Consider the following 57671-nt stretch of genomic DNA (forward strand, 5'->3'; position numbering starts at 1 on the left):
GCGACGACTGAGATATATACCTTATTCTAAATGCTTTACTTCTACGAACTCTACAGTCAACCTTTTCATCCTTGAGGAATTTGAGGATGTCAGGGATGTATCTCGCGGCCGCCTGCCCGAAGTCCCTCAATGCATAAGCCGCATTGCGACGAACATCTAAGTCAACCTTTTTATCCTTGAGGAAGTTGAGGATGTCAGGCATGTATCTCGCTGCCGCCTGCTTGAAGTTGCTCAATACATAAGCCGCACTGCGACGAACTTTAAAGTCAACCTTTTCATCTTTGAGGATGTTGGCAATTTTCTGTGCTATGTCCTCCGGTTTCTTAACCACGGTTTTCAAGTCTTTTAGCTCATATGCAGCTAATTTGTCAAAAGCATATCCCTTCACTTCGTCGTAGCTGTCGTCAAGGGCTGCTACTATACCGTTAATCTGCCAATCTTGCGGTTTGAGTTTGGGGGTTTCTTTGGCGCTAACCCAAGGTAGACAGAGAAGGAAGGAGAAGATAAAGGCTAAAGCATAAAGGATAAAGGGAGAAGGCTTGCTGCTGTAGCGGGGTGTGGTGAGCATAATGGGGGGCAAGGCGGCAGATTACACGCGGTTATGGGTATAATATCAAGCTTGCAATTCCTAATTCCCGATTGAGAGCCTTTGATGTTTGTGGGCGAGTATTAAAGACTCATTAACGAAGGTTTGAGGTTCATCGGCGATGCTTTGAGGTTCATCGGCGATGCTTTGAGGTTCATCGGCGATGCTTTGAGGTTCATCGACGAAGCTTTGAGGTTCATTTACGAAGCTTTGAGGTTCATCGACGAAGCTTTGAGGTTCATCGACGAAGCTTTGAGGTTCATCGACGAAGCTTTGAGGTTCATTAACAAGCAATACGTTTGGCTAGTGATATTTTGCCCCGGAAGATCCCCCCAACCCCCCTTAAAAAGGGGGGCAAAAACTTCTCAAAGTCCCCCTTTTTAAGGGGGATTTAGGGGGATCTACGACGATTATGGTTTTGTTTAGAGATGTGTGTACACCGTAGCCCAATACGGTTCAGTTAAAGCTAAAACTCTAGTTCCAAAGTCAATTTTTTAACGAACCGCCAAGGCGCAGAGAACGCAGAGAGAAGAAAGAGATGCTTAACTGAACTGTATTGCACCATAGCCTTAAAAAAGGGGCTTTGATTCAAGGGGAGGGCTGTTTCATTCCATTTTGCAAATCAGGAGACTCTTGCAGAAGTCAAGAAAACAGAAAAGGGAAAAGAAAAAGGAATTGCATTTCCCTTTAACCTTTCCCCTTGAACTTTTCCCCTGCATCTGGCAATATTTACACTCTATGAATCAGATGCAGCTTTAGCAGGTTTCTTTTTAATCGCTTTAAACCGTTCGCCTAATTGTTCAGCAAGACTTTTTAACCCTGGAGTTTTCTTAGCAGCTGTCTTGACGTAATCATAAACTGTCAAACTGCTACCCATTGCTTCGCTACCGACAGCCATTAGGGTATCATCTACCTGTTCTGTCAGTTGTCGCAGTCCAATCAAAACTTCGGTAAGGGTGGTGGCTAGTTGATAATCCCGCACAAACTCATCTACATCGAAGCTGGCTGGTAAAATCTCCTTGTTAGACTGGGCAGCAATCAGGCTAGTGTTGACAAAAGCTAGTCTTTTATCGCCCATCTTAAATAAGTTACGTCGTTCTTCTGCACTCAGGGTTACGAGAAAAGGCATCTTTGCTTGGATAGTCGCAAAGGCTGCTTTAATTTCTTGAACATCTGCTGGGGAAAGGGAGGCGGTAATGTTTTGGTATGCCATTGGTTATTTACTCAGGTAAATCTGTTTGTTATGATTCCCAGTGGTAAATGCGATCGCACAAATTTGGGCATTGAGAAGAGACAAGGAAGAAAGGGGAGACAAGCTACGGCGGTGTACACACAAGTCGAATTACCCCCCTTAATCCCCCCGATACATTGGGTGGAAACCGGAAGGAAATCTATTTCCCTCCCCAATACATCAGGCAGGGTTAGGGTGGGGTAAAACTAACGCTAAAACCTTCTAATGACCAAATTCTGTGACAATGATTAACAGCAATCCAGAATACAGTATCTAAGCTACTCATGAGCCAGAGTTCTCAAAACAGCCCTTTGCCACTTAAACCTGTTCCATCATCTTTCAATTGGTTATACGCTTTCTGGAAATTCTCTCGCCCTCACACGATTATTGGTACGAGTCTGAGTGTTTTGGGTTTATATTTAATTGCCATTGCCGTTAGTGGAGATGCGATTCATCGCGTCTCTACAAGTTCCTTACTCCCTGTTTTGGGTGCATGGATTGCTTGTCTGTGTGGCAATGTCTACATTGTCGGGCTGAATCAATTAGAAGATGTGGAAATTGACAAGATTAATAAGCCTCATTTACCCCTAGCATCTGGTGAGTTTTCCCAACAAACTGGGCAATTAATTGTCGCTTCTACTGGGATTTTGGCGCTAGTTGTGGCGTGGCTAACTGGCCCGTTCTTATTTGGTATGGTAGCGATTAGTTTGGCTATTGGTACTGCTTATTCTTTACCACCTATTCGCTTGAAACAATTTCCCTTTTGGGCGGCGCTGTGTATTTTTTCGGTGCGCGGGACGATTGTTAACTTAGGGTTATATCTGCATTACAGTTGGGCGTTGCAACAAAGCCAAACAATTGTGCCTGTGGTGTGGGTGCTGACGTTATTTATTTTGGTGTTTACCTTTGCGATCGCTATCTTTAAAGATATCCCCGACATCGAAGGCGATCGCCTCTACAATATTACTACTTTCACCATTAAACTTGGGCCCCAAGCTGTGTTCAATCTGTCTCTTTGGGTAATAACTGCCTGCTATCTGGGAATCATTCTGGTTGGGGTGCTACACGTGGCCTCAGTTAACGCTATATTCTTAATAATTGCTCATTTGGGGCTGTTGGCTTGGCTGTGGTTACAGAGTTTGACGGTAGACTTACAAGATAAAAGTGCGATCGCTCAATTCTACCAATTTATCTGGAAACTCTTTTTTATGGAATATCTGATTTTTCCTATCGCCTGTCTTTTGGCTTAGACAATGCTAGAAACTCCCACTAGTTCGATTATCGCTGCTGTTGTAGTTGTTCTGAGTCTGTCAATCCTTGGCTATTTCGCTTGGAAAACTTTGAGAACCTCAGACTTGTTTCAAAAAGGCATCAATCTTGCTCAAGCAAAAGATTACCCTGGTGCAGAAGCAGCCTTTCGCAAAGTGATTTCCATTAACTCTACAAATGATGTAGTGCGCTTGTTTTTGGGAGATGTTTTAAACCAGCAAGGACAAGTAGAAGAAGCAACAGAATTATTCCAAGAAGTAATTCGTCGCAGTCCAAAAAATCCTGATGCTTACTTGCGTCTGGCAAACATTCTCATGCAGCAAGAGCGAGAAGAAGAAGCTAAAACTAACCTGATACAAGCTAAAGATTTATTACAAAAACAGCGCCAACCTGAAAAAGCTCAAAAAATTACTAAGCTGTTAGATAAAATGAGTACTAAGTCAAGTGAATCTTAAGTTTAATGAGAATTGGTGAGATTAAATTTTCCTGTTCTGTCTCCTAATTTTTTACCATTCCCATCATTATGGTGAGAATGGTTTTTATTTGGGAATTTACCAATATTTACTGTAATTAGGTCAGCAATTTCCGCAAGTTTGATCACTCCCTTCATAGCCCTTACAATTACAAGCTAGGAAGCATCCCAATTTTCAAAAGTTCATGGTACTGATGCAAAAACTCTTGACAACCCTCTTTCCTTTGCGTCCTACGCTGCGGGTTCGTCCTTGGCGTTCTCGTTCGCTGAAAGCGTCTCTTAGAGAAGAGTAGCCGCTTTGCGTCTATGCGGTTCATTTACTCATTCTCTCATTCCTATCTTCAGACAGAAGATTGTAGGAATCCGGTTTGATTACTAAAATCACTTGGCTTAGTAGGAAATAGGCAAGAGGATTTCAGAAAATTAAGGTATACCGAGTTTTTTTTCACGCAATCAAATATGAGTCCTATAGTAGATTTTATATATTTAAAAAATTAAGTATTTATGTCAGACATAATATCAAAATTGTGGACTAACTTTTTTACATCGGAATCATTTATTCCACATGGACACTGCTATCTATGGCAAACGAATTTAGTTTGGTTACACATATTATCTGATGCATTTATTGCCCTAGCTTATTACTCGATTCCAGCGACACTCTTCTACTTTGTCCGCAAGCGACAGGATTTGCCCTTTGATTGGATTTTTCTGTTGTTTAGTGGATTTATTGTAGCTTGCGGCACTACTCATTTAATGGAGATTTGGACACTTTGGCATCCAACCTATTGGCTGTCGGGGTTTCTCAAAGCAGTAACTGCAACAATATCTGTAATTACAGCATTAGAACTAATGCCTCTAGTTCCGCAAGCACTGGCATTTCCTAGTCCTGCTTTACTAGAACAAGCAAATCAAGAACTTCAAATACAAATAGCCGAACGTTTACGAGTAGAAGAGGAACTACGAAAATATCAAAATCATTTGGAGGAAATGGTTGCTGTTCGCACCAATGAAATTACCAAAACTAACGAGCAATTACAGCAGGAAATCCTTCAACGCCAACGCATCTTAGAAATTCTCCGACAAAGCGAAGAACGTTACCGTTATTTGACTGAGGCAATTCCTCAACTTGTCTGGACAACTAATGCTAACGGTGAATGTGATTATTTTAATCAAAATTGGTGCGAATACACTGGGCTAACATTAGAGCAATCCTTGGGTTCTGGCTGGTTGGCTGCATTGCATCCAGATGATATTCAAACTGCTGATGAAGTGTGGTCTAATGCTGTCAAAAATGGTATTACATATAACAATGAATATCGCTTTAAACGAGCTGCTGATGGCTCATATCGTTGGCAACTAGCGCGAGGTTTACCACTCAAAGATGAGCAAGGTTTTGTAGTCAAGTGGTTTGGAACCTGTACAGATATCCACGAACAAAAACAAATACTTGAAGAACGGGCACACCTACTGGAATTAGAACAAATAGCACGAGAAAAAGCAGAAACAGCCAATCGAATTAAAGATGAATTTTTAGCTGTCCTCTCTCACGAACTACGTACTCCACTCAATGCAATTCTCGGTTGGTCAAAATTGTTGCAAAGCCGCAGATTAGATCAAACAAAGACATCTGAAGCACTAGCCACAATCGAGCGAAATGCTACCTTACAGGTTCAACTCATTGAAGATTTACTGGATATTTCCAGAATTTTACAGGGCAAACTAACGCTAAATATTACGAAGATTAATCTCAGGTCTACGGTATTGTCGGCAATAGAGACAATGGATTTAGCGGCAGAAGCAAAGTTGATTGAGGTGAATACAGCATTTGAACCGAATGTGGGACAAATTATGGGCGACTCGACTCGTTTACAACAAGTTGTTTGGAATCTCCTTTCTAACGCGATTAAATTTACACCCAAGGGGGGAAAGGTAGAAGTACGACTAGAGGAAGCTGATGGTTATGCTCAAATAATTGTTAGCGATACAGGTAAGGGAATTAGCGCTGACTTTTTGCCATTCGTGTTTGATTACTTCCGCCAAGCAGATAGCACCTCGACGAGAAATTTTGGTGGATTAGGACTGGGATTAGCAATTGTGCGTAATATCATCGAAATGCATGGCGGTATCGTCAAAGCAGATAGCCACGGTGACGGTAAAGGGGCAATATTTACTGTTAGCTTGCCGCTTTTAACAGATGAAAGCCCAAAACTGGCGGATGAACAAAATGACCTAAGATTCTTAGCTGGTAACTCCTTACCTCTGACTGGTATCCGAGTTTTAGTTGTTGATGATGATACTGATTCGAGAGATTTTGTTGCTTTTGTATTAGAGCAAGATGGAGCTTTTGTCATCGCGGTATCTTCTGCTTATGAAGCATTAGAAACCATAACAGAGGTAAAGCCGGATGTTTTGGTCAGCGATATCGGTATGCCCGATATCGATGGCTATATGTTAATACATCAAGTGAGAACTTTGACCCCGGAGCAAGGTGGACAAATCCCAGCAATTGCCTTGACTGCCTTTGCAAGAAACGATGACCAAAAAGAAGCCTTAAAAGCTGGATTTCAGATGCATTTATCCAAGCCTCTTAACCCCGAAAAATTAATTGCAGCCATTGTTCAACTTATGGAGCCAAAAGTGTCAGCAATTACCTAAAAAACGACTTTTTACTGATAATAAAGCTCCATATATTGTCTACAAATAGACAATTATATGAGGGTACACTTGTATCAAGTTAGCTGAATCACTTATAATTCCTGCTATAACCCCACCAAAGTTGTGCTTTTGCTCTCTTAAGAGCAAGCAAAGAGGCTCTGGGGGGCGGGGTGTTTTGATGATAGCAATTAACCCAACTTGATATTACATGTAAACCAAGCAGGTAAGGTAAGAAAAATGCTGAAAAACAAGAATCTACTGGTAGCAGCTATTATCTGCTTGTGTTTGAGTAATGGAAATACTGCTTTTGGTAAAGATGTTGGCATTGTTTTATCAAAAATTCTAGACACAGATCGAGCAGCACTTCCTCAGAAGCAAAACGCCACCGCTAATTTCGAGCAAGGAAACAGTCTCTATAAACAAGGAGATTTAAAAGGAGCAGAGGCGGCTTTTCGGAAGGCAATTGAACTAGAACCCAACTTTGCACAAGCTTATATTGGCTTGGGAAATACTCTCGACGATCAAGGTAAACCACAAGAAGCGATCGCACAATACAAAAAAGCCATTAGCCTCGCTCCTCAAGACTCTGGAGCATACTTTAATTTAGGTTTGACTTTAGCGAGGATGGATCAATTAGAAGCGGCGATCGCCCAATACAAAAAAGCCATCAGCCTTGAACCTAAGTATGCTGAAGCTTACTATAACTTAGGAAATGCTCTCTACGCTCAAAGCAAGCTAACCGAAGCAGTCACCGCATATACCCAAGCGATTCGCCTCAAACCAGATTACGCACCGACTTACGCACGTTTGGGAAATGTTCTATACGATCAAGGTAAACTTGAAGATGCGATCGCACAATACAAAAAATGCATTAGCTTTGATCCCAAATATGCAGACGCTCACTATTATTTAGGTAACGCCTTATACGCCCAAGGAAAAGCAACAGAAGCAGTGGCAGAATATACAGCAGCCATTGGCTTAGATCCGAAAAATCCAGCAGGTTATAATGCTTTGGGAAATGCTCTGTATGCTCAAGGCAAACTCGAAGATGCGATCGCACAGTACAAAAAAGCCATTAGTTCCGCTCCCAACTATGCAGACGCTCACTATAATTTAGCAAGTGCTTTATACGCTCAAGAGCAGATAGCAGAAGCAGTCACCGAATATACCCAAGCGATTCGCCTCGATCCGAAACATGCACAAGCTTACACAGGTTTGGCCAATGCAATGGACGATCAAGGTAAGCCACAAGAAGCGATCGCACATTACAAAAAAGCCATTAGCCTCGTACCCAACTATGCTTATGCTTACTATAATTTGGCCATCACTTTGGGAAGGGAAAAACAGCTAGAAGAAGCGATTTTGAACTTCAAAAAAGCCAGAGAGTTATTCCAAGCAGACCAAAACAAGGAGATGGTTGAGCAAGTTGATCGGCTAATCGAAAAAATTAATACCCAGACGAATTGAATATGGGGCAGGGGAGCAGGGGAGCAGCACTTCGACTACGCTCAGTGACCAGAAAGCAGGGGAGCGGGGGAGCAGCACTTCGACTACGCTCAGTGACCAGGGAGCAGGGGAGAATAACTACTAACAAATGACAAATGACAAATGACAAATGACAAAGGCAAAGTCTACCTCGTAGGTGCTGGCCCTGGAGATGCGGCATACTTGACAGTAAAAGCTTACAATCTGTTAGCTACTGCTCAGGTGTTAATCTACGATGCTTTAGTAGATGCCCAATTATTGCAGTGCGTACCAAATGATTGCTTGAAGTTGGATGTCGGCAAACGTGGTGGCAAACCTAGTACAAGTCAAGCAGAGATTAACAAGTTACTGGTAAACCACTGTCTGCAAGGTAAACAAGTTGTACGGCTCAAATCAGGCGATCCGTTGATTTTTGGGCGTTGCACTTCCGAAATTGAAGCGTTGAAAGCATCCAGTTGTGATTTTGAACTAGTACCAGGAATTTCCTCAGCCTTTGCAGCACCGTTGTTAGCAGGAATTCCCCTAACAGATCCGGTTTTAAGCCGTTGTTTTGCAGTGTTTACAGCTCACGAACCAGAAGTTTTAGACTGGGAGGCACTCTCACGGTTAGAGACACTGGTAATTTTGATGGGAGGGCAACATTTATCAGAGATTGTAAATCAACTAGCGCGGCACGGGCGATCGCACTTAACACCCATTGCCATCATCCGTTGGGCAGGAACTCCTAATCAACAAATTTGGACAGCGCAACTAGGCAATATTTTGGAACAAACCACCGGATTATCCCTTTCTCCAGTGGTAATTGTGATTGGCGAAGTTGTTGGGCTACGCAAGTACTTACAACCTGAGAAAATAGATTGTCAGGATTCGACTACAGCCAAAACTTTTAGCCCCCCTGCTATGTCAAACAATTTGCCTCTATCTCCCCTTCCCCTTACTGGTAAAATAATCTTGGTGACACGTTCAGTTGGTCAGTCGAGTCAATTTAGCGATCGCCTCATCGCATCAGGTGCAACAGTCATCGAAATGCCTACCTTAGAAATCGGCCCGCCCTCTAGTTGGGAAGCTTTAGATGATGCGATCGCTCATTTATCTGACTTTGACTGGTTAATTCTCACTTCTACTAATGGCATAGACTACTTTTTTGAAAGGCTAACCGCGCAAGGAAAAGATAGCCGTGCCTTAGCTGGTATTAAAATTGCCGTTGTTGGTGAGAAAACAGCCCAAAGTCTCAAACAACGCTCTCTACAACCAGATTTTATTCCCCCCAACTTTGTTGCCGATTCTTTAATAGAAAATTTCCCAGATAAATTAGATGGTAAAAAGATTTTATTTCCCAGAGTTGAAAGCGGTGGCAGAGAAGTTTTGATTAAGGAATTAACTCTCAAGGGAGCAAAGGTAATTGAAGTTGCCGCATATCAATCTTGTTGTCCTACTAGTATTCCAACTGCGGCAAAGTTAGCTCTCCAAAACCGCAAAGTAGATGTGATTACCTTTGCCAGTTCTAAAACTGTGCAATTTTTTTGTCAACTTACTAACAATATATTTTCCCACAACTCTGATGCTAGCCAATTATTAGAGGGAGTTTGTATTGCCTCTATCGGCCCTCAAACCTCCAAAACTTGCCATGAATTATTCGGACATGTAGATGTAGAAGCCCAAGAATATACTTTAGATGGTTTAACCCAAGCACTGATCGCATGGGCGATGAATTCTTAGATGAGGGAGCAGGGGAGCAGCACTTCGACTACGCTCAGTGGGCAGGGGAGGCAGGGGACAAATGAGAATAAATAACTCTTGACAAATGACAAATGACAAATGACAAATGACAAAACGCATAATCGGCTTAACTGGAGGTATTGCCACAGGCAAAACCACTGTCACCAATTATTTAGCTAGCGCTTATAATCTGCCGATTTTGGATGCAGATATTTATGCTAGAGAGGCAGTATCTTTAGGTTCGCCTATTCTGGGTGCGATCGCAGGGCGTTATGGCGAACAAATTTTACTACCAGACGGCAGCCTCAACCGCCCAAAGCTAGGTGAAATTATCTTTAATCGTCAAGATGAACGCAGTTGGATAGAGGATTTGATTCATCCTGATGTGCGCGATCGCTTCCTCAAAGCGATCGCCCTATCTTCGTCAGAAACACTGGTATTAGTAGTGCCTCTATTATTTGAAGCTGGGATGACTGATTTGGTTACAGAAATCTGGGTAGTGCGTTGTTCCCAAGAGCAACAAATACAAAGATTGATACAACGAAACCATTTAAATAGAGAACAAGCACAAGCCAGGATCAACAGTCAATTATCTATCGAAGAAAAAGTGGCTTATGCAGATGTCGTTTTAGATAACTCTTCCACCCTAGAAGTACTACTGAAACAGGTAGATGTAGCTCTAAAAACTATAAGTAAGAACTAAATCCTATTGATATATTAAAAAATATACATACATGACATTTTCAAGAATAAAAAGTTTATAAATTAATATCATATAGTTAAGCAAAAAAAACACTCATATCTCACCAAATATTGTCCAATAATTCGGTGATTTTACAGTTGAATCTGCCGTTAAGAGTACTGTAAATTTAAGAAAATCGGCTTTTGAATTAATTATTAGTTCTATATTTTTAATTGTTTTTAAGTGCCTTCTCTTCAATTAGGACAGGTATGAACTTAAGTTTTAGTTTTTTAAATAAATTAGCTTTGGTTATCTCTCCAGCAACAGAATTAAGACAAAAAAATAAAATTCATGATTACAGACGACAAGTTTGGGGAGGCGACTACGTATTTGAGCGCCTTAATGAAGGAATGATCGGGTACATGACTGGAATAGGCAAAGGCATTAAACCCTGCGATCGCATTATTTTACGAGAAGGTTGTGAATCTTATCAATATCAAGTTGAAGAAATTGATTACTATTCAGATCCATCTGATATGTGGATAGCTTTACTTAAACAAGTACCGTATGACTAAATATTGAAAGTAAGATATCTATGTTAAATTGAGCAAAAAATGAGCTATTAAAGTATTCCTTTCGTAAGATAGCAAGTAAAGATGCAAAAGATTTGGGTTCTTTTTATCAAGATGCATCACTAAACCATCAACTGCTAAGTGGTGATGATCTATCCAACGCTCCTGTGAATCTAATAAAAAGCTAAAGTACGGGCTGACATTTGGATGATTTTTTGTTAATTCTTCATAACTTTGATAAAAAGGAGGTATCCCAATCCCCATCGGCATATATAAGCCTTTAGGATACTCTTCTACAGACAATTGAGGAAGCGTTTTCAGATTAACGCCACTAATGAATAATCTATTTTTTTCACTAGTCTTAGTATCTGTAAAGACTAATTCAATTTCCTGTAAATTTTGTTCAACGCCAATCGGTTTAATGTTCCTTAAAATAGCTTTATCAAATTTGCCTATTCTCCAGTATTGACTTCCCCAAGGTTTATTTTGATCGTAAAATCCTGGAGGTCGAAAACTTGCAAATTTAATTTCATTTTTAGTCTCGTAAAAATCTTTCCATTTGGTGATGTTGGTTGCTAGCGTAGTTCTAACTTTTCTACTTTGCTCTCCCGATACAATTATCCTTTCATCAAGAGGGAACTGAGTAGCAACTTCTTTTTGATCAATGACATTTCTCAGAAGATTAGTTTTTACTATTGTGCCGCTCGGATCTTGCCAATGTTCTAATTTCCACCAATGCTGCCAATAAGAAATATTATTAATATGTTCAAAAATATTTTTGTAATGTCCGATGGGGAAGGTAAACCAACTTTGATAATAAAGAGATTTATTACCATCCTCTTTAGTAAAAAGCAAAATTTCCCAAAATCCTGCATTTAAGCAATTATTAGCCAAAGCAACCTCTACGAGGTTTTGCTTTTCAAAACCGTCTCCTCCAACAATTTCTAGATTTTTTGAATTAGCAGGAAAACTAACCTGTTGTCTGTTCCACTCTCGGTCTGTAAAAGCGATTATTTCTAAACCTTGATCTTTTTTAACCCATTCGGGTGCTTTTGGGACTAATAACTCTAAATCAACATTTTTGATAACTATTTGTGCCGTTTTGTTGTCTGTTGGCTCAAGTACAAAATCAAAATGTGTATCATCTTTCTTAATAATTGTTAATTTTCGTTGAGAATATCTTTGAAAATTTTTGCTCAAGGGCGCGGGATTGATTGGATAATCGACATTAGATAATTCTTGTAGTTTTACACTCATCTGATTATCAAATTTATATCTGGATTTAAACCAGAAACCACCCAGACCCAGTAAACCAAGGCATAGAATAAGGGTACTAAATAAAATCTGTTTCTTGGTGAATCTAAAATTAGCTTTGCCAAATTGGGAAATGCCTAAAATTTTTCCCTTTGCAGAGATATCTTTCATTGAAAAAATTTATTTTTATGAAAATGCTGCTTAACAGCATAGCATTCTCTAATCAGGATGTCTCATTTCTATTTTCAACGGTTATGAATAAATATTTATCTACAATTAAGAGGTTTAATACCCATTTACTGCGGATGCTGAACGCTAAATCTCTCTTATACAATTGCTCCACTTGCAGAGACCACAAGAGGAGCATTTTTTGCTACACTTAGCTTAAGTTTCAGTCAGGGTCTAGGTTCGCTTGACTTTATCCATGTTTCCTTTCTTACGATGTTTACAGGAAACCACTAAAAATTTATACGTATAAATTTGAACCTTTATTTATCAAGACATTAGACTTTTTCAATTTCACCACAATTAGTCACAATAGAAAAAGTTTTACTCAATGAAGTGGGCTACTTCCTTTAATTGGATGAAGTCGAACTAAGCTGTCGAAGAAACTGAATATTCAAATCTAGTTTTTCTCCTAACCATAGCGAATGAACTGCATGATCTGCCACAGCATCGCCTGTCTCAGGGTGGACGAGAATATCCAATCCCTCACGATTGAGCATTAACCAAGGAACAACTTTATCAAACTGATTCGGTAAGAAGGCAACTTGATACATTCCTTTTGGATGGGGCCCGATGGGCTTGTCAAACCAGCGTCCTAGTTGCACGTCAAATCTAGCGCCCAATCCTTCACGTACACGCGCAGCTACATCTTGACTAACGGTATCGAAGTAAACATGAGCGTGAAAACCACTGATCTCGATAGTATCTTCTTTCATAGATCCACTTTTCGCTCTCAATTCTAATTTTGGGTAGCGAACTTTTTCTTTCTTACTGAAAAAGCGATGTATACAATGGGCTACGCCTACGCTCTATTTTAGCCCAATACCGTGCAGTTAAAGATAGGTTATGGAAATTTGACTTGTTAACTGACTACAAACGCTCAAAACTAGCTTGATAAAGTAGTACTTAGTTAACGCTAAAAGCGCTTGTAGTTTCTTCGACGACTTCAACTTTTTTAGGAGTAACTGAAAGATTCACAACATGCACTGAACAAGAAGCATGGTGAAGAACGTAGTTACTTACACTACCAAGGAATAGTTCCATCAGCCCAGAATGGCCCCGACGACCCATAACAATTAAATCAGCGCCATAACTATGGGCTAAATCACAAACGATGCGACCAGGATTACCAACATTTTGTGTAAATTCTGTAGTTACACCTGCTTTGTTAGCTTGAGCGCAGAAAGATTGCAACATCTGGATTCCTAAATTTTTAAAGGTATCCCACTGCTTTTGGTATAAATCAAAACTTTGACTGCTCAATCCTGGATAGTAGTCCATATTAGACGGCATCGGTACATAAGGACTACCTTCTTCTTCGGGAGATAGGACATGCAGTAGCATTAAGCTAGCTTGTGTTAACTTTGCTAAACCCAATGCTTCATCAAAAACCTGTTGCCCCATTTCCGAGCGATCTAATGCAACTAGAATCTTTTTAAACATCATAATAGACCTCCGATTTGATTGGTAGATTGGTCTTTACTGTTTCGGGTTTCCAGATGCTGGATTGTCAGAAAGGATCAATCCCTCAACTATGTTTAGCGACTTTTTAATTTTAAATTTATTAAAGGTTTTCGCCTCATATATATGTTTATAGCAAAACAATTTGAGGAAGTTGTGAAGAAAGTGGCGATCGCAACACAACTACAGATACATTTAACTGTTGCAAAACTTCGGGTTAAAATTTTCATCACTTTACCTGGTTCAGAAGCAGGTAAAAGCGGACTCCACTCGCGAATCTGTGCAAAGCTTATTCTATAGAGTGTGTGAATAGTATTGGTGAGAGTCTGGCGCAAACCAATCACCAGGAAACTAACAGCTTCTCGGTCTAAATCTGTTTGTATAGAAGCTAGAGAGTTTAAATGCGTAGGCGTAGCCCCATTGTAGACATCGTTTTACGAGACGCTTGCATTAGACCTCTTGCAAAAGTTCTTTTTGCAAGACGTGGGAAAAGGGACTGATGTTAAAGGGGAAAGGGAAAAAAACAAACCTTTCCCCCTTTCCCCCGACCCTTATCCCCTTCTTGGGGCCCCACCTTCCCCTTTTCCCGACAAATGCCAAGAAGTCTATTGTAGGGATACGCCAAAGACAAAGGCAAAACAAGGCAAAAGAAAGAAAAGAAAATGGTTTGAAGCCCATAAATAAATTTAGGGGCATTATCTTTTTACTTTTTAATGAGTTGGTAGTTTTGGGTGTGTAGCCGAATATTTGGCGACGATGCCAGAAATCTCAGGGTTGTAAAGCCTCAGATAATTCCAGTAGTTGCCAAATACTTGCCGCACATAATTTTTGGTTTCATCAAAGGGAATTTCTTCAACAAACTCATCTGGATCTTTTGTAGTTAGAGTTTGCAGCCATTTAGAGACATTGCCGGGGCCGGCATTGTAACTGGCGATCGCTAGCAAGGAGTTATTGTTATATTGATCGTGGGTATGACCCAAATACCATGTACCCAGCATAATGTTATCGTTGGGATTTTCTAAGTTTATGGTTTTGAAATCCACCTTGATTTGTGGGGCGATCCATTTAGCTGTACTCGGCAACACTTGCATTAAGCCAGTAGCATCAGCGACAGATTTGATTTTTGATTCAAAGCGTGACTCTTGACGGATTAAAGCAGTTACTAACAGAGGATTAAGTTGACGTTCAGTAGACCACTTTTCAATCTCTCGGAGATAGGGAAATGGATAACGGGCTTGCCAGTAGCTGATTTGTTTACTCAAAGTCTGATATTGGGTAACTTCTGCTGGGATTTCCCGGTCTTCCAATTTAGAAATTTTATCAATTCCGATGAGATTTTCTCCCCTTGCCTGCCGCACCAACCCTTCAGTAAATTGCTCTGCTACCGTTGGCTGAATTTTGTTCTGAAATTCTGTTTGCCATTGTAACCAGGCATCGCGGTCTTGACCCAAGAGATACAATTCTTTGAAAGTTTCAGATCCAGCAGGCGGTACTGGACGCTGAGGTGCGACTACTTCTGGGTTCATGACGCGCACATTGTCAAAGTTGCCGACATTTAGCCCCAGCATTGTCGCGGCTCGCCATGCATAGTAAGAGTAGGGAAACTGGCTAATCACATACTCATAAGCAGTTTGAGATTCCTGTTGTTTGCCTAGTAAAGCTGCCCATTTCCCTACCCAAAAGCCTGCTCTGGGAGCCAAAATACTGTTGGGATTGTTGGTAACAATTGGTTCTGCCCATTGCCAAGCACCAACGTAATCTTTGGTATTGGCTTTGTCTTGGGCGATTTTCCAACGGTATTCTGCGGCTTCATCAGAATTGCCATATTTGGCTATGAGTAATTGCCACGCCGCGCTAGCTGACTTTTGATCCTTGAGGGTTTGGAGAGTTTTGGCTTTTTGTGCCAGTGCAGTAGCAGCTTGTTTGGAAAATTTACTAATTACCTGCTCAAGATAGGGTAAGCCGTCTTTAGCTGTTTTTGCGGTTTCTGCTAACCGCAGTAGAGCATTCCCAGCTTCCTCAGTAGTTGGAAATTGCTGTACTAGTTGTTTATAGGTGGCGATCGCTTTTTCTTTATCTTTGCCTCCTACCTGTAATCCCCGTGCGGTACGATAGAGGTTGCGCGATGTTTTGGGTGCATTGGCATAAGCATTCGCGGCTTTCAGAAATTGACTATTTTCCCAATAGCTTGTACCAATGAGTTCCCAGTCTTCGGGTTTTAGGGTTGGCTGTTTTACTAGCTGATCCAAAACGCCGACTATACCTGGTTGATCGTAGGCATATTTAGCCAATATCAACTGTAATTGTGGCTGATTGGGATTTTCTTGCAAGCGTTTACGAATAATTTCCCAAGTTAGAGGGTTGGCAGGAAATTGAGCGATCGCGATTTCTTGTTGCTTCGGTTGAGCAATCAAATATAGCGCTTTCACACTAGCCGCTTCTTTGGGATACTGTTTCAGAACACTTTGCCTGAGATCCGAAGCTTTACCGTCCTCGCCCAGCATATCTTGTGCTTGGGCTTGTTTGAGCAAAATGTATGGTGCGAGGATGGGATAGTCTTTTTCTAGTCCTTGAAGTAAAGCCAAGGCTTTTTGTCCTTGGGTTCTTTCAATATAATCACTCGCCAAAAGATAACGAGCGCGATTCCGGTCTGGCGATCGCGATTCTTGGGCGATCGCTGTTAGTTTTGCAGCCCTTTCTGGCAGCGATTGCGATATCAGAGGAAATACGGCTGATTGGGCAACACTACCCTCTGATGTTTGCTCTGTTTTATTCTGACTCAGTTTGAGCCATTTCCCCAGAGACTTACCAATCTCAGGTGCTGATACCATTGCCCCAGCTAAAAAGGCAAACAGTGCTGCACCCGCAATTATCGAAATTTGCTTTTTTTGTAGTTTCTTCAGCATGAATACCCGCTGAAAAGTTCCAGTGAATTTCTTGAAACTCTAGCACTCCTAACCATCACTGTTACCAAATTTTTATTTTAGATTTTTAATTTTATGTACAAAAATACTAATTTTCAATCCTACAGTTGGCAGTATTGAGTATATACCACATATTAGATACTATTACATCTATCTTGGGTATGTTATAAATCGAATTCGTCGCCACCAATTGGGCGTTTTTTCCATGTACTTAGCTACTATGCTTTCGTTTCAAGGAGGATTTGAAAGCCTCTCGCCGTTTCTAGAGAGGTTTCGAGAAGTATTTTAAGTATATTTTAATACTTAAAAAACATCCTCTAAATTTCCCATTGATTGCATTCTGACTTCAGAATTCTGAATTCTGAATTCTGAATTCTGAATTCTCATTTAAGTTTTTCGTGAGCAGCCAAAATAATTTTTTCGGTTTCTTCCCAGCTAATACATTTGTCAGTTACAGAAACACCGTATTTTAAATCTTCTTGTTTACCAGTAATTGGTTGACTACCTTCATACAAATGCGATTCCAGCATCATACCAACTATTGATGTATTACCATCTACTATTTGCTGAATAATATTTTCTAAGACAGCACCTTGTAATTTGTAATCTTTATTGGTGTTGCCGTGGCTACAGTCGATAACGATTCTCGGTGGTAAATTTGCCTGTTTTAATTTTTGTTCTACCAATTTGACATTTGCTGCATCAAAGTTGGGTTGACTACCACCCCTTAAAATTACGTGACCGTAGCCATTACCTTTAGTTTGAAAGACGCTGACCTGTCCGTTTTGATTAATTCCCAGAAAATTATGTGGGTTTCCAGCTGATTGTAGGGCATTTAAAGCTACTTGAATATTGCCGTCAGTACCGTTTTTAAAACCTACAGGCATTGAAAGCCCACTTGCCATTTCGCGGTGAGTTTGTGATTCTGTTGTGCGTGCCCCAATAGCAGACCATGTAATCAATTCACTAATATATTGAGGGATGATTGGGTCTAATGCTTCTGTACCAGCAGGTAATCCCAACTCTGTAATTTTTAATAGTAGCTCCCGTGCAATTAATAAACCTTTCTCTACATGGAAAGAATCATCCATATCTGGATCGTTAATTAAGCCTTTCCAGCCTACAGTTGTTCTAGGTTTTTCAAAGTACACTCGCATAATTAGTAGCAGGTTATCCTTGACTCGCTCGGCCAGGATTTTCAACCTTTCAGAATATTCGAGCGCTACTTTGGGGTCGTGAATTGAGCATGGGCCAACTACTATAAATTTCCGGCGATCCTGAAAATCTAGGATATCTTTTATTTCCTGCCTATATGCTAAAACTCTTTGTTCAGCTAATTGTGTTAAAGGTAATTTTGACTTTACTTCGTTGGGAGTTAATAAAATGCGATCGTTCTCAATGTTAGCGTTGTCGATATTACTGTTAAATAATTTGTTGTGCATGGGGATGCTTTGGCAATTTTATATACGCACTTCAATTCAGAAGTGTAACACAAACTCATGAAATTTTAAAATAGCTTATTTTCTACTTGACAAATTTCTAATTAGACTGTATTTAAACTAAAAATAATAACTGAAAAGAGGAAATATCTTTTCCCCTTTTCTTTGCTAATTAGACTACTGATTCAGTGGTAGTGTATATAATTACTGCCATACAAACACTTTCGCTTCGTATGGCCCCAAGTCTGTAATGATGCCATCGTCACCAGCTTCGACATCATAATTACCTGTCCACTCGTGCCATGTCCCAGCACTAGGAAAGTTAGGAACATGATAGTCAGCTAAGAAATTTTCTGAGAAATTTGCAATTACGACTACACGAGAACCTTCATCATTCCAACGAGTATAAGCTAATACTTTTGCTTCGGGATTTTCGTGGATAAAATCAATATTTTCTGTGTAGAGAGCATGATTGCTTTTACGCAGGTTGGTTAAACCCTTGTATGATTCAAATAAACTACGATTTAAATCATTACCTAACAGCGTCCAATCGATTTTGGATGATTCAGGTTGTTTAGGTTTATACTCACCAAATTCCTCTCCCATCCAAATCAAAGGTACGCCAACAGCAGTCATTAGGATGGCTACTCCTAATTTAACCCGCCTAAAAGCTTCTTCGTCAAAAATCTCACGGTTCCCCAGTTCAACCATGACATGGTTATGGTCGTGGTTGGTGAGATAATTGACTACATTGGTGGCACCCAAAAAACCTTGGCGTTTGCAGTCAATGACATCTTTTAGACGCTCTAAATCAAATGTATCGCCGCAAATATGTTCTAGAATGCAGTGATAAAAACTGTCATGCCAGCAACCATCCATTGGCCCATCTACATTGGTAATGCTGGGAGTTTCAGGAATGTGTTCTGCAACATTATAAAAAGGCTTCATGCTAGCAGTTTTTTTGGCTTCCTGAACAATCCAGTGCATGAAGTCGTAGTTAGCAATTTGCCGCGCCGCATCATAACGAATACCATCAAGATGATATTCTCCAATCCAAAAACGAATTGTATCACCAATAAATTTCCAGGCTGGTTTAATATCTAATTTTTCGTCATAATGTTCGTAATTAAATTCAGGCCCCCAATTATTATCAGGGTCACGAGGATCGTGATGATACCAATAATCGTGGTCAATTTGTGTTAGAGGAGCAGAGGCTTCTGAGTGGTTATAAATACCGTCAATAATTACACGAATACCTCTACCATGACATTCATCAATCAAATTTTTTAACTCAGCAGTAGAACCATAACTTGATTCTGTTGCAAAGAAGTGACGAGGGTTATAACCCCAACTATAATCGCCAGGATATTCTTTCAGTGGCATCAACTCAATAGCATTGATTCCTAGTTCGCACAAATAGTCTAACTTTTCAACTACGTGTTTGTACTTGCCTCGTGCATAAGGGTCATCCTCGCCACCCGAAAAGTCACCAACATGCAATTCATAAATTACTAATTCGTGGTCAGCAGGTAAAGGTTTATCATCATGTTGCCAAACATAAGTATCGGTAATCCTTTGCCCATCTTTGACTCGGATAACACCATCGTCTTTTCCACTTTGTTCATCTATATCAGTTGCATAAGGATCTGTAACATCAACCCATTGTTCTGGTTCAAAAAACCATGAATTTGATTGAACACGGAATTTATATTTATAAACGCCGTCTTCTAGTTCAACACTTGTACGAAAATAACCATCATCACCTTTTTCCATTGGAATTTCTTGCCAATCAGAAAAAGAACCAATTAATGCAGCGCCTTTGTTGTAAGGTGCAAATAAATTAAATTCAATTGGCTTTGCCATACAATAATTTGTAATATCAAGAGTTGATAGAGATATTCTCTGATGGTCAATTAAATTTGCAAATCGCTCTAGAGAAATAATTAGATTAATTGTGCTTCTGTCTTCAGGAATAACTTATAAATTATTAATAAAATTTAACTGTATATTTTTGCTATTTAGCTATATATAATGTTTTTGTTGACTAAAGTGCAAGTTTATTGTGGTGCAAATATTGATTATATAAAGTAATAGTTTTAAACAAGTATTGTAGAGCAATGCAAAATTTTATTAAATAAAAACTAGTTTTTGTTAGCTCCTAATATAGGAGATATTCGGTAAAAATAGGATACTTTTTGCCGAATACCTACTGCAAGATTACTCTTGATTGTTGTTTGCTTGTTGAAGATAACTTAATAACCAATTCGCCGCCGTTGCCTTACGAGTTTGTCGAGGCCCAAATTCACCAATTTTGTAACCTTTGAAACCCAGCTTTTCTTTTAGCAGTTGTTTATTTCCAGTAGGAATAGAACGAGTTAATTTGACTGTTGCAGGGCGAGATTCAATGAAATCTGGTGGTTGTGGGTACTCATTTTGCCATTCTGGTGCTACTTGGCTAGTGTCCCATTGTCCAGTTGAGGAGTCATAGCGATAGCCTAAATAATGCCATAGCAACTGATTAACTGTGGCATCATCAAGTTTATCGTCAAGAATTGCCCAAATTGTTTCTGTATTCAGTGGTGGTAGGTTAGACATAAGCAAGCCAAAATTCCAAATTAAAAACAGCTTGTGTATACACAAACTAGGTAGACTGGTAATCGTAAATATTAGACTAGTCTATGCAGAATTCCACACCACTGCCAAAGATCATCCGTGCCCATGTATTCATTTCTGGTCGAGTCCAAGGAGTGGGTTATCGCTACGCCACTGTAGACACAGCTAGGCAATTGGGATTAACTGGTTGGGTGCGGAATCTCCCCGATAGTCGAGTAGAGGCAGTTTTTGAAGGGGCGCGAGAGGTTGTAGATGATATGGTTCGCTGGTGTCACTCAGGGCCACCTGCTGCTGTGGTTAAAGATGTTGTGGTTGAGTATGAAATACCAGAAGGGTTACGAGGATTTGAATTTAAACGGGTTGACTAATTGGTAATTTGTACATTGTTGGGCTACCAGTATTTTTACAAAAGTTGGCGATCGCAATTTTAACTGGAATTGCCCGCTTTTTAAAGGTAGAGCAATCATTAGTTAAATACAAATAGATAGGGATTGAGGATTGGGAACTTGTTCATCCACTTCAGAACCTCACAATCCTCAGTCCCCTTTTTGTTCAAAGTTTACCGCCGATAAAAAATTTTGATTACAATGCAGATGTCCACTAGGCGGCGTGCTGTCTATCCACGTAAATTCAGAAGATATTCAATGAGTAATCAATTAAAAGACTACAATCCCAGTGGCGTAGGTGAAATAAACGGCAACCTCTTAGGTTTACCCTGCGATTATGATTCTGCAAACTTGATTGTCTTTGGTGTGCCGTGGGAAGTCACTGTTTCCTATGGTGCAGGTACTGCTAATGGCCCACAGCGAATTCTAGATGCTTCAACTCAACTAGATTTGTTCGATTTTGATAATCCTGATGGCTGGAAGCAGGGAATTTTTATGATGGAAATTTCCCAGGATATTTTAGAGAAGAACACATACTACCGCGCTTTGGCAGCAAAAATTATCGAGCGATTAGCCCAAGGTAAAGAACTCTCAGATACACCAGATTTAATACCAGTTTTGACAGAAATTAATCAGGCTAGTCAACAGGTTAATCAATGGCTGTTTGAAAATTGTCAGCAAGCAATTAATGATGGTAAGCGAGTCGCAGTAATTGGTGGAGATCACAGTTCGCCTTTAGGTTATTTTCAAGCATTAGCAGCTAACTACGCAAACTATGGTATTTTACACATTGATGCCCACGCAGATTTACGTAACGCTTATGAGGGATTCGAGTTTTCTCATGCATCTATTATGTTTAATGCGATGAAAATACCGCAAATTTCCAAGCTGGTGCAAGTGGGTTTGCGTGATATTAGTCATGATGAAGTGCAAATGATTGACCAATCTAATAGTCGCATTATTGCTTATTATGACCCGGCAATTAAGCAAAAGCTTTACTCTGGAACAACTTGGATTGATTTATGCCGAGAAATTATCAGTCATTTACCTGAGAATGTTTACATTAGCTTTGATGCGGATGGTCTAGATCCAAAACTCTGTCCGAGTACAGGTACTCCTGTTCCAGGTGGGTTGGAATTAGAGCAAACTTTTTGTCTGTTCCGAGAATTGGTCAATAGTGGGAGAAAAATTATTGGCTTTGATATCTGCGAAGTCGGTGATGCAGAGTGGGATGGTAATGTTGGGGCGCGGGTAGTTTACAAGCTGGCAAATTTGATGGATTTATCTTTGACTACACCTAATTCATCTCAGTAATATGTTTTCTGGAAAAACTTCAGTTTTCAATTTGATCCCCCCAACCCCCCTTAAAAAGGGGGGCAAAAAGCTCTCAAAGTCCCCCAATTTATCGGGGGATTTAGGGGGATCAAACCACATTTTGCACTTGGCACAGATTTATTTTTTAGCGTTAATCGAGCAGTATCGCTCCTCCTTCCTAACGAGTGGGTAGGCGTAGCCCGCACTTCGACAAAGCTCAGTGACCACCGGAGGCATCGCTAGAGTTCAGTTCTATATTGCTAACTGTGGTTTGGCTGAGGTAATTGTAGACTCTTCTGGAAACTTCACGCACAAAATCTCCGGCTCTGCGATCGTAGTTTGGCCTTTGCACCAAAACACCTGCTAAATAGCTTTTGCCGTTGGGCATTTCAATAATACCCGCATCACCAATGATAAATCTCAATGTGCCAGTTTTATGAGCAATGGTAGCTCCTTTACCAATACCAGCCGGTAGCAAACTATTAGTTTTGACACGACGCATAATCCCTAAAACTTGATTGCGGCTGTTTGGGGATAGCAAACGATTGTTAGACACTAATGCCGCCAATCTCACCAAATCTTTGGAACTCGTTGTATTTGTGCCACCAATGTCTGGAAGTAGATGCCGAACTGCTGTATTTGGCAATCCCCAATTACGAAAACGTTGGTTAACTTTTGCTGCACCGCCCAAGCGATCGAGAATCATATTGGTTGCGGTATTATCGCTAATCGTCATCATCAAGGTAGCAGTTTGGAGGACGCTAAATTTCGTGCCGACGGGTTTGTATTGCATCGTTCCCGATTCACCAACCCTTAAATCGCGCCGCATCACTAATTTATCTGTTAGTTTAATTCTACCAGCATCTATTTCTTGGAAAAGAGCTACTAACAAGGGGAATTTGATTGTACTGGCGGCAGAAAATCTTTTTTCACCATTAATATCTATATAGTTACCTGTATCTAAATCTAAGAAAAATATTCCAGGATTCAATGATTTATAAGTCGCTAACAAGGCCCGAATTTGAGAACTTATACCCTGCATTTCTTGACCAAGATGTACAACTCCGGCAAATGTTGAAGCATCTGTGGAATTGATGGCAATATCTTCTCTATTGTCCCCAGGAATATTATTGCCTTGGCGGTCAAATGAGTTAAATTTTACAATCCAGTGGGAACGAGAATCTCCCTTGATGGATAGATTACGGGAAGCAATATGATAACCTGGAGCGAATTGTACGACAAAACGAGTTGTTTTACTGTCCAGTTTACCGATCCGAATTTCTTTGATCGCATTACCAAAAGCTTTTTTAACACTATCTGAATTAAAATTAGTTCCTGGTAAGTCAATTACCAATCGATTAGGATTATCTAATAAAAAGGCTTTGGGTTGGATTCCAGAAATTGTAGTTAGGTGTAATTGGTTTTGCTTAGAGTCAAAGTACCAAGACTGTAATCGTGAGGCTTTAGCTTGTCCTGCAACTAGAAGCAAACTGCTTAAACCGATCGCAAGTAAATGTGATTTCATGTTATGATTGTAGGTATGCAGCTATGTAGCAATTAATCAACTTTATCTTAGATTGTTTTCTGAGGATCGCACTGGACTTCCGGAGAAAAATTCAGAAATACCGTTAAGTTACAGCAGAATTCAGAATACAAAATACAGAATTCAGGAGTAAAATACGCTTTCCACCTGGGTAACAGACGCGAGCTTGTGTAGCTCACTTTCCTTGAAATCTGCTGTATTTTTGGAAATCATGTTCGGGATTAGTTAAGCACAATAAATTATCATTACTTATAAAAAGTAAATCGCTACAGCAGAATTCAGTATTCAGGAGTCAGAATTCAGAAGTAAAACAGGCTTTATATCTGCCTTTGGGACTTAGCTTGTGTACTTCACTAACTTGAAATCTGCTGTAACAGTTTTATTTATGATGCTAGACAAATTCCCTAGTCTCTAATCCCCAGTCTACAGTTCAATTCTTGTAAAAGTTCAGTGCTAATAGGCGATGTTGCCAGAATTGGATGCTTAATACCTCCCCAAATACTTCCAGTGCAAAGACGATGAGAAACTAAAATTTCAGGAATTGTACTAGAGATTAAAACCTGTGGTGGTGCAAGTTGACTGAGCGATCGCGCTCTCTGGTAATGATATGATTCTGATAGAGCCAGATCCAGTTGTCGAGCAATAATTTCTGGGGTTTCTTTTGCCGAATCTAATAATAGAATATAGTGTGGAGGATCGGCAATTGGCATCAAGCTTTTAAAATTAGTTTCTTGCAAATTCAAGAGAGTCAGAGCATTATTGACAAAGGTTTCTTGCAACTTTTCGCCCACCAAATCGCTCACAGCTTGATGTCGTCCGATAAACTCTAAACAAGGAGTATGACGATAATAATGAGTTACCAGGATGCGATCGCCAATTCGATAACGATATAATCCTCCCTTCTGCGATAAAATAATCGTGTATTCCTTGCCAATGTTGAGTTCATGCAATGCATACAGGGAACCAGTATCGTCCTCAAACTCGAAAAACACTTGATCAAGAACTGGAACATATCCCCTAGCGACAATCAAGGGAATCGTCATTGGTGCTTCGGTTGCTAGTAGTCCTTTACCTTGAATGAATACACCTGGAAATTGCGATCTTAATCCTTGAGCTTGATCTGCTGCATTGGCACTATCCCAGCAAGAAATCAGTTTTAAATTTGGCCAGAGTTGCATCCAGGGAATATTGCTTTCGCACAGATGTTGCAGGCGATGATGTGAAATCCGATTGTGTAATTCTCCTCGCAATAAATCTTGATTTTCTTGAATATATTTTAAATGTACTTGCAGAAAACTAGGACTCCAAATAGAAATAGTTTCTAGTTTTTCAGCTTCTAATAATGCCAAAGCCAGTTGATGTTTAAACAAGTTCGCGTCATGCAGCCGATTAAGTTTATTTGGCATTACCAACCAAGGACGTAAAAACCAACGCAACCAGCCATCTAAATAATCTAAATCATCCTGTAAAGTTGGGCTATCAGCTACATTTAATTGCGGCGAGATACAAGCATAAAGCTTTCCTGTGCTAAATTTTGGCCCGTGTACAATCAAATCATGCGCCCATACACAAAACATTTGATTAAACGATCGCCGCAAAGATTGAGTATAAGGAATCCATTTTACTGCTCCACTACTACCAGAGGTTTTTTCATAGAACAAAATGGGTTCGGGAGTCAGGGAAATTTGTTGAGGTTTTTGATTTAAATAGGGTTTGAGTGCATCATAATCTACAATTGGCACACGCTGCCAATCGTCTACAGAATGAATCCCTAAAGTTTTACCATACTCACTTTTGATTAGGCGATCGCAAATCTCCCTTTTTACAGATATCTGCATTAACTCTGGGTTATCCAAAGCTTGATGAAATCGCCTCGCAGTTGGTGCGAGGATTTGCCCAAAAAGCTGAATAATCGGACGCATTATTGCACCTTTTGATTAGGATAAAGGTTGCTGGCTGCTGGTAAATAAGAACCATCGCCAATGACTACACCAGGAGCAAGATTAGATCCGGCTCCCACAAAAACATTGCTGCCAATCTTAACTTTTTTGACATACAACATTAAATTTTGCTTGCGCGGTTTGATAATATGAGAATAAATCCCGACACGATGTCCGATAACGACGCGATCGCCAATTTCTAATAAACTGCGATCGGCAATTTCTAAACCTGGTGTCCAGTAAACATCTCGCCCCACTTTAGCACCCCACAATCGCAACCAACAGGAAAACACCCCCGGAATCAGCCGCAGCACCGCTTCCAAGGCGGGAATTGTAATATAAATTACCTGGATTTGATGACTGCCCCACCAGGGACTATATTCTTTATTTTGTAGATAACTAATACCCTCGCGCACAGGATAAATCCATTCATGTAAGCGGTAAACTAGTACTGGTAGCCCATATATAGCAAAGAACACCGCCAGAATACTAAAGATGTGGGGTGAATAGGCAAGGTAGACTATTGCTGCTCCAGTTATCATTAATATAATAGTAGGAAAAAACAAAAGAATTTTACTTATAACTGTCATGAAAATGGAAAGAAAAGTTTTTGGAACAAGTTTAATGAGCTAGAAATTCCAATTATAGATGGCAATTTTTTGCTTTCATAATATGTTCCATGTAACTTATCCCAAATTTTCAGATTAGCCCCATAATTATAATTGTGGACTTCGCGGCAATGATGCCAAGCATGATCTTGTGGTAAGATTAACCAAGAAGATAAAAATTGATAAAACCAGCTACTTTCAGAAATTATCAAGCGGCTATGTCGCCATAAATCTAAGGCAGAAGTTAGACTTACTCCAAGTAAATAACCTGTTGGATCGGCTAACAAATACAAAAATAAAGTGTGTATCCATAAATAAATAATTAACAAGCTTGTCCAAAGTGTATTGCGAGAAGTTCCTAATACGTCCATCTGAGTAACAGTATGATGGACTTGATGAACCTTCCACAAAAACTTACTATGCAATAAACGATGATTCCAATAATATAAATAATCAATCACAACAAAACTGATAAAGAAAGTCGGAATTAATGATAGTTTGAAATATCCTTGTTGAGTAGGTAATAAATGTTGATAAAGCCAATAAACTAAAGTAGCTTGTAGTAAGGGAATAAAAATTCCTTGAATCGTTAACCCTATACCATCTAACAACCAATCTTCACGAATTTTAACTTTAAGTTGAGTTCGTCCAACCTGATTGGTAATAGTCCAACCAACTAATCCGATAAAAGAACCAAAAATTATTAGTTGTGAAAAGTTTTGTATTTCCACTTATGATTGCTCACACCGATTTTAATTAATTACGAATTATCTTTAAACCCAAAATGTAACTTTTACTGATTGATTTGGCAATAAACGCGGATCTTCTCCACGAGAGATAGCTGTTATAATTGACTCTACAAATATATGAATTGTGTCCGCAGGCGTATTATAGAATTGTGTGCCGTATTTAGCGATCGCTTCCCCCTGAATACCCAAAATTTCCATATCTTGGCGGATAATGTGTTGAGCAGTCCACCGCACAAAGGGACGTGCTAACTTATTCCAGATACCATAGTTATAGGTGACATCTGTGTAAACCAGAGTTGAATTATCGGTTTCTGGAATAGATTGACTGGTAATGAACAAATGGCGATTTTGTGCCATTTTATATTCCACAGAGGTAATATTTGGCATATAAAAGCGATCGCTATGTTTAATCTCTGCACCCTGCAAATTCAGAAAACGGCTGTACCATCCCAAATTATTGTTTTCGTTGCGATACTCCACCAAAACCGAACCATTCCAGCGTTCTACAGTCATTTCTAACTTTTGTTGGCGGGAAGTACGGAAAACACCAGGATGAACAAAAGCCGTATGGGGAATATCAATAAAGTTCTCCGCACAATTAGTAACATTATTAGCAAAACGGTTAATTACCCGTACCGTCTCCCATCCTGTTTGTCCGTAGTGAGGCATAGAAAAGGGTTCAAGATTAAGACTTGGGGTATCGGCTAACCGCACATAGACATAGCCATCCTGTTCTTTGGTAGCGTAACACTTGGCTCGACGCTGTGGGGAAGGTTTGAAATCATCTGCTTCGCTTGGAACAGCAATAACGTTGCCAACCGCGTCATATACCCAACCATGATAGGGACATTGTAAAGCACCGTCACAGACTTTACCTGCTGATAGACGGCTATTGCGGTGTAAACAGCGATCGCGCAAAGCTACAGGTTGTCCATCTCCACCGCGAAATATCGCTAACCATTCTCCTAAAACGGTTCGTGGTAATACCTTGTTAGGTTGTAACTGTTCGCTGAGTGCGACAATGTACCAGAAATCGGCAAATTGCATGGTGGCTGGGAGAGAGCGATCGTATTTAAATTATGGCAATGTCTTGATTAGAACAGCCAGGGGAGGCTGGCGTTGTAGGAAGGAAATTTGAGAAGTTGCCAAATCATCCCCCTTTCTCTGCAATGCCCTACGGTGTACACACAAGTCTCTTGATCTGCATCTTTGTTGCATCGTCCTGCATCTTTGTTGCATCGTCTTGCACCTTTGTTGCATCGTCCTGCATCTTTGTTGCATCGACCTGCACCTTTGTTGCATCGACCTGCACCTTTGTTGCATCGACCTACAAAAATTAACCCACCCTACGTTACATAGCAACTTTAAAAGACTTGTGTGTACACTGTAGCTGCAATGCCAAGAAGAGAAGCGATCGCTACTTTGCAGGAGAATTATACTTCATCATAAGTGGGTTTGAACTATCAGAGTGACTACCAAGCTACCCACAGCGAAGTGTAACTTTAACAGTTACACTCGATTTTTACTGGCAGAATCATTTGTATTTGTTTACATCTTACAAAACGAAGTGCGGAATATGGGTAGTAACATTAAAAAATTATCGGTAAACATCACTCAATCTAGAGGTTTTTTAGATGATGAAGCAGCGATGGGCAAGCATATACAAATACACTCAGCTACTTTGGAGTGTTTTGTTAGTGTTGGTAATTTGGAATCTACCCCAATATGCTCTAGCAGATGTCAATCCACAGGAGATAAATGCAATTATTCGCACACGAGATATTGCTCTACAAGCCCTAAACACTCGTGATTTTAGCAAAATACAGCCTTACTTGCACCCAAACTTCACAATCACAACAGTTGATAACCAGACTTTTCACAAAGTTCCTGAGTTTGAAAAGTATTGGAATCAGCAGTTTTCCAGTTCCATCAAAGATATCAAAATGCAATTAAAGGGAGATACTCTTAGAACGTTTCTCACTCCCGATATAGACGTTGCCTCTGGAGAAGCGATCGCATCTTTTTCTTTCAAAGATGGCAAAGCGGCTGATATGGCCTTACGATGGACAGCCGTACTGCAAAAACTCCAAGATAAATGGACGATTCAATCGCTGCATTTCTCCTCCAATTTGTTGAATAACCCAGTGTTAAATGCTGCTCAACAATTAGGGCGGATTCTAGCAATTGCAGCAGGGGCGGGCGGTTTCTTGTTGGGAGCATTGACGATGTTATTATTACGTCGCAGGACTAAGCCACGAACCGAAAGGATATAGTAAATCAAGTGGGAAGAAGCACTTATCAGCCCAGTAAAAATATTAGCTCTCATCGCCGTCTCAAAGCAACCATAGTAGTTGTATTAGTCTGGGTTAGCGTGAGTTTGCTGCACTGGCTACCACAAACACAATGGTTGATGCTGGGATTAACGGCAATCCTGACTGTGCAAACATTACGGATGCTGGTAGCAAAACCAGTGGCGGCGGCGATAGAGAATGAGATTTATTTACCGCCAGTCTCGATTTTAGTTCCAGCTAAAAATGAAAGTTCAGTTTTGGCTAATCTAGTTTACAGCCTATGCCAATTGAATTATCCTAGCGATTCCCTAGATATCTGGATTGTTGATGATGGTAGTACCGATGAAACTCCCCAGATATTAAGAGAATTACAAACTCAATTTCCATCTTTGCAAGTTCATCGACGGGAATCAAAAGGTGGTAAATCAGGGGCATTGAATGCGGTGTTTCCCTTTACCCAAGGGGAGATTATCTTAGTCTGCGATGCGGATGCTCAATTACCTACTAATTTTCTCCAGCAAACAGTACCTTTGTTTGAGAAGCAAGCGATTGGTGCGGTGCAAGTGCGAAAAGCGATTTCTAATGCTAATACTAACTTCTTAACCCGTTGTCAGCAGATGGAAATGAACTGTGATAGTTTTTTGCAAACCCATCGCATTGCTATTGGTGGAATGTCTGAACTGCGCGGTAATGGGATGTTAGTCCGTCGGGAATTATTAGAAAAGTGTCAAGGTTGGAATGAGAACACTGTCACCGATGATTTGGATCTTTGCTTCAAACTCTATTTAGCAGGTGCGGAAATTGAGTTTGTGACAGTTCCATCAATTCAGGAAGAAGGTGTAACTACTTGGGAAAAACTTTGGCATCAACGCTGTCGTTGGGCTGAAGGTGGTTATCAGCGTTACCTAGATTATTTTCCGCAAATTCTTACTTTAGGTTGGGCAAAAGAAATTGATTTATTATTATTCTTTATATTGCAATTTCTGCTACCAATTGGACTAATCCCTGACTTACTTTGGACAATATTTTATAGCCATCATCCTGTTCTATTCCCACTGCAAACACTACTCAGCATCATTCTGACAATTGCTTTTATTGCTGGAGTTTACCAATTTCAAAATTTACGAGGATGGTCTTTTATTTGGGCAACAATTCAAGGCTCATTATACATGGTGCATTGGATTCCCGTGATGATTGTGACTACTTTCAAAATGTGTGTGCAGGAGCGATCGCACTGGGTTAAAACTGAGCATCGTGGTCGAATTACTTAGGTAAAGTTGCAGTATATTTTATAATTAGGTAGTAAAGTCTTTAACCAGTAAGCTTTTGAAGTAAAAAATCTCCGAATTCAATTTATAGCAAATGGTGTCAGCGATTCTTCATTTTTAGAAAGTAGGGAAGCAATACTACTGTTCCACTGGTGGCTAGTATTCAGAAAACCGTTGGATATGGAGGCATAATCAAAAGGCGATCTTTCGGATGCGTTTTCACACAGAGGGAAAAATGTTATTTATTACTTTTACTCGTGTTGTAGATAAAATCGTTCAACTAGATCGACAATTAAATCACATGGATCTTCTCCTCTTTCCTTAATGAAGAGCATTTCCTTCAAATGCTCCTTCGTAATGAAGAGAATGACTCTGCGATGCCGACTGTAAATATTATTTCGCTGGATATGAGCGCCATCATTAGGAAGTTTGTTGCACACCATTATTGCAAGCTTACCCATAGGCTCTGTCAAGTAATTATCAGTTTGAATTACTTCCTCATGTCCAATATCTGTTGCATCATAATTTTTGAACTCAAATAGCACCAATCTTGCTTCCAGTTCACGAAGAAGCAAGCCCCAACTGTGTTTTTCATCAAAATTTCGATTTGGAAATACTGCATCGCGTCGATTTGTACCAGAGTACGTTCGTGGCTGAATAATTGGTCTTACCAACGGCGGGACAAATAAAAATTCAAGAATTTCTACACATATATCTTCAAATTCTCGCCAACCTTTCTGACCAGCAGGACAGTTATCAAGCCGATTGATAAAACCAGTAATTCGGCTCATTAAGCGTGACCTACACTGGCAGTAAAGTACTTGGAAACTAGATCGGTGTTTTGAAGGAGAAGCCGCTTTAACTCTGTTCCATCAACAACACGGATTGGAATACCAGTTGATTTTGGAGCATCGCTTACCCAATCAAGAGCAACAGATGTGAGATTTCCGTTTGTAACAAGCAGTGCTTTATCAATCTTTGGATCGTTCTTTACATAACCGATCAATTGCTTGAGTGTTCGCAAGTCAGCACGGGAATCACGGTAAAATTTTGTTTCAACTGCATATACCTCCCGATTTTCAGCACCAAAAGGATCTTTATGTCGGAATTCAACAATAGCATCAATGCCTGAATCACTTTGTTTGCTCTCCGATTGCAGATTGATAAAACCTAGTTTCTGAAGAAGATCCGTAACCAGTTGCTCAAAGGTGTGTGGAGACAATTTCTCAAAATCAATCTCCACAGTAGAGCTAAGTGCGTTAACGAGCTTTTCTAAATTTTCCTCTATTCCACTTCTCATATCAAAAAACTGATATGTAGCAAGTAATGATGGAATTTCACAATCCTCTAAAAGAACAGGTAAGAATGTGATATCTCGGTTTTGCAACTCTTTCAGTACAGCTTCAGTTTCTTTGCTTACCCAATGGGAGTTTACCAAATTTTTGGACAAGAGAAGCAAAAAATAGGCACTTGCTGAAACTGCAAAGCGAATAGATTCAGTCCAATGCGTTCCTGGATAGAGTTCATAATCATCTAACCATACATTGATATTCCGCGATCGCAGACCTTCCACAATTACTCGCGCAATTGCTTTATCGGCACTTGCATAACTTACGAAAACTCGTGGTCTTGTCTCCAAGTTATAAATATTGCTCATCTTCCAGTTTTTTGGCTCAGGAGCAGAAGAAAACTACTCATACTACTAACATAACTTATAGGCGTTAGACCTCTCTATTAGCAAAGAATCCGCTCTTGCTCTTTGACCGTCAAAATCCATTCTTCTATAAAGTTTCGCTTAGATTCGATATGTATGAAAGATTTCTCTTCATCGGTTAATAATTTTCCGTGTCTCCACCGCAAACGAATGTAATTTCGTATTGAAAGTGACAAGTACAATACACAGGCTCGTGTTGACAGCGACAAAAGATGCTGTTTATTAAGCGGATTATTTGAGCCTCCACCAGTAACGTTCTGAATTCCTAGAGGAAAGGAATGGGTGCTTGTTGAGAATAATCTATAGAGTGCTGACTGTGGTTCTACACTGATTGAGTCATTGCTTATTTCGCTTAGATTACGGAGAAATGCTTTGTCACCTTTCAACAATCTCTGCTTTAGTTTGTTATCAAGATTTTGATAAAAATTAGATTGCGTTAAATATAATGAAGTACATTGTTTTATCCATTTATAGAAAGAAGATGTACTATTGTCTGAATCAAAACCCAACAATTCTATTATCTTAAGCATGTCACATGATTGATGATGCGACAAAAGATGGATACGAAATTCAAATTCTTCTTCAGATAGTTTATTAATGCAGATGTACTTAAAGACAGAGAACGCCTCCATTACGTCTCTAGTCAAACTAGCAATAGATGAAACATCTATATCTATCCATCTTTCGTTACTAGCCTCTAAATTCGGTAAGAGACGTATAACACTTCCAGTATGTTGAACTATTTTGGTAAATAACATTTCACCATAATAGGTGCGGTTTGTAGTGCAATTTATTCCTGTTTCCAAAATAGAAATTTTGTATCCAATCTCGTATACATTGTGTAGTTTTTCAATAATCGAATATAACCGAGTCATTTTAGTAAGTTTTTAGATGTAGATGGGTTGCGCGATTGTAACACAAGCTATTGCTGCACTAGGCAACAGTTTGAAGCTTACATCTTGGTTGCACAGGATACTTTAAGCTTTGCCATTATACTATTGAGCAATCGGGGTTCAGGAGGTTATCGGTATGTTGACAATATTCAATCACAAGCGATCGCCATTTACAATTAATTCCCAGCCTATAATTACTTTAAACAGATCCAATAACAACCAAAAGGCAACAAAGAATCATGTTGGATTTGCTGATTCAAAACGGATTAATTTTTGATGGTTTAGGATCTGCACCTGTTCGCGGCGATGTTGGGATTGAAAATGGACAAATTGTGGAAATTGCTCCATCTTTATCTGTTGAAGCCGCTGAAATAGTTGATGCTTCTGGGTTATGGGTTACGCCAGGATTTATCGATATTCACACCCACTACGATTTAGAGTTAGAAATTGCACCAGGATTGAGCGAATCAGTACGTCATGGTGTTACCAGCGTGGTTATCGGTAACTGTAGCTTGTCAGTTGCGATCGCCCAACCCCAAATCTTGGCTGATATTTTTCAGAGGGTAGAGACACTTTCCCATCGGCTGATTGCAAAATGGCTACAAAAGTCAGTTTCCTGGCAAACACCAGCAGAATATTTACAGCATTTGCAACAGTTACCCCTTGGCCCTAATGTTGCCCCAATGTTTGGACACAGTGCCTTACGCGCTCATGTGATGGGGCTAGAACGCAGTTTAACCGTTCAGCCGACAAAATTTGAACTAAAACTTATGCAGCGCATAGCTATAGATGCAATAGATGCTGGCTTTATTGGGATTTCTATTGATATGTTTCCCTGGCATCGGATGAGTGGAGAGTGGCAAGGCTACACAATTCCCTCTCAACACGCCGAATTTAAAGAATATGCGATGTTAGCAGATTTGTGTCGGCGGTGCGATCGCGTTTTTCAAGTCACACCCAACTTACAACGACTTGCTTCCTTTGTGGATATTCTGCGGATGGGTTCAGGAATTGGACAAAAACCACTACGCCTAACAGTCCTCTCAGCTTTAGATGCCGTACACGATCGCAAACTCTGGCGAATATTTTCCCCCCTACTTTTTATTTGGAATCGGCTTCTCAATGGGAATGTGCGCTTTCAAACCCTAACTGAACCCTTCACCATTTACTCTGATGGATCTGTGACTCCCTTATTTGAAGAATTTTCCACAGGCGCACAACTTAATGGCTGTCAATCACGAGAAGAAAGACAACAACTATGGGCCTCGGAAATATTTCGTCGTCAGTTTCGCCAAGAATGGCTGAGTAAATGGCGTAAATCATTCCATCGTCGGTTAGATTTGATGGAAGTTATTCACTGTCCCGAAGCAAGTTGGCAAGGGTTAAGTTTTGCCCAAATTGCGCGTCAAAAGCGACAAGAACCAGTGGATTTATTTATCCACGCATTACAAACATACGATACAGATTTACGCTGGGTGGCCACAGGAGCAAACGATCGCCTAAAACCTCGTTTAGCAATGATGCAGCATCCTCATATTTTGCCTGGTTTTACCGATGCTGGCGCTCACGTCCGTAACCTGGGCTACTATGATGGAGCTTTGTCTTTGCTCAAACAAGCTGTTACAACGAAGTTCCTTTCACCGGAAGCTGCGATTTGCCGGGTTACGGGAGAACCTGCTGGTTGGTTTGGTCTTGATACGGGAGTTCTCAAAGTTGGTGCGAAAGCAGATATAGTTTTACTCGATCCTCATGCTTTAAATCAGCCAATTAGCCCGCAGGTGCAGATATCAGATCCCGTTTTAGATGGTGAACCTCGGATGGTTAAGCGTGGTTCGGATGATATTGTGCAAGGGGTTTATATTAATGGCATTCAGGTTGTTTGTCGAGGGAAAGTGAGCGATCGCTTGGGGCGTGAAAGGTTGGGAAGTGTTTTGTCACCGTCTACTTAAAGATTATGGGCAACTATAGGACTCATATTTGATTGCGTGAAAAAATTCGGTATACCTTAATCTTCTAAAATCCTCTAGCCTATTGCAAGAGTGCCTATTGCCTACTAAGCCAAGTGATTTCAGTAATCAAACCGGATTCCTATACATTGATTCTCAAAACACAGCGATACTTGCGGCGGGTTGCGCCTACGCTCTGAAATAAGAGAGCTTTTGATACTATACCTTTTGCATAAATCAAAAATAAGAACCCCAAACAGCCAAAGCATAGCTTTGTCTATATAGAAAATAAAACCCCCAGTTTATCTATATAAACTATTTCGTTACAGTAGATAAAGAACCAAGTAAATCAGGTTATCAATTTGTAAGATTAACGACAGAAAGATACAAACATATTTAGAAAAAGATTTAATTACCCATGACAAAAAATGAAGTCTTAGCGGCTAATGCAGCTTTTTATCGAGCTTTTGAAAGAAAAGATATTGAGACAATGAGTGCAGTATGGTTACAAGGATCTAGTAGTTTTTGTATTCACCCTGGAAGTAATATACTGCGAGGTTGGAAGGAAATTCGCACTTCTTGGGAGCAAATATTTAAAAACACGGCTTATATCGAAATAAACACAGATATAATTGCTACAGAGGTAATTGATAATATGGCATATATTGTATTGATAGAAAATGTATTCCAAGTAGTAGGTGGGAGAAGACTTGAAGCACAATCAACAGCTACAAATGTATTTCAGGTTCTTAGTGGTAAGTGGTATTTAGTTCATCATCACGGCAGTCCAATTTTGCGGTGAGGTCTGGGAATTGGGGAACAAGCAGGGGGCAGCACTTCGGCTCCTTTCGGCTATGCGGTAATCGAGCGACTTGCACTGAGTTTCGACACTACGACTACTCTCAGTGCATCGCTTGGCGGAAATCGCGCGACTTGCACTGAGTTTCGCCTACGCGGTAATCGAGCGAAGTCGAGATTCCACTATCGCGCAGTCGTTGTGAGTCGAGATTCAGTGACCGGGAGCAGGGAGCAAGGGAGACAAGGGAACAAGAGATGAAAACTTACAATAACTCTTTCTCCTTGCCCAATGCCCAATGCCCAATAACTAATGACTAATCAATTCCACAGCATCTCGTCCATCGTAATTTTGTAAGTAAACTTTGACAATTTCTTCTTTAGCAGTAGGCAATTTCTTGCCAATAAAATCTGGATGAATCGGTAATTCTCGATGGCCCCTATCTACCAATACAGCTAAACGAATCACCTCTGGTCTACCGTAATCATTAACTGCGTTCAAAGCAGCGCGAATCGTCCGTCCTTTAAAAATCACATCATCCACAAGTACAACTGTTTTCCCTGTAAGATCAAAGGGAATTTCGCTTTTTGTTGGAGTCCGCAATCCAATTTTGTCGAGGTCATCTCGATAAAATGTGATGTCCAAAGCGCCGACTGACACGGCTACACCTTCGAGTGTTTCAATTTGACGCGCCAATAATTCAGCTAATAACGCACCCCTGGTATAAATACCAAGAAGCACCAATTGAGACAAATCACGTGTCCTTTCCACAATTTGAGAGGCAAGACGAGTCAAGGTACGACGGATTTCTTCGGATGAGAGAATTTCGACTACTTTGGCAGACATAATTATAGACTGATACCCCTAAAAAATTAGGGAGTGGGAACTAGGAACTGGGACAGAAGCAAGGGAGCAGGGAGCAAAGAGAAGAGTTTTCCCCTCTGCACCCTGCCCCTGTGCCTCTTTTCAATACCCAATGCCCTATATTTATCATTACCTATTTGGGAGTATTAAAAATATAGCGATCGCTATTCCTAACCATAGCAAAAAACAATATCGAGTCAGTTGCAAAGCATTCTGAATAGAAGTTGCAGTAATTGGATAAATAGCATCCCCTAGCAGTGGTTTGTACTTAGCTACCCCGCGATACCAATTTGTACCCCCCATCTGCACACCCAAAAAAGCAGCATAGGCACATTCACTCCAGCCAGAATTGGGGCTTGGATCGTTAATTGCATCCCGACGACAAAGTTGCCAAACATGCATCGGTTTACCCGATAACAGCGCTAGAGTCACAACTGTTAACCGACAAGGTAGCCAAGTCAAACAATCTTCTAACCTTGCACAGAACCATCCCAAATAAGTATAGGGTGCTTCTCGATAGCCCACCATTGAATCAAGGGTACTGCTAGCTTTGTATGCTAAAGCCAAGGGAGTTGGCCCCACAACTGGTATAAAGACACCAACAATTGCATAAAAAAGTGGAGCCATTACTCCATCGGTGGCATTTTCTGCAACTGTTTCTAAAACGGCTCGCGAAATTTCTGTTTGCGAGAGATTTTGTGTATCTCTACCAACGTAATTACTTAAAATTTTCCGAGCCTCCCCCAAATTTCCTGCTGTTAAAGGTTGTAAAACAGCCTCTGCTGCTGCTCTTAAACTTCTGCCGGCAAAACAACTAGCCAAAAGAATGCTATCTATTGCAATTCCCAATAGTGGATGAATCAATCTAGCAATTTTAATCATCAAAAAGCCAACAAGCCCGCTACCAATTATCAAGATAATGCCTAGTACAATTCCAGCTAGGCGTTGGGTTAGAGAATTTTGACACACTTGCAGAGAAAATTTGGTTAGGCGAGAAATTACCCACCCCATAACTTGCACTGGATGAGGCCAGTCCCAAGGATCGCCAATTAAATAATCTAAAAATGCTGCAATTATCAAGATATAGATATTATTAGTCATAAGTTACAAGTCTTGGGTTAAAAGCCAAAGGTCAATATTTGGACTACTGGCTTTTGACTAAACCACAAAACTAGCCTCTTCACCAAGAGAAGCTTGCCAGCTACGAGCATCGTAATAAAGGTCTGCCAGAGTAATACTGTATAAAGCTTCTTTGAGCTTTTGGTTGAGTCTTTGCCAAAGGCTAAATGTTACCCAATCTTCAGCTTGTGTCGGTGCTGGGGTGTGATGGGGTAAATGGCTAGTCTCGCCAACTGCTTCTAAAATTTGTCCTATAGATATTTGTGCAGGTTCTCTTGCCAATTGGTATCCGCCGATGCTACCACGAATTGATTTAACTATTGACGCACGACGCATTTCTATTAGTAGTTTTTCAAGGTAAGGAGCTGGGATATCTTGGCGTTTAGCGATCGCTCTGACAGATGCAGGGCCATATCTTGGCTGTAAACTTAAATCTAGCAATGCCTTTACACTATAGTGTCCTTTGGTAGTTAGTTTCATTTTGGCAAGCTTTGTTGTTTGTCCTTTGTAAATAACCAATACTTCTCTAACGAGAGGCTACGCCAACGACAACGCGGTAGTTGAGCGTAGTCGAAACTCAGTACAAGTGACTAATAACCAATGACTAATGACTAAGGATCAGTTTTGCTTATGATTCTGTGACTTAGTTATCATCTTCAGCAACTAGACAACCTTTTGAGCCTTAGTTTAGAAAACTTAAAACTTATATAGTTTAGCAGGAATTCACAAACTATATATATAGTTATCAGCATTGCCAGGATTCTCTAAAATAGATTGTCTTGACAATATTGGTAATAGCATAACAATTGTGCATCTGAGTGTAATATACTTGGCTAGGTTGAGATAAAAAACTAAAGGATTATGTTCCTATTAGCTCAACCTCAGCTAAAATAAAATCGATTCAAACACTTCAAACATTCATTTTCGACCTAAGTTGATGCCTAAACTGAAAAAAATTGAACCCCTACTCGGTGAAGAACTGCTCAAAAAAGTCAAAGAGCTAGAGAACGAGAGCAAGGAAGATAAAGCCAAGAAGTGCGGCTACTATACCGTTACCAAAAATGGTATAGAGCGCGTCAATATGATGAAGTTCTTAAATGCCCTAATTGATGCCGAAGGCATTCAGTTAGACAGTACACCCAGTGCTAATGGGCGTGGTGGACGTAGTGCTAGCTATAGAATTAGTGTGCAATCGAATGGTAACTTACTTATAGGTTCAGCTTATACAAAACAGATGAATCTTAAACCAGGAGATGAGTTTCTGATCACTTTAGGCAAAAAGCACATTCGTTTGAGACAGGTAGATCCAGAAGATCAAGAAGATGATGAAGCCATAGACGCTACAGCTTAATAAATGGTCATTAGTCAATCGTTATTTGTCCTTTGTGAAAACCAATACTTCGACAACGCTTAGTACAAGTGACTAATGACCAATGACTAATGACTAATAACTATATCTGTGGTCGGTAAGACTGGTAAATAATGGCGAAGTGCCTTGCGCGTAACTGCTAAATTACAGGTTAATGCAATTTGCTCTTTTTCTAGTAAACCCAAAATGCGATCGGGTTTGTCTCGTGCTACCACTGGTAATTGATGCAAACCTCGAAGACTCATGCGGTCTAATGCCTCAGATAATAGTTCATCTTGCCATGCATAGAGAATTTCAGTAGTACAAATGTCTATAAGAGTTTGACTGGATAAATTATCTGGAACTTCAGTTGGCGAATTTGAGTAAGTTTGCCAAAGAGCAAGGGCACGGTTAATATCTTCCAGAGAAAGTATACCAATTAATTGTTCTGCTTCATCAATTACTAAAGCGCTACGGACGCGATCGCGGGTCATTTCCACAGCTGCATCTAACACTCCAAGAGTTGCAGGTAACTTTTTTGGACAGGGGTACATGGCATCTTCTACCAAAATTTGCTGCACAATTTCCGCTTGTTCATCTTTCAATTCCGAAAGGCCAATTTGTTGTAAGTTAGAGTTAGAGTTAAAAGTTGGTTTAATCCTTTCCACTAGCCAAACACTCAAACCCACAGCTGCCATCAACGGTAAAACAATCCGATAGTCACGGGTTAATTCAAACAGCATTAAAATAGCCGTTAACGGCGCTCTTACACTAGCAGCTAGCACTGCTGCCATTCCCACCATTGCGTAAGCTGGGGGAGCCGCCATTTGATCGCAAATTGTCGGGAATGCTACAGCCAACATTTTGGCGTAAGCCGACCCAAAAGAAGCACCTAAAAACATGGCTGGTGCGAACAAACCACCGATGAAACCACTACCTGTACTAATTGCAGTCATCAATAATTTCACCACCAACAGCACCACCAACAAGTAGAGTGGAAACTCCACATCCTGAAGCATTGCTTCTACAGTTTCATAACCAACGCCCAGAATTTGCGGAAAGTGCAAAGCAACTGCACCAATCATCACACCGCCAATAATTGGATGAATCGGCTCAGGAATTTGTTTCAAAAAGGCAAAGCCTGGAATTTTCCCAGCAAAGCAGGCTTTTGATAAACGAATTGATTGAGTATAAGTGACAGAAACTAGGCTGGCCCCTAAACCCAAGCCAAGATAAAGGGGTAATTCTAAGGGACTGCGAACTTGGTAAACAGGTAAATCAAAAGCAGGTTGTGCCCCCAAACCAATTTGGGCAATTAATGCTGCTACTACCGCCGCTAGCAGCACCACACTCACCGCAGAAGTAGCGAAAGATGTCGCTCCCATCACCACCTCTAGGGCAAAAAATACTCCAGCGATGGGAGCATTAAATCCAGCCGCCAGTCCAGCCGCCGCCCCAGCACCCAATAGCAAACGCTGTCGTTCTTGAGATACATTCAGGATCACAGAGAACAACATCCCAAAATTGGCGCCAATTTCGACACTCGGCCCCTCTGGCCCCAAAGAAGCACCGCTCCCCAAAGAAACAGATGCAGCCAGCATTTTACTAACTGGTCGTAGTGGTCGCCTAATCTCTGTTCCTTGAGAGGCGGCAATCAGAGATGAAAGTCCAGGGCCAAAATCTTGAGTGCGCCAACGCATCAAGCCAACGATTAATCCGCCAAGGGTGGGAACACAGGCTAAAGTCCAAGCACCCCAAGCGCCAATTTGACCCATTAAATTTTCCAGCATCAGCTGGTGAACCAGCTGGATTAAATAGTGAAAGGTGACTACACCCATACCAGTACCACCGCCAATAAGCATGGCTAAAAACAGCACAACTGTTTCTGGCGATGGTTGAAAACGATTAATTAGGTGAGCTAAACGAGCGGAAGGTGTAGGAAAGGCAGGTTGTTCCGTTACCTTCCTCAGTTGAGTGGGAGGTAAGATCATTGAGAGGCGGGGTAAATGTAAGAAAAAATTTAAATTTTTATCTGTTACTTATCATTGTGAGCCATTATTTAGCAACCGGACAAGTAGACTTTATTTGCTTGATTTACAAAGCTTTAGCGAAAAATGTCATTGTGCAAAATTTTTGTGGTGAGAATGGTTAAATGGGAGACAATTATTATTTGAGGGTCAGCGATGCCTAGTTTGGGCAACACTTACGCTAGTCGGGTGAGAGTGAGCGCCAACGTTATTTTTTCTAGAGACAACAAAGTTTTTCTCGGCTGGGTGGATGCACCCGTAAACATTAACTAGGAGTCATCCTTGCCTAAATCTAGCTATACTCGTGTTGCGACCATTGAGCCATCCTTGGTAGTAATAGAATATATGTATGGTTTATACCTGATATCAGACCATACATTGATCCCAATTCAATATAGCTATTGTTATAGAGCGAGTAAATGGACTAGGCGGACGAGGTAAATGAATATACACACTTTTGATAATCATTATGTTACTTGCCCAATTTGCCAAAGAAATGCTACGCCCAAACCAGTTAAAACGCGCATGGGCTTGTTTTGCTGTCCTTATTGTCAGGAACGGCTAGTAGTTTGCCAAAGCGGTCATTATGTCCGCGATCCGTTTACTTGGAGACAAATGATGATTTCTTCAGCGCTACGTCGGCAAAGCCGACCTTTAGCGAGGATTATCAGAGATTTTGTCCTACTCAAGCGTCCTATGGTAGCTTTAGCTGTGGGCAGCGCTATTTTCTTTAGTGCGATCGCTCTCACCCAAGAACGGACAAGTTATGATCGCCAAACCTCTCCCACAACAGAGAAAATTAATGACCCAGGATACAAATCTCAGTAAATGGATTAATTTGCTATAAATCAAATTCTACTTTGATTTTTGTAATATTATAACTAAATACTCCAATAAAACCGTGTCTTATTGTTCCAAATAAAACGCGGTTTTATATTATGTCCGTTTAAAGAATGATTGCTGATTAGGTAAGTACTTTAGTACCCAACTTAAGCATTTTCAGCACTAAAGTGCTAACTAAAAACTATTGTTTATACTTATCTAATTATCATATCAATTTGAAAATCGGGACACCACAGCATCTAGAATTTACTGTCCGGCAATACTTGGGGTGAAAACATTGCCCACAATGACTGATAGTAAGGGAGAAAATAAGCAGCCTGTTGTGGTTCCAAACAAGAGCGAGCTTATCATTTCTTCACATTAATACCAATTCAATTAATGATTGCAACACATCCTTGGGTAAAGATGCGATGAATCGCGTCTCTACAAATGGTCTATTTGTCGTATTCTTTTTTCCAATTGATATAAATCGCTGGTTTTTTACACTTTTAGGAAGAAAGCGATCGCCACACAATTATCGAAGGGGACAAGGGGACAAGGGAATAACCATGCCCGATGCCCCACACTTATAATCGCTCAGTCTCTTTTGTGACTAACCTCCAACCTTCAGCTTCATCAACTAGCTTCATCGACTCTAGTTGAAGATTGTTAAAAGCAGATGTATGAAGTAGAAAGTAGGGTTGGCCGTTGTAGTGCCAATAGTATTGAAGTTCGCCAACAGAAGCGGGAATGATGGTGCGATCGCTATAATAATCCAACGAGGGACGATGGTAAGGGAAGGATGTATAAATCTTCCTTGTGGCAGGATTTGCCCGCACAATCATAGCGGCCACTGGTTTAACTGGATAGGCTTCAGATAATTCCCAAACCCAGTAGTTAGATTTCATTAACAACAGTAGTGAAATATAACTTCCCCAAAACAAAATCTTCAGAAATTGCCCGTCGCCTCGCTCTGCCAAAATAGCTGCTAAGGTCATAGTTAAAGCGACTGCGGCAAAAATCAGTTGTAAGTCTGTTGTTGGTGTTGTACCCGAACTGAAATAAATACTACCAGCAGAAGCGACCACAGCAAGTATTGCCAAACCAGCAACCCAAGCACGGGGATAAGATGAGAGTAAAGGCGAATTTTCTGTTTCTGATAACTGGATACCAAAAGCTAAAGCTAAACTGGGGTAAATCGGGAATAGATACCAGGGAACTTTGGTAATCATGAAGGAAATTACCAACAGATAAACACCACTCCACGCCATTACTAGTTTTGCCCAGCTAAGGTTACGATTTTCCCAAGTTAAGCGGACAGTTTGTGGTAAGAATAATAACCAGGGCCATGTGTACTTGAGAAGTTCAAAGACATAGTACCAAGGGGCTTGAGAATTCTCTTCGACAACAGAGCCAACTCGACCTAGTGATGGGTTTGCAAGGCCGATTTGGGCGAAAGTATAACCATAGTGAATTAGTTGGGCAGCATACCAACCAGCTACAGGTAGAATGCCAATTAAGATTGCTATCCAGAGATAGTAACAGGTGAGCAGTCGTGGCGTATCCCAAAACAGAAACACCAGTGCGATCGCACCTAGTAATATGCCTAGTAGTCCTTGAGTTAGGCAAATGAACCCAAAGCTAATACCAACACCCAGACAATAACGTAAATCCCGGCGCGATCGCAACACGCACAACATCATCACCATCAAAAAACTTACCATTGCCCCATCCAACATTGCTAACCGCCCATGACGCACCACGGGTAGCATTGTTAGGTAAATCAAGGCGCTATAAATCGCTGCCCAACGTTGGCGAAATATCTCTCGAGCAATGCAATACAGTAAAGGTACAGATGTCGCTGTTAAGATTGCTCCAGGTAGACGCGTTGTCCACTCATTTTCGCCTCCTAGAGAATAAGCCCAAGCAATTAGCAAATGCATCAAAGGCGGCTTGTTATGATATGGTTCGCCTCCTAGCGTTGGGTAAAGCCAACGCATTGAACCTGCTGGTGCTTGCCAAATTTCATGAGCAACCTGTGCCACAGTCCCTTCATCCCAATCTCGTAGCGGCAATCCTCCCAGATTGATGCTAAACAGTAACACTGCTGCCAACAGCAATACTATTAGCCATACCCAATCAATCCATCTGCCAACCGTGCGATGCTGTTTTTCCAGATGACTCCAAATAAAGCTTCCTTCTTGCATATTCTCTGGTAATCATTTTACTTGCTGGTTTGATTACATAGAGATATCTAGCGAATCTCCAATGTTGCCACCCAGTAGCAACGTATGTTCTTAACAATTGCTAGTTTCCAAGATTAACTCAATTTTTTATAATTAGCCCTATTTTTTCAAAAATTTATCTTAGTTATTTCCAGAATATTTAACCAAAAAAATGATAAAAATAATACAGACAATAAATTATTTATCACCTGTTGATTAGTCCGTAAATTAACTTGTACTTTATTTTTAATATTACCCTGAGTTTGATTTTTATCTACTTAGTTGTCAGTTGGCTATTTCCCGACAACAAACAATAATTGTTACAGATTTTCAATTTCGTCCTGATGGGATAATAGTCTTCAGCATAATATGTAGGACTCATATTTTATTTCTGAAAAAATTAATTACAACTCAAAAAGGCTTATTGCCTATTGCCTATTGCCTATTGCTTTCCACAGCTAACTTAAAAAATAAAAATAACTTGAAGCTTTAATTCATTATTATGATAAATAATCTCAATTTGGCTAATAAATTCTCGAAAGTAAAATCGCCGCTCTGTTTCCGACAAATCTAACCAAAATTGTGGTATTGAAACAGCTTGAGCAACAGAACGTAAGTTAACTGGGGGAAGAGTCGCCAACTTTGCTTCGAGTGTAGAAATTTCTGTGTGGAGTTTGTAAGCCCTTAACTTTGCTGTTTCGACATCTAAAATTCCAGTTTCAATTAAAGCGGGTAACTGAGCAAGTATTTCTTGCTGACGCGCGATCGCTTGCCCTAAACTGTTCTTAATTTCATCCAACTGGGGAAAATTCATCCCCGCTACAGCTAAGGGTAAGTCACGGCAAACCGTTTCAATTGTATTTTCCAACACCTCTTGGTAAGGAATAGCCTTACACTTGGGGCGTTGGGGACAACTAGTAGAACGTAAATAAAGATACTCCTTATCTTGGTTGCGTTGGGTAACACGGGTAACTGTCAGATGCGATTGACACTCAGCGCAAACAACCAACCCAGCTAAAGAACGTGGTGCGCTAGCAGTTCGGGATGGTAAACGGCTGTTACGGCGTAAAAGTCGGTCAACTTGGGCTGCTTCTTCTTTAGAAATTATTGGAATATGGGTATTGGAGATAATTTCGCCATTTTGGTAGGCTGTATTACCGCGATAGACAGGATTAGTCAGCCAGCGTCTTCCTGTAGTGACAGAGATTTTCTTGCCGTATTTTTTTGCCAAATAACGAACTGAACCCCGCAGAGAACCATAGAGTAAAAAATGTTCAAAAAAATCTTTGACTACTGGTGAAGTACTGCGGTCAATGGTATATTTTCCCTTACCTCTGCGATAGCCGTAGGGAACTTTGCCGGGTGGCGGTGCAACCTCAAGACGATTACGGGCGTGTCCTTGGCGAATGCGACGGCTACGTTGTTGACGTTGGATTGCGTGTAGCAAATTCAACAAATCAGCGCCCAAAGGGTAATTTTCGGAAGTGTAGGGCTGTTCAGTGGCGATTACTGCTATTCCCATGACTTCGAGTTGATTGAGGCGATCGCTAATTTCCTCTACAGTATCCCCTAATTCTTCCAACCGACGAATCAACAGATAATCTGCTGCTTCAGTTTCGCAATCGGTAAATAATTTTTGTAATTGCGATCGTCCAGAAGAGTCTGGCTTGCCCAAATCTTCATAAACCCGATCCACCTCCCATCCCCAATCAGCTTGATCGGGAGAAGATTCTAATAATGGATCAGTGTAAGAGTAGGCAATGATTTTCATTAGTCATCAGTCATTAGTCAATAGTCAATATAATAGTTCTTCTTCCCCTGCCTCCCCTGCCCTACTTGCCCACTCCTCACTGCTGACTCAATTCGATAATATTCCCATCAGGATCTTGAGTGAACAAGGCAGCGCGACCGGAGGCGCTGGCTTGAATGGGATAATTATGATTGAGTAATTCCTGTTTGGCGGTGTCTAAGTCAGCAACGGAGAAAGCAATGTGGGGATTACGCCCCCATTTTTCGTTTGGGTTTTCCGTGGGGACAGCAAGTGCAACTATCAGGTGAAGTTGGTAGTCACCGATTTGATACCATACGCCAGCGTATTTCAGGGAACGATCTATTTTAGATAATCCCAATACTTTGCCATAAAATTGCTCGGAGCGTTCTAAGTCAGTCACAAGAATCGCTGTATGGAGACTTCGGGTAATCTGCATTGTCGGTAAGATGCGATCGCATTTATTTAAATTTTGACGTAGTTTGTATTCTTGTGGGAGCAGGGGAGGCAGGGGAAGAAGAACTATTATATTGACTATTGACCAATACAATACCCAATCCCCAATACCCAATCCCCAATTTTCAATCCCCAATCCCATCACAAACTCAACGGCAGTTGAACTGTGAACTTTGTCCAGCCCTGAGAACTGGTAACTTGAATCGTGCCTTGGAGATATTGAACTAACTTCTTTACTAATGCTAAACCTAATCCTGTGCCGCTCTCTTGCCAGCGATCGCTTTGAGGAATCCGGTAAAATGGTTCAAAGATTCGAGATTGTTCTTGTTTGGGGATTATCACCCCAGAATTGCTAATTGTAATTTGAAAATAAGGAACTTGAAGATTATTTAATCCACTAGATTCCAGATCCTCATTGATGAGACTTTTTGTGGTGTCAATTACCTGAACATCCACCGTAATCTGTCCATTAGGCGGAGTGTATTTACAAGCATTGTTGAATAACTCTGAAATAATTTCCGTTAGGCTAGACAAGTCTGAAACTAAAGGTGGTAAATTTGGAGAGATTCTAACTTTGAAAGACTGTTGCCTAGCTTGAGCGCGTTCCTGAAAATACTCGGCAACATGAGGCAGCCAGCTTTGGAGTTGAACTGAAGTTAATTCCAACGGATAGACATCTGCATCAATCATTCGCATGTGCAGTAAATTATCTACTAAATCTAGTTCTTGTTCGCACTGATCGCGCAGGATAGCTAAGTAACGAGCGACAGATTCAGATGGAGAAAGTGCATTTGAATTTAAAATGCCCTGCCGATCAAGAATATTTTCTAGTACGGAGATTGCCATTTTAATGTTTGACAAGGGCGTTCGCATTTCATGAGAAGTGGTTGCCAGAAAATCCTCTTTCAACTGGTTCAGCCGTTGAAGTTCTGCAATTTGAATTTCTAGTTGTCGAGCACGTTCAGTAGCGAGATTGCGTTCTTCGGTTAGCCGTCGCTGCGTGTCGTCTCGAAAAACCAATACGGCTCCTGTAATTACACCGCTATTATTTCTCAGGGGAGTAGCGCTATCAGCTATCGGTATAGTTCTTCCGTCTTTGGCAATGAGTAAAACACCATTGGCTAGATGGATAATAGTTTCTTGTTGGAGAGCTGCGATAATTGGATTTTCTACAGAAAGCTGAGTTTGTTCGTCAATAAGTTTGATAACTTCAGTTAACATCTTGTCCTTAGCTTCATTCCATCGCCACCCTGTTAGGGCTTCAGCTATCGGATTGAGGTACTTAACATCTAATTCAGTATTTACTACAATTACTCCATCACCCATTTCTCGAAGCACAGAACTCAAAAATTGTTCGCGATCGTAGCGATTGAGAGCTGTTTGAATTGCAACGTAAAGTTCTTGCTCCTTGATCGGTTTGAGGATATATCCAAAGGGGGATGTCAAGGTTGCCCGTTCCACAGTACTTTTATCGGAGTGGCCTGTGACATAGATCACAGGAATTTGCAGATGATGCCAAATTTGCTTTGCTGCCTGAATGCCGTCCATTTCACCCCGTAACCTGATATCCATTAAAATCAAGTTTGGGCGTAATTCAGTTGCTTTGGCAATTGCGCCTTCGGCAGAATCGGTAATATCTAAAACAACATATCCCAAAGACTCTAAACTTTCTTGTAAATTGATCGCAAGAATGTACTCATCTTCAACAACAAGGACTTTAATTGTCTCCTTTTTTTCAGTGTTTGATGGAATCGCAATCATTTTTATGTTGTCCGGCTGTTTGTAAAAGTAATTTTGAATTGTGTTCCGTGCTGAGAGTCAATTTCAAGCTTTCCCCTGAGCTGCTTGACTAAACCCTGTACAAGGGTTATGCCAAGTGTTTTAGCTTTCTTGCTATCAAAATTTTTAGGTAAACCAACACCATTATCTCTAATAATGAGTATTAAAGTGCGGTCTGATTCTTGAGAAAATTTGACCTGAATTTCGCCTCCACGATTCCCAATAAAGGCGTATTTCAAAGCATTGGAAACCAGTTCGTTGATAATTAAGGCACAAGGAATGGCAGTTTCGATGTCGAGGCTAGCATTATCAACTTGAATATTCAGCTTAATCTGGCTGGAACTGACATTATAAGAATCAAATAAATGAGTTGTTAAATCTGGAATATATTGAGCAAAATCAATATCAGCGAGGTCTTCAGAGCGGTATAGTTTTTCATGAACTAGGGCAATGGAAGCAATGCGGTTTTGACTATCGCGCAAAATAGCTGTCACCACAGGATCTTGTGTACGTCGGCACTGCATTTGCAGTAAACTGCTGACAATTCCTAAATTGTTCTTAACACGATGATGAATTTCTTTGAGTAATACCTCCTTTTCTTTCAGAGAGGCTTTGATTTTTTCCTCTGCTTGCTTTTGCTCGGTGATATCTTGATGAATAGCTACAACGACGCTTCCATACTCAGGATGTCTAAAAACGGAAGCGGTAGCACTACACCAGAATGGAGTGCCATCTTTTTTAATATTATGGACTTCATAAGTTGCTTCACCGTGTTCCAAAACAGCAGTGCTAATCACCCGATTAATATCTTCAGGTGTATTATCTTTATCACCGTAGTTGACAATCGCTACATGCTGACCGATTAATTCACCAGGGTCATAGCCAAACATCTGCTCGAATTTAGGGTTGGCGTAGACAAACACGCCATCTGTGGTACGAACAAGGCAAATTCCCTCGGCCATGTTGCGGGTAATTACTGCTTGCAACTCTAACATCTGTTCAGCGCGTTTGCGATCGCTGATTTCAACTACGACAATGCCCATGCTAATCGGTTCATCGGCTTCAGATTGAATTGGAAAGTAGGAAGCTAGCCAAGTCCTGATGACCCCAGGGAGTTTTGGGGTTTCTCCACTGATTTCCAAATCCAGAATCGGCTCACCCGTTGTCAAAATATGTTGAAAGATTTGCTCTAGCTTTTGGGCCAAATCAGGGACAATCTCCCACGGTGTCTTGCCAATATGCGTTGCTGGGGGAATGCCATTAATTTCTGCTAATGCCTCATTAATCAATGAATAACGCAGTTCCCGATCCATAATCGTTATACCAACGGGTGCACTATTGATGAAGGTATCCAATAATTTTTGTTTGTGAGCCAGTTCTCGCTCCAGAATCTTACGTTCTGTGATATCGATCGCGACCCTACCCACTAGCTTTTGTGCAGACAATCCGAGAATTGGGAACTTATATACCAAGAACTCTCCAAGGATACCATCTGGTCGGGGAGCAACTTCAATCGCCTCAATTACCTGATTTGTCTGTATGACTGTCTGAATATGATCGAAATGCTGCCGAGCAATTTTATCTGTATAGAGGTCAAAAATGGATTGCCCAATCACCTGTTCAGGTAGTAATTTAAATGTTCGCAGGTATGTTTGGTTTGAGTAAAGTATACGCCCATCTGTATCACTGATCCATGCAAGTACTGGGCTGTTGTTCATAAATGCCTGGAACCTGGCTTCACTTTCTTGCAAAGCTGCTTCTGCTTGCTTTCGTTCTGTAATATCAATAATTACGCCCAGCATCTGTATAGGGTCGCCTGCTTCGTTATAAACGCCCCGCCCTTTCCCTGTGAGCCAGTGAACACTACCATTAGGATAAATTACTCGATACTCACCTTGAAAATTAGTATGTTGTGCCAGTGCATCTAATACAGCCTGTTCAATTCGGTCAACATCCTCTAGATGAACCCGATTTCGCCATAGCTGATAACTAGCTGCTGATATTTCTGGCTCTAAACCTAACAAACGATAATGGTTGTCGTTCCAGATAACTTCGCCTGTTTGAAGATTCCAATCCCAAATACCGATGTGGTTAAATTCCAACGTCAGCCTCAGTTGTTCTTCACTTCTGGCTAAAGCTGCTTCAGTTTGTTTGCGTAACTGAAGCTCGTCATAAACATCGCTGATATCTCGATGAGTACCAGTCATCCGTAAAGGTTTACCCTGTTCATCTCGCATCACAACCTTGCCGTAGTTGGCAATCCATTTCCATTCGCCCGACTTTGTTTGAACTCGATAGTTAAATTTGTAGGAAACTGAACTATCTTTGAGATGATCTGCCAAGATTTTCTTAACCCAAGGAAGATCGTCGGGATGAACTAATCGCTCCCAAGTACTCAAATTTTGTGGAAGTTCCTCGAAGCTGTATCCAAGCATTTTTAGAAAAAGGGGGCTGTAATACACCTCTTGAGTCAAAATATTCCAGTCCCACAATCCATCCCCAGAAGCCTCAAGTGCTAATTGTAGTCGTTCCTCACTTTGTCTGAGGGCGGTTTCTGCTTGTTTGCGATATTCTTCGACACGCTTACGCGCAGTGATATCTGTGACTCGTACTAGTTGCATCACAGTACCAGCAACCGTGATTTGTTTGGCTGTCATATTTCCCCAAAAAGTATTGCCCTGCTTGGTGACATATTCAATTTCTTGACTCCAAAGGCTTTGCTGCTTAATTTTTTCGGATATGGAGTCTAACTCATTAGGGGTGAACTGTTGTTTTTGCAGAGTATGATCTGCAATGTTAATAAGTTCAGCTTTGCTAGAGGCTGCAAATAACTTCACTGCTTGCTCGTTACAGTCAGTGGTCAATAATGTTTCTACATTTACTAAAAAGAGCGCATCGGCGGATTCATTATAAACAGCTTCTAGTAGGTCGCGGCTCTTGATGATTTCTAGCTCGGTTTGTTTACGTTCTGTAATATCTAAAACAGATCCCAACAGCTTAACAGCCTGCCCTTGAGAACCATAAGCTATCTCTGCTTTAGTCTCAACGTAGCGTACTGAGCCATCGGGCCGAACAACTCGAAACTCAACAGTGAAAGGGGTTCCTTGAGCGTAGGCGTAGCTCGTCTTAGACATCACCTGTTCCATGTGGGTGTTCATCCAATCGCGATCGTCTGGGTGAATCATCTGGAGAAATTCTTCTTGGGTTGGTTCGCTTTGAGTTTGATTTAAACCAAAAATGCGAAAAGTTTCTATTGACCAGCAGAGCTTTTTGGTTTCTAAATTAAATTCCCAACTGCCTATATGAGCGATCTGTTGAGTAGTGGCTAGCAGTGTTTCACTTTGTCGGAGTTTCTCTTCAGCTTTTTGGCGATCGCGCAGTGCAGTTTGTTGTTCAGTGATATCTCGCCCTTCTGGAATCAACAAAACAACTCGATCCATTTCGTCAAGAAGCGGACGCAGGGAAAAATCGATTGTTGCTACTCGGTTATTTGCACCGAGAATATCCACTTGATAACGGACAAACTCTCCTTGAGCTGCACGAGCGATCGCTTGTTTTAATTCTTCTTGAGTTTGCGGTGAAATCGTCCACCAGTGTGCTTCCCAAAAAGGGCGATTGATCACATCTTCCAACTTCAGTCCACCAAAACTTAGCGCCGTCTGGTTTGCCTCTAGTAAAATGCCATCTAGCGTTAGCAGCCCTGTGAACTGGAAAGTGTTATTGAAGATGGCGCAAAAACGGCGCTCGCTTTGCTGTAATTTGGCAGTACGCTCTTGTACTTTGGCTTCTAACTCGGTGTTGAGGGTTTGGAGGTTGTGGTAAAGTTCGGCTTGTTGGATGGCGATCGCTAGTTGCACAGTCAGTTGGTTGAGCAATTCCACCTCAAATTCCTGCCATTGTCGTGGGGCAGAACATTGATGCACGATAAATAGCCCCCAAAGTTCAACTGTTGAACTCCCCTTGTTCTCTAACAAAATAGGGACAACTAAATTCGCCTTCACCTGAAACTGTTCCAAAAGATTAATATGGCAATCACTTAAACCCGCTTCGTAGATGTTTGTCGCTGCCCAAATTTTTCCCCGACGATATTCTTCCCCCTGATTTTCTTGAAAACAGGTATCTTCAATCTCCAGTCCGAAGATTGGTGTCCATTGGGATAATACCGACTCCGCAACGATGTTACCCTGCATCTGAGGAGTAAATTGATACATTACTACTCGGTCTGCACTCAATAACTGGCGGACTTCTTGAACACTCGTGGCGAGAATATCTTGAAGCTTCAAAGATTGGCGGATATCAAGAGCGATCGCTCCTACTAATTTTTGTTGTTCCTGTTGTTGTTTTAGCTGCCGCATTAGCTGCATCTGCTTGATCGCCCCATGAACCGCTCGACGTAAATTATCAGAGGTCAGTTTTCCTTTGACTAGATAATCTTGCGCCCCACTCTTAATAGCTTGGACTGCGATCGTTTCGTCCCCTTGCCCAGTTAACATAATCACAGATGTCTGGCTACCCTCGGTTTGCTGTTGTAGCTTATTCATCAATTCCAGCCCATCTATATCTGGCAATCGGTAGTCTAAGAGAATTACATCCGGTGTTTTCCATTGACAACCTTGCAGCGCCTGCTTGCCAGACTCAAATTCATAAATATCGTAGCTGTAGCGATCGTCATGCTCCAGGAAACGCCGATATACAGTTCTGTCTTCAGCAGAGTCTTCTACGAAAAATAAAGTTATTGGATAGACTCTCATACAGTTCGACCTCCTAAGAAAGTAGACGTATAGGGTATGAGAAGAAATAATGCCCAATCCCCAATTCCCAATCCCAAATCAGAAAATCAGAAAATCCAGACTTTTTCTTGATCGCACACTACTATTTTTAGTCGTATAAACGCATAATAGAATAGTGACTGATCTGTTCGCCCCTTTACAATCTCTCAAACAAGGTGACTGGTTCAAGCTGATCTGCGGAGCCAGCTTCCAGCATTTGCCGGCAGTCAGAAGTTTAACGTTAGCCTATACTTTGGCGGGCGCTGACTGCATAGATGTTGCAGCTGATCCAGCAGTGATTGCGGCGGCGCAAGCAGGGCTGCAAGTAGCCAAACATCTGGCTAAAGATGCCCAAAATCGAGGCTTTGGCTACAAAGGCAATTCACCGTTTTTGATGGTCAGCCTGAACGATGGAGAAGACCCGCATTTTCGGAAAGCAGAATTTAATCCTACTAAGTGTCCGACAGATTGTCCTAGACCCTGTGAACGGATTTGTCCGGCACAAGCAATTGTGTTTAACAGTATAAAAGAAGACTTTTCGGGAGTAGTATCCGAAAAATGTTATGGCTGTGGTCGTTGTATACCAATTTGTCCTTATGATATAATTTATACAAATTCATACATATCAACGCCGGGAGCGATCGCGCCATTGGTAATGTCAACGGGAGTAGATGCCGTAGAAATCCATACAAAAGTCGGGCGATTGGCAGAATTTAAGCAATTATGGCAAGCAATTTCACCGTGGGCCGAGCAACTAAAGTTACTAGCTATCAGTTGTCCTGATGGCGAGGGGATGACTGACTACTTAAGGGCACTGTATGAGCTAATTGCTCCACTCAAGAGTGCTTTAATTTGGCAAACTGATGGTCGTCCTATGAGTGGTGATATTGGCGATGGCACCACAATAGCCCCGGTGAAATTAGGGCAAAAAGTTTTGGCAGCTAAGTTACCGGGATATGTGCAGTTAGCAGGCGGCACAAATAGGTATACCGTTGCTAAGTTAAAGGCAATGGGACTACTTAAGAAGGCAGGGGAGCAGGGGAGCAGGGGAGCAAGGGAGAAACAAGAATTTTCCCCCTCTGCCCCTCTGTCCCTCTGCCCCTCCGCCTCCATCGCCGGGGTCGCCTACGGTAGCTATGCCCGTGTACTGCTGTCACCAATTCTCGAACAGTTAGAGAATAAGGAGGTAAGTAACACCAATGTGAAGGCGAATCTTCGCCTAGAAGAAGATGACGTATTACTTTGGCAAGCTGTAGAACTTGCCCATTCTCTCGTTTCCCAGATCAAGTCACAGCAGGAGCATTAATTGCTCGTTCGGAAAAATACCAGAGCGGGTTATCCTGCACGCAAACGTCCTCGCTATCTCTAAAAACGTCACCATAGAAAGCATGACGATTACAGACGATCTCCAAAAGTTATTAGACATTTTGCCCCAAGACCTGCGACAAGCACTAGAGAGTCATCCCAAACGAGATATTTTAGTAGAAGTGGTCTTGGATTTGGGTCGTCGCCCAGAGGCTCGCTTTCCTAATCAAGCTGAGTATCTGAGCGAAGTACCCGTCACTCAAGAACAGATAGATGATTGTATTCAACGAGTTGGAATCTTTGGCGGAGATAATCGAGCAGGAATTGAGCAAACTTTGCATCGGATCAGCGCCATCCGCAACCGCACGGGTAAGATTATTGGCTTGACCTGTCGCGTTGGTCGAGCAGTATTTGGAACCATTGGCATGATCCGCGATTTGGTAGAAACTGGTAAATCGATTCTCATGCTGGGGCGTCCAGGCGTGGGCAAAACTACTGCCTTACGGGAAATTGCCCGTGTTTTGGCTGATGATTTGCAAAAGCGAGTGGTGATTATTGACACCTCCAACGAAATAGCTGGGGATGGTGATGTTGCCCACCCCGCCATTGGTCGCGCTCGGCGGATGCAAGTGGCTCATCCAGATCAACAACATCAGGTGATGATTGAGGCAGTGGAAAACCACATGCCAGAGGTGATTGTCATTGATGAAATTGGCACGGAACTGGAAGCTTTAGCGGCTCGTACCATTGCGGAACGGGGTGTACAGTTGGTAGGTACTGCTCACGGGAATCAGATCGAAAATTTGATTAAAAACCCCACCCTAGCTGATTTAGTTGGGGGTATCCAAGCTGTGACGCTGGGAGACGATGAAGCCAGACGCCGGGGTTCTCAAAAGACTGTTTTAGAGCGAAAAGCCCCGCCTACCTTCGAGATTGCTGTGGAAATGTTGGAACGCCAACGCTGGACAGTACACGAAAGTGTTGCTGACACCGTAGATAATCTGTTGCGGGGTCGTCAACCTACTCCACAAACGAGAACCGTTGATGACCACGGCAAAATCGCGGTTACACGTCAGTTAGCTGTTGTCAACGGTCGCGGTGGACAGCTGGGGACAGTGGAAGAGTCTTTCCCACCGGCGCGGCCGTCTAATGGGTGGCGTTCATCTGGACAAATGGTAGCATTGCCACAATTGCCTGTAGAGCGGGTAACTGGACGCAGTGAATTTGATCGTTTGCTGGATGAATCTTTCAATTATTCTGAAAGCATTGATTTAGATGCTGCTACAAGAGTGCCAGGGCCCAATGGTGAAGATTTGCCACTGCACGTTTACCCTTATGGTGTTAGTCGTCATCAACTAGAACAGGTAATTAGCGTACTAACTTTGCCTGTGGTATTGACAAAAGATATAGATAGTGCTGATGCAATTTTAGCACTGCGATCGCACGTCAAAAACCACGCCAAATTACGGCAAATGGCTAAAGCTCGTCATGTACCCATTCACATGATTAAGTCCAGCACTATTCCCCAAATTACCCGTGGTTTGCGGCGGTTGCTGAACATCGACGACCCAGAAATGGCCGATGACCTAGAATTGCAGTTGTTTTTGCACAATGGTAGCGATGATGAGATGGATGCCTTGGAAGAAGCTAGACTTGCTGTTGAGCAAATTGTGATTCCGAAAGGACAGCCAGTCGAGTTATTGCCGCGTTCTCCCCAAGTCCGCAAAATGCAACATGAGTTGGTAGAACATTATCGTCTCAAGTCGCATAGTTTTGGTGAAGAACCAAATAGAAGATTGCGGATTTATCCAGCGTAACTCCACCCTCAGCCCCTCTTTGCAGTGCAAAGGGGGGATCTCACTGGCAGGCACTAACCAATGATCTCCAATTTTTGATTTTGCAACACGGCTACAGTCTGAAGTGAATTTCTGTATCATCTAAATATTTCAGCCATGTGAGAGCAGAATTCAGAATTCAGGAGTAAAACACGCTTAATATCTGGGTAACAGACGCGAGCTTGTGTACCTCACTTTCCTTGAAATCTGCTGTAGCATTTACCCTATGCCAAAAAACCCGGTCACGAAGACCAGGTTTTTGTGGGGCCATATTCCCCCAAGGCTAGTTATAGAAGTTATTTATAAATCACTGTTCTGGTAATAATTACCAAACTTAAGTTACTAATTTCGGAAAACTGCCACCCAATTTTTTCAAAAATCAAATATGAGTCCCAATACTTCTGGGTTAAGTATTTTTAATTTGGAATCGGGTTTTGGGAAAGTTTACTGGGTTTGGGGTAAAGGTTTTTTATTGCCGCTTTCCCCCGCCCTTCATCCCCAGAGGGGGCCCCACCTTCCCCTTTTCCCCTTAACCGAGCAGTTCTGATATGAGTCCTACATAACATCACTGAAACTCTGTTTTTGTTCTTATTTTTTTGAGTCTCAGTTTTTTGTGTGATTTTGAAAAGCCCCCTTTATTGTGATTTATTGACTTTATTCTTAATAAAGCCAGGATTATTTCAAGTAACTTAATTCTTTAAACCTATATTTGTCAGATTTTTCAGGCTTTATTAACCGCCAAACTAAGGTTTATTAGTAAAGGCAGCCACCTTGTCTTGTCCTGCGGTCATATAAGCACAAGCCATGTGTGATGAGTTATACGCCCAGCCAAAGCGTCCTTGACGGTCTATGAGGATGCACCCAGCTTCACCTTTAACCTTAGAAACCAAAGCGTCAATTGCCATCTGTGCTGCTTCATCTGGATGCCGATCGCCACTCAAAAAATCGATCGCAGTTTTAGCCAAAACCACGGGGATAATCGACTCACCATCACCTGTTGTTGAGCAAGCGCCGATTTTATTATCAGCATACAAACCACAGCCAACAAGCGCAGTGTCACCGACGCGACCTTGTTGCTGCTTGGTAGTGCCGCCAGTTGAAGTGCCAGCAGCTAGGATGCCGCTAGCATCCAAAGCTACACAACCTACGGTGTTGGGGCGATCGATTACTTCTCGATCTTCCTTCCACTGCTCCAACTGTTCCTCAGCTATTAAGTCTTCTTTTTTGCACATTTCAGCCCCGGAATCTATGGCGAAGCGTTCTGCACCCCGCGCTACTAGTAGTCTGGGTTTATCATCCATAATGTTCCGGGCAAC

The 57671-nt window shown here is 41.2% G+C and carries 47 protein-coding genes (1 of these 47 running past the window's edge); 19 read left to right on the top strand and 28 right to left on the bottom strand.

All coding sequences use genetic code 11. The features are described 5' to 3' along the window. The 3 genes from RMX98_RS20115 to RMX98_RS20125 all read right to left on the bottom strand — a co-directional run. On the bottom strand, positions 1 to 568 hold a 568-nt coding region (locus tag RMX98_RS20115; protein WP_409881630.1), incomplete at its 3' end, for a HEAT repeat domain-containing protein. A 60-nt stretch (positions 569 to 628) separates the two neighbouring features. Next, positions 629 to 880, bottom strand: coding sequence for a hypothetical protein (locus RMX98_RS20120; protein WP_409881525.1), 252 nt, complete (start codon positions 878 to 880; stop codon positions 629 to 631). 442 nt (positions 881 to 1322) lie between these two features. Then, positions 1323 to 1799 carry a hypothetical protein gene (locus RMX98_RS20125; RefSeq protein ID WP_322676071.1) on the bottom strand — a complete coding sequence of 159 codons (477 nt, stop codon included), beginning with the start codon at positions 1797 to 1799 and terminating at the stop codon, positions 1323 to 1325. Positions 1800 to 2101: 302 nt separating this feature from the next. Between RMX98_RS20125 and RMX98_RS20130 the strand changes: the two genes are divergently transcribed. The 7 genes from RMX98_RS20130 to RMX98_RS20160 all read left to right on the top strand — a co-directional run bounded on the left by RMX98_RS20130 (position 2102) and on the right by RMX98_RS20160 (position 10677). After that, complete coding sequence (locus RMX98_RS20130) at positions 2102 to 3067, top strand: homogentisate phytyltransferase (RefSeq protein WP_322676072.1); 966 nt, start codon at positions 2102 to 2104, stop codon at positions 3065 to 3067. A gap of 3 nt (positions 3068 to 3070) precedes the next feature. Next, positions 3071 to 3541 carry a tetratricopeptide repeat protein gene (locus RMX98_RS20135; RefSeq protein ID WP_322676073.1) on the top strand — a complete coding sequence of 157 codons (471 nt, stop codon included), beginning with the start codon at positions 3071 to 3073 and terminating at the stop codon, positions 3539 to 3541. 521 nt (positions 3542 to 4062) lie between these two features. Continuing rightward, complete coding sequence (locus RMX98_RS20140; RefSeq protein WP_322676074.1) at positions 4063 to 6216, top strand: ATP-binding protein; 2154 nt, start codon at positions 4063 to 4065, stop codon at positions 6214 to 6216. A 237-nt stretch (positions 6217 to 6453) separates the two neighbouring features. Beyond that, entirely contained in the window at positions 6454 to 7683 is a 1230-nt protein-coding gene (locus RMX98_RS20145; RefSeq protein WP_322676075.1) for a tetratricopeptide repeat protein, read from the top strand. A gap of 141 nt (positions 7684 to 7824) precedes the next feature. Continuing rightward, positions 7825 to 9420 (top strand): uroporphyrinogen-III C-methyltransferase, encoded by a 1596-nt coding sequence (gene cobA / locus RMX98_RS20150; protein WP_322676076.1) that lies wholly within the window; start codon positions 7825 to 7827, stop codon positions 9418 to 9420. 106 nt (positions 9421 to 9526) lie between these two features. Continuing rightward, positions 9527 to 10123 carry a dephospho-CoA kinase gene (coaE, locus tag RMX98_RS20155; protein WP_322676077.1) on the top strand — a complete coding sequence of 199 codons (597 nt, stop codon included), beginning with the start codon at positions 9527 to 9529 and terminating at the stop codon, positions 10121 to 10123. Between the two features lie 248 nt (positions 10124 to 10371). Next, positions 10372 to 10677 (top strand): hypothetical protein, encoded by a 306-nt coding sequence (locus RMX98_RS20160; RefSeq protein WP_322676078.1) that lies wholly within the window; start codon positions 10372 to 10374, stop codon positions 10675 to 10677. An 18-nt stretch (positions 10678 to 10695) separates the two neighbouring features. On the opposite strand, the gene RMX98_RS20165 is transcribed toward RMX98_RS20160, so the two are convergent. The 3 genes from RMX98_RS20165 to RMX98_RS20175 all read right to left on the bottom strand — a co-directional run bounded on the left by RMX98_RS20165 (position 10696) and on the right by RMX98_RS20175 (position 13596). Continuing rightward, complete coding sequence (locus RMX98_RS20165; protein ID WP_322676079.1) at positions 10696 to 12099, bottom strand: hypothetical protein; 1404 nt, start codon at positions 12097 to 12099, stop codon at positions 10696 to 10698. A gap of 404 nt (positions 12100 to 12503) precedes the next feature. Beyond that, positions 12504 to 12869: a DOPA 4,5-dioxygenase family protein gene (locus RMX98_RS20170; RefSeq protein WP_322676080.1), complete on the bottom strand. Its 366-nt coding sequence runs from the start codon at positions 12867 to 12869 to the stop codon at positions 12504 to 12506. Positions 12870 to 13059: 190 nt separating this feature from the next. Further along, on the bottom strand, positions 13060 to 13596 hold the full coding sequence (locus RMX98_RS20175; protein WP_322676118.1) for a universal stress protein: 537 nt from the start codon (positions 13594 to 13596) through the stop codon (positions 13060 to 13062). Positions 13597 to 13740: 144 nt separating this feature from the next. Here RMX98_RS20175 and RMX98_RS20180 point away from each other — a divergent pair, with 144 nt between their 5' ends. Further along, positions 13741 to 13914 (top strand): hypothetical protein, encoded by a 174-nt coding sequence (locus RMX98_RS20180; RefSeq protein ID WP_322676081.1) that lies wholly within the window; start codon positions 13741 to 13743, stop codon positions 13912 to 13914. Positions 13915 to 14324: 410 nt separating this feature from the next. Here the strand turns inward: RMX98_RS20180 and RMX98_RS20185 are convergent, their stop codons facing one another. From RMX98_RS20185 to RMX98_RS20200, 4 genes are all read right to left on the bottom strand, one after another. Continuing rightward, positions 14325 to 16520, bottom strand: coding sequence for a transglycosylase SLT domain-containing protein (locus RMX98_RS20185; RefSeq protein ID WP_322676082.1), 2196 nt, complete (start codon positions 16518 to 16520; stop codon positions 14325 to 14327). A gap of 401 nt (positions 16521 to 16921) precedes the next feature. Then, positions 16922 to 17980, bottom strand: coding sequence for a 3-deoxy-7-phosphoheptulonate synthase (locus RMX98_RS20190; protein ID WP_322676083.1), 1059 nt, complete (start codon positions 17978 to 17980; stop codon positions 16922 to 16924). Between the two features lie 201 nt (positions 17981 to 18181). After that, on the bottom strand, positions 18182 to 19840 hold the full coding sequence (locus RMX98_RS20195; RefSeq protein ID WP_322676084.1) for an alpha-amylase family glycosyl hydrolase: 1659 nt from the start codon (positions 19838 to 19840) through the stop codon (positions 18182 to 18184). A 354-nt stretch (positions 19841 to 20194) separates the two neighbouring features. Continuing rightward, positions 20195 to 20572: a DUF1823 family protein gene (locus RMX98_RS20200; RefSeq protein ID WP_322676085.1), complete on the bottom strand. Its 378-nt coding sequence runs from the start codon at positions 20570 to 20572 to the stop codon at positions 20195 to 20197. 83 nt (positions 20573 to 20655) lie between these two features. Between RMX98_RS20200 and RMX98_RS20205 the strand changes: the two genes are divergently transcribed. Together RMX98_RS20205 and speB are read left to right on the top strand one after the other, a co-directional pair. Further along, positions 20656 to 20958, top strand: coding sequence for an acylphosphatase (locus RMX98_RS20205; RefSeq protein ID WP_322676086.1), 303 nt, complete (start codon positions 20656 to 20658; stop codon positions 20956 to 20958). 276 nt (positions 20959 to 21234) lie between these two features. After that, positions 21235 to 22290 carry an agmatinase SpeB gene (gene speB, locus RMX98_RS20210; protein WP_322676087.1) on the top strand — a complete coding sequence of 352 codons (1056 nt, stop codon included), beginning with the start codon at positions 21235 to 21237 and terminating at the stop codon, positions 22288 to 22290. Between the two features lie 217 nt (positions 22291 to 22507). Here the strand turns inward: speB and RMX98_RS20215 are convergent, their stop codons facing one another. The 5 genes from RMX98_RS20215 to RMX98_RS20235 form a co-directional block, all read right to left on the bottom strand. Further along, positions 22508 to 23815 carry a serine hydrolase gene (locus tag RMX98_RS20215; RefSeq protein ID WP_322676088.1) on the bottom strand — a complete coding sequence of 436 codons (1308 nt, stop codon included), beginning with the start codon at positions 23813 to 23815 and terminating at the stop codon, positions 22508 to 22510. Positions 23816 to 24237: 422 nt separating this feature from the next. Next, a complete protein-coding gene (locus RMX98_RS20220; protein WP_322676089.1) occupies positions 24238 to 25755 on the bottom strand; it encodes a GH3 auxin-responsive promoter family protein in 1518 nt (505 codons plus the stop codon). After that, positions 25755 to 26363: a DapH/DapD/GlmU-related protein gene (locus tag RMX98_RS20225; protein ID WP_322676090.1), complete on the bottom strand. Its 609-nt coding sequence runs from the start codon at positions 26361 to 26363 to the stop codon at positions 25755 to 25757. The genes RMX98_RS20220 and RMX98_RS20225 overlap by 1 nt, the downstream gene beginning before the upstream one ends. Further along, positions 26360 to 27112: a sterol desaturase family protein gene (locus RMX98_RS20230; RefSeq protein ID WP_322676091.1), complete on the bottom strand. Its 753-nt coding sequence runs from the start codon at positions 27110 to 27112 to the stop codon at positions 26360 to 26362. The genes RMX98_RS20225 and RMX98_RS20230 overlap by 4 nt, the downstream gene beginning before the upstream one ends. 42 nt (positions 27113 to 27154) lie before the next feature. Continuing rightward, on the bottom strand, positions 27155 to 28177 hold the full coding sequence (locus RMX98_RS20235; RefSeq protein WP_322676092.1) for an aromatic ring-hydroxylating dioxygenase subunit alpha: 1023 nt from the start codon (positions 28175 to 28177) through the stop codon (positions 27155 to 27157). Between the two features lie 162 nt (positions 28178 to 28339). On the opposite strand from RMX98_RS20235, the gene RMX98_RS20240 reads away from it, so the two are divergent. The 3 genes from RMX98_RS20240 to RMX98_RS20250 all read left to right on the top strand — a co-directional run bounded on the left by RMX98_RS20240 (position 28340) and on the right by RMX98_RS20250 (position 30692). Continuing rightward, the gene (locus RMX98_RS20240; protein WP_409881636.1) at positions 28340 to 28489 is read left to right on the top strand and encodes a hypothetical protein; all 150 of its coding nucleotides are present in this window, start codon (positions 28340 to 28342) and stop codon (positions 28487 to 28489) included. 275 nt (positions 28490 to 28764) lie between these two features. Beyond that, on the top strand, positions 28765 to 29403 hold the full coding sequence (locus RMX98_RS20245) for a YybH family protein (RefSeq protein WP_322676093.1): 639 nt from the start codon (positions 28765 to 28767) through the stop codon (positions 29401 to 29403). An 8-nt stretch (positions 29404 to 29411) separates the two neighbouring features. Then, the gene (locus RMX98_RS20250; RefSeq protein WP_322676094.1) at positions 29412 to 30692 is read left to right on the top strand and encodes a glycosyltransferase family 2 protein; all 1281 of its coding nucleotides are present in this window, start codon (positions 29412 to 29414) and stop codon (positions 30690 to 30692) included. Between the two features lie 248 nt (positions 30693 to 30940). Here the strand turns inward: RMX98_RS20250 and RMX98_RS20255 are convergent, their stop codons facing one another. The 3 genes from RMX98_RS20255 to RMX98_RS20265 form a co-directional block, all read right to left on the bottom strand. Beyond that, positions 30941 to 31480, bottom strand: coding sequence for a hypothetical protein (locus RMX98_RS20255; RefSeq protein WP_322676095.1), 540 nt, complete (start codon positions 31478 to 31480; stop codon positions 30941 to 30943). Beyond that, on the bottom strand, positions 31480 to 32346 hold the full coding sequence (locus tag RMX98_RS20260; protein ID WP_322676096.1) for a TIR domain-containing protein: 867 nt from the start codon (positions 32344 to 32346) through the stop codon (positions 31480 to 31482). Before RMX98_RS20260 ends, RMX98_RS20255 begins: the two co-directional genes overlap by 1 nt. A gap of 77 nt (positions 32347 to 32423) precedes the next feature. Then, positions 32424 to 33278 (bottom strand): DUF5677 domain-containing protein, encoded by an 855-nt coding sequence (locus tag RMX98_RS20265; RefSeq protein WP_322676097.1) that lies wholly within the window; start codon positions 33276 to 33278, stop codon positions 32424 to 32426. 257 nt (positions 33279 to 33535) lie between these two features. On the opposite strand from RMX98_RS20265, the gene RMX98_RS20270 reads away from it, so the two are divergent. Both RMX98_RS20270 and RMX98_RS20275 read left to right on the top strand, forming a co-directional pair. Beyond that, positions 33536 to 35245 (top strand): D-aminoacylase, encoded by a 1710-nt coding sequence (locus RMX98_RS20270; RefSeq protein WP_322676098.1) that lies wholly within the window; start codon positions 33536 to 33538, stop codon positions 35243 to 35245. 415 nt (positions 35246 to 35660) lie between these two features. Further along, a complete protein-coding gene (locus RMX98_RS20275; RefSeq protein WP_322676099.1) occupies positions 35661 to 36044 on the top strand; it encodes a nuclear transport factor 2 family protein in 384 nt (127 codons plus the stop codon). A 303-nt stretch (positions 36045 to 36347) separates the two neighbouring features. Here RMX98_RS20275 and pyrR read toward each other — a convergent pair whose 3' ends face one another. The 3 genes from pyrR to RMX98_RS20290 form a co-directional block, all read right to left on the bottom strand. Next, positions 36348 to 36884, bottom strand: coding sequence for a bifunctional pyr operon transcriptional regulator/uracil phosphoribosyltransferase PyrR (gene pyrR, locus RMX98_RS20280; protein WP_322676100.1), 537 nt, complete (start codon positions 36882 to 36884; stop codon positions 36348 to 36350). Positions 36885 to 37031: 147 nt separating this feature from the next. Continuing rightward, positions 37032 to 38003 (bottom strand): adenosylcobinamide-phosphate synthase CbiB, encoded by a 972-nt coding sequence (gene cbiB / locus RMX98_RS20285; protein ID WP_322676101.1) that lies wholly within the window; start codon positions 38001 to 38003, stop codon positions 37032 to 37034. A gap of 57 nt (positions 38004 to 38060) precedes the next feature. Further along, positions 38061 to 38501, bottom strand: coding sequence for an Rrf2 family transcriptional regulator (locus RMX98_RS20290; protein ID WP_322676102.1), 441 nt, complete (start codon positions 38499 to 38501; stop codon positions 38061 to 38063). 457 nt (positions 38502 to 38958) lie between these two features. On the opposite strand from RMX98_RS20290, the gene RMX98_RS20295 reads away from it, so the two are divergent. Next, positions 38959 to 39372 carry an AbrB family transcriptional regulator gene (locus tag RMX98_RS20295; protein ID WP_322676103.1) on the top strand — a complete coding sequence of 138 codons (414 nt, stop codon included), beginning with the start codon at positions 38959 to 38961 and terminating at the stop codon, positions 39370 to 39372. An 86-nt stretch (positions 39373 to 39458) separates the two neighbouring features. Here RMX98_RS20295 and RMX98_RS20300 read toward each other — a convergent pair whose 3' ends face one another. Next, positions 39459 to 41360 carry a chloride channel protein gene (locus RMX98_RS20300; protein ID WP_322676104.1) on the bottom strand — a complete coding sequence of 634 codons (1902 nt, stop codon included), beginning with the start codon at positions 41358 to 41360 and terminating at the stop codon, positions 39459 to 39461. 477 nt (positions 41361 to 41837) lie between these two features. Between RMX98_RS20300 and RMX98_RS20305 the strand changes: the two genes are divergently transcribed. Then, positions 41838 to 42224: a hypothetical protein gene (locus RMX98_RS20305; RefSeq protein WP_322676105.1), complete on the top strand. Its 387-nt coding sequence runs from the start codon at positions 41838 to 41840 to the stop codon at positions 42222 to 42224. Between the two features lie 581 nt (positions 42225 to 42805). Here RMX98_RS20305 and RMX98_RS20310 read toward each other — a convergent pair. The 5 genes from RMX98_RS20310 to RMX98_RS20330 all read right to left on the bottom strand — a co-directional run bounded on the left by RMX98_RS20310 (position 42806) and on the right by RMX98_RS20330 (position 53197). Then, on the bottom strand, positions 42806 to 44425 hold the full coding sequence (locus tag RMX98_RS20310) for a glycosyltransferase family 39 protein (RefSeq protein WP_322676106.1): 1620 nt from the start codon (positions 44423 to 44425) through the stop codon (positions 42806 to 42808). Positions 44426 to 44906: 481 nt separating this feature from the next. Further along, the gene (locus tag RMX98_RS20315) at positions 44907 to 46214 is read right to left on the bottom strand and encodes a recombinase family protein (RefSeq protein ID WP_322676107.1); all 1308 of its coding nucleotides are present in this window, start codon (positions 46212 to 46214) and stop codon (positions 44907 to 44909) included. A 76-nt stretch (positions 46215 to 46290) separates the two neighbouring features. Beyond that, positions 46291 to 46650 carry a VOC family protein gene (locus RMX98_RS20320; RefSeq protein WP_322676119.1) on the bottom strand — a complete coding sequence of 120 codons (360 nt, stop codon included), beginning with the start codon at positions 46648 to 46650 and terminating at the stop codon, positions 46291 to 46293. Positions 46651 to 46808: 158 nt separating this feature from the next. Next, positions 46809 to 48428 (bottom strand): ATP-binding protein, encoded by a 1620-nt coding sequence (locus RMX98_RS20325; RefSeq protein ID WP_322676108.1) that lies wholly within the window; start codon positions 48426 to 48428, stop codon positions 46809 to 46811. A gap of 2 nt (positions 48429 to 48430) precedes the next feature. Next, a complete protein-coding gene (locus RMX98_RS20330; protein ID WP_322676109.1) occupies positions 48431 to 53197 on the bottom strand; it encodes a PAS domain S-box protein in 4767 nt (1588 codons plus the stop codon). Between the two features lie 154 nt (positions 53198 to 53351). Here RMX98_RS20330 and ldpA point away from each other — a divergent pair, with 154 nt between their 5' ends. Continuing rightward, complete coding sequence (gene ldpA / locus RMX98_RS20335; protein ID WP_322676110.1) at positions 53352 to 54521, top strand: circadian clock protein LdpA; 1170 nt, start codon at positions 53352 to 53354, stop codon at positions 54519 to 54521. An 82-nt stretch (positions 54522 to 54603) separates the two neighbouring features. Next, positions 54604 to 56337 carry a R3H domain-containing nucleic acid-binding protein gene (locus RMX98_RS20340; protein WP_322676111.1) on the top strand — a complete coding sequence of 578 codons (1734 nt, stop codon included), beginning with the start codon at positions 54604 to 54606 and terminating at the stop codon, positions 56335 to 56337. Positions 56338 to 57098: 761 nt separating this feature from the next. Here RMX98_RS20340 and RMX98_RS20345 read toward each other — a convergent pair. Next, positions 57099 to 57671: the 3' portion of an isoaspartyl peptidase/L-asparaginase family protein gene (locus RMX98_RS20345; RefSeq protein WP_322676112.1), read on the bottom strand. The gene runs 303 nt beyond the window's last position; only the last 573 of its 876 coding nucleotides appear in the window; its start codon lies beyond the right edge, outside the window; its stop codon occupies positions 57099 to 57101.

Source organism: Nostoc sp. DedQUE02 (genome assembly GCF_034531035.1).
Taxonomy (GTDB): domain Bacteria; phylum Cyanobacteriota; class Cyanobacteriia; order Cyanobacteriales; family Nostocaceae; genus Nostoc.

Bases quoted from the DNA above. Each gene is read 5' to 3' on its own strand.
- cbiB (WP_322676101.1), bottom strand. From the start codon at position 38,003: ATGACTAATAATATCTATATCTTGATAATTGCAGCATTTTTAGATTAT.
- RMX98_RS20340 (WP_322676111.1), top strand. From the start codon at position 54,604: ATGACGATTACAGACGATCTCCAAAAGTTATTAGACATTTTGCCCCAA.
- RMX98_RS20290 (WP_322676102.1), bottom strand. From the start codon at position 38,501: ATGAAACTAACTACCAAAGGACACTATAGTGTAAAGGCATTGCTAGAT.
- RMX98_RS20320 (WP_322676119.1), bottom strand. From the start codon at position 46,650: ATGCAGATTACCCGAAGTCTCCATACAGCGATTCTTGTGACTGACTTA.
- RMX98_RS20205 (WP_322676086.1), top strand. From the start codon at position 20,656: ATGCAGAATTCCACACCACTGCCAAAGATCATCCGTGCCCATGTATTC.
- RMX98_RS20125 (WP_322676071.1), bottom strand. From the start codon at position 1,799: ATGGCATACCAAAACATTACCGCCTCCCTTTCCCCAGCAGATGTTCAA.
- RMX98_RS20175 (WP_322676118.1), bottom strand. From the start codon at position 13,596: ATGTTTAAAAAGATTCTAGTTGCATTAGATCGCTCGGAAATGGGGCAA.
- RMX98_RS20220 (WP_322676089.1), bottom strand. From the start codon at position 25,755: ATGCGTCCGATTATTCAGCTTTTTGGGCAAATCCTCGCACCAACTGCG.
- RMX98_RS20185 (WP_322676082.1), bottom strand. From the start codon at position 16,520: ATGCTGAAGAAACTACAAAAAAAGCAAATTTCGATAATTGCGGGTGCA.
- RMX98_RS20315 (WP_322676107.1), bottom strand. From the start codon at position 46,214: ATGAAAATCATTGCCTACTCTTACACTGATCCATTATTAGAATCTTCT.
- pyrR (WP_322676100.1), bottom strand. From the start codon at position 36,884: ATGTCTGCCAAAGTAGTCGAAATTCTCTCATCCGAAGAAATCCGTCGT.
- RMX98_RS20310 (WP_322676106.1), bottom strand. From the start codon at position 44,425: ATGCAAGAAGGAAGCTTTATTTGGAGTCATCTGGAAAAACAGCATCGC.
- RMX98_RS20235 (WP_322676092.1), bottom strand. From the start codon at position 28,177: ATGCAATTTGCCGATTTCTGGTACATTGTCGCACTCAGCGAACAGTTA.
- RMX98_RS20140 (WP_322676074.1), top strand. From the start codon at position 4,063: ATGTCAGACATAATATCAAAATTGTGGACTAACTTTTTTACATCGGAA.
- RMX98_RS20130 (WP_322676072.1), top strand. From the start codon at position 2,102: ATGAGCCAGAGTTCTCAAAACAGCCCTTTGCCACTTAAACCTGTTCCA.
- RMX98_RS20160 (WP_322676078.1), top strand. From the start codon at position 10,372: ATGAACTTAAGTTTTAGTTTTTTAAATAAATTAGCTTTGGTTATCTCT.
- RMX98_RS20295 (WP_322676103.1), top strand. From the start codon at position 38,959: ATGCCTAAACTGAAAAAAATTGAACCCCTACTCGGTGAAGAACTGCTC.
- RMX98_RS20190 (WP_322676083.1), bottom strand. From the start codon at position 17,980: ATGCACAACAAATTATTTAACAGTAATATCGACAACGCTAACATTGAG.
- RMX98_RS20300 (WP_322676104.1), bottom strand. From the start codon at position 41,360: ATGATCTTACCTCCCACTCAACTGAGGAAGGTAACGGAACAACCTGCC.
- RMX98_RS20170 (WP_322676080.1), bottom strand. From the start codon at position 12,869: ATGAAAGAAGATACTATCGAGATCAGTGGTTTTCACGCTCATGTTTAC.
- RMX98_RS20215 (WP_322676088.1), bottom strand. From the start codon at position 23,815: ATGAAATCACATTTACTTGCGATCGGTTTAAGCAGTTTGCTTCTAGTT.
- RMX98_RS20330 (WP_322676109.1), bottom strand. From the start codon at position 53,197: ATGAGAGTCTATCCAATAACTTTATTTTTCGTAGAAGACTCTGCTGAA.
- RMX98_RS20265 (WP_322676097.1), bottom strand. From the start codon at position 33,278: ATGACTCGGTTATATTCGATTATTGAAAAACTACACAATGTATACGAG.
- RMX98_RS20200 (WP_322676085.1), bottom strand. From the start codon at position 20,572: ATGTCTAACCTACCACCACTGAATACAGAAACAATTTGGGCAATTCTT.
- RMX98_RS20180 (WP_322676081.1), top strand. From the start codon at position 13,741: ATGTTTATAGCAAAACAATTTGAGGAAGTTGTGAAGAAAGTGGCGATC.
- RMX98_RS20305 (WP_322676105.1), top strand. From the start codon at position 41,838: ATGAATATACACACTTTTGATAATCATTATGTTACTTGCCCAATTTGC.
- RMX98_RS20270 (WP_322676098.1), top strand. From the start codon at position 33,536: ATGTTGGATTTGCTGATTCAAAACGGATTAATTTTTGATGGTTTAGGA.
- RMX98_RS20245 (WP_322676093.1), top strand. From the start codon at position 28,765: ATGATGAAGCAGCGATGGGCAAGCATATACAAATACACTCAGCTACTT.
- RMX98_RS20145 (WP_322676075.1), top strand. From the start codon at position 6,454: ATGCTGAAAAACAAGAATCTACTGGTAGCAGCTATTATCTGCTTGTGT.
- RMX98_RS20195 (WP_322676084.1), bottom strand. From the start codon at position 19,840: ATGGCAAAGCCAATTGAATTTAATTTATTTGCACCTTACAACAAAGGC.
- RMX98_RS20325 (WP_322676108.1), bottom strand. From the start codon at position 48,428: ATGATTGCGATTCCATCAAACACTGAAAAAAAGGAGACAATTAAAGTC.
- RMX98_RS20275 (WP_322676099.1), top strand. From the start codon at position 35,661: ATGACAAAAAATGAAGTCTTAGCGGCTAATGCAGCTTTTTATCGAGCT.
- RMX98_RS20255 (WP_322676095.1), bottom strand. From the start codon at position 31,480: ATGAGCCGAATTACTGGTTTTATCAATCGGCTTGATAACTGTCCTGCT.
- RMX98_RS20260 (WP_322676096.1), bottom strand. From the start codon at position 32,346: ATGAGCAATATTTATAACTTGGAGACAAGACCACGAGTTTTCGTAAGT.
- RMX98_RS20165 (WP_322676079.1), bottom strand. From the start codon at position 12,099: ATGAAAGATATCTCTGCAAAGGGAAAAATTTTAGGCATTTCCCAATTT.
- RMX98_RS20135 (WP_322676073.1), top strand. From the start codon at position 3,071: ATGCTAGAAACTCCCACTAGTTCGATTATCGCTGCTGTTGTAGTTGTT.
- speB (WP_322676087.1), top strand. From the start codon at position 21,235: ATGAGTAATCAATTAAAAGACTACAATCCCAGTGGCGTAGGTGAAATA.
- coaE (WP_322676077.1), top strand. From the start codon at position 9,527: ATGACAAAACGCATAATCGGCTTAACTGGAGGTATTGCCACAGGCAAA.
- cobA (WP_322676076.1), top strand. From the start codon at position 7,825: ATGACAAATGACAAAGGCAAAGTCTACCTCGTAGGTGCTGGCCCTGGA.
- RMX98_RS20225 (WP_322676090.1), bottom strand. From the start codon at position 26,363: ATGACAGTTATAAGTAAAATTCTTTTGTTTTTTCCTACTATTATATTA.